General features: G+C 57.8%; 65 protein-coding genes, 1 tRNA gene and 1 pseudogene. 17 read left to right on the forward strand and 50 right to left on the reverse strand.

Going from position 1 to position 54,931, the window contains the following annotated elements; all coding sequences use genetic code 11:
• The first annotated feature begins 231 nt into the window (after positions 1-231).
• Entirely contained in the window at positions 232-642 is a 411-nt protein-coding gene (locus GOX63_RS22740; protein ID WP_170328720.1) for a PaaI family thioesterase, read from the forward strand.
• A gap of 51 nt (positions 643-693) precedes the next feature.
• Here GOX63_RS22740 and GOX63_RS22745 read toward each other — a convergent pair whose 3' ends face one another.
• Positions 694-2,088: a pyridoxal phosphate-dependent decarboxylase family protein gene (locus tag GOX63_RS22745; RefSeq protein WP_170328721.1), complete on the reverse strand. Its 1,395-nt coding sequence runs from the start codon at positions 2,086-2,088 to the stop codon at positions 694-696.
• Positions 2,089-2,490: 402 nt separating this feature from the next.
• On the opposite strand from GOX63_RS22745, the gene GOX63_RS22750 reads away from it, so the two are divergent.
• From GOX63_RS22750 to GOX63_RS22765, 4 genes are all read left to right on the forward strand, one after another.
• Entirely contained in the window at positions 2,491-2,994 is a 504-nt protein-coding gene (locus GOX63_RS22750; RefSeq protein ID WP_170547297.1) for a GNAT family N-acetyltransferase, read from the forward strand.
• A gap of 403 nt (positions 2,995-3,397) precedes the next feature.
• A complete protein-coding gene (locus GOX63_RS22755) occupies positions 3,398-5,656 on the forward strand; it encodes an AAA family ATPase (protein ID WP_170328723.1) in 2,259 nt (752 codons plus the stop codon).
• A gap of 340 nt (positions 5,657-5,996) precedes the next feature.
• A complete protein-coding gene (locus GOX63_RS22760; protein ID WP_170328724.1) occupies positions 5,997-6,326 on the forward strand; it encodes a hypothetical protein in 330 nt (109 codons plus the stop codon).
• Positions 6,327-6,334: 8 nt separating this feature from the next.
• A complete protein-coding gene (locus GOX63_RS22765) occupies positions 6,335-6,877 on the forward strand; it encodes a hypothetical protein (protein WP_170328725.1) in 543 nt (180 codons plus the stop codon).
• 268 nt (positions 6,878-7,145) lie between these two features.
• On the opposite strand, the gene GOX63_RS22770 is transcribed toward GOX63_RS22765, so the two are convergent.
• The 5 genes from GOX63_RS22770 to GOX63_RS22790 form a co-directional block, all read right to left on the reverse strand.
• Positions 7,146-8,018, reverse strand: a complete 873-nt coding sequence (locus tag GOX63_RS22770) for a DUF6602 domain-containing protein (protein WP_170328726.1) — start codon at positions 8,016-8,018, stop codon at positions 7,146-7,148.
• Between the two features lie 435 nt (positions 8,019-8,453).
• Positions 8,454-8,530: transfer RNA gene (locus GOX63_RS22775), tRNA-Arg, on the reverse strand.
• Between the two features lie 64 nt (positions 8,531-8,594).
• On the reverse strand, positions 8,595-9,977 hold the full coding sequence (locus GOX63_RS22780; protein ID WP_254436077.1) for an ATP-binding protein: 1,383 nt from the start codon (positions 9,975-9,977) through the stop codon (positions 8,595-8,597).
• An 18-nt stretch (positions 9,978-9,995) separates the two neighbouring features.
• A complete protein-coding gene (locus GOX63_RS22785; RefSeq protein WP_170328740.1) occupies positions 9,996-11,414 on the reverse strand; it encodes a dihydrolipoyl dehydrogenase family protein in 1,419 nt (472 codons plus the stop codon).
• A gap of 4 nt (positions 11,415-11,418) precedes the next feature.
• On the reverse strand, positions 11,419-12,150 hold the full coding sequence (locus GOX63_RS22790; protein ID WP_170328741.1) for a TVP38/TMEM64 family protein: 732 nt from the start codon (positions 12,148-12,150) through the stop codon (positions 11,419-11,421).
• 297 nt (positions 12,151-12,447) lie between these two features.
• Between GOX63_RS22790 and rpmH the strand changes: the two genes are divergently transcribed.
• The 12 genes from rpmH (at position 12,448) to GOX63_RS22850 (ending at position 22,972) form a co-directional block, all read left to right on the forward strand.
• Entirely contained in the window at positions 12,448-12,582 is a 135-nt protein-coding gene (gene rpmH, locus GOX63_RS22795; protein WP_005980833.1) for a 50S ribosomal protein L34, read from the forward strand.
• A 25-nt stretch (positions 12,583-12,607) separates the two neighbouring features.
• Entirely contained in the window at positions 12,608-13,033 is a 426-nt protein-coding gene (rnpA, locus tag GOX63_RS22800) for a ribonuclease P protein component (RefSeq protein WP_170328742.1), read from the forward strand.
• Positions 13,030-13,272 carry a membrane protein insertion efficiency factor YidD gene (gene yidD / locus GOX63_RS22805; protein WP_170328743.1) on the forward strand — a complete coding sequence of 81 codons (243 nt, stop codon included), beginning with the start codon at positions 13,030-13,032 and terminating at the stop codon, positions 13,270-13,272. The genes rnpA and yidD overlap by 4 nt, the downstream gene beginning before the upstream one ends.
• A gap of 67 nt (positions 13,273-13,339) precedes the next feature.
• Positions 13,340-14,956 carry an acyl-CoA dehydrogenase family protein gene (locus GOX63_RS22810; protein WP_170328744.1) on the forward strand — a complete coding sequence of 539 codons (1,617 nt, stop codon included), beginning with the start codon at positions 13,340-13,342 and terminating at the stop codon, positions 14,954-14,956.
• Between the two features lie 44 nt (positions 14,957-15,000).
• Positions 15,001-15,894 (forward strand): tRNA 2-thiocytidine(32) synthetase TtcA, encoded by an 894-nt coding sequence (gene ttcA / locus GOX63_RS22815; protein WP_170328745.1) that lies wholly within the window; start codon positions 15,001-15,003, stop codon positions 15,892-15,894.
• A 72-nt stretch (positions 15,895-15,966) separates the two neighbouring features.
• Positions 15,967-17,511 (forward strand): putative bifunctional diguanylate cyclase/phosphodiesterase, encoded by a 1,545-nt coding sequence (locus GOX63_RS22820; RefSeq protein ID WP_170328746.1) that lies wholly within the window; start codon positions 15,967-15,969, stop codon positions 17,509-17,511.
• Positions 17,512-17,634: 123 nt separating this feature from the next.
• A complete protein-coding gene (gene yidC, locus GOX63_RS22825; RefSeq protein ID WP_170547300.1) occupies positions 17,635-19,464 on the forward strand; it encodes a membrane protein insertase YidC in 1,830 nt (609 codons plus the stop codon).
• Entirely contained in the window at positions 19,461-20,198 is a 738-nt protein-coding gene (locus tag GOX63_RS22830) for an MOSC domain-containing protein (protein WP_170547303.1), read from the forward strand. Before yidC ends, GOX63_RS22830 begins: the two co-directional genes overlap by 4 nt.
• Positions 20,195-20,848: a ribosome biogenesis GTP-binding protein YihA/YsxC gene (yihA, locus tag GOX63_RS22835; protein WP_170328749.1), complete on the forward strand. Its 654-nt coding sequence runs from the start codon at positions 20,195-20,197 to the stop codon at positions 20,846-20,848. The genes GOX63_RS22830 and yihA overlap by 4 nt, the downstream gene beginning before the upstream one ends.
• A gap of 60 nt (positions 20,849-20,908) precedes the next feature.
• The gene (argB, locus tag GOX63_RS22840) at positions 20,909-21,772 is read left to right on the forward strand and encodes an acetylglutamate kinase (RefSeq protein WP_170328750.1); all 864 of its coding nucleotides are present in this window, start codon (positions 20,909-20,911) and stop codon (positions 21,770-21,772) included.
• 19 nt (positions 21,773-21,791) lie between these two features.
• A complete protein-coding gene (locus tag GOX63_RS22845; RefSeq protein WP_170547306.1) occupies positions 21,792-22,478 on the forward strand; it encodes a ferredoxin in 687 nt (228 codons plus the stop codon).
• Positions 22,475-22,972: a SixA phosphatase family protein gene (locus tag GOX63_RS22850; protein WP_170547309.1), complete on the forward strand. Its 498-nt coding sequence runs from the start codon at positions 22,475-22,477 to the stop codon at positions 22,970-22,972. Before GOX63_RS22845 ends, GOX63_RS22850 begins: the two co-directional genes overlap by 4 nt.
• Positions 22,973-23,017: 45 nt before the next feature.
• Here GOX63_RS22850 and GOX63_RS22855 read toward each other — a convergent pair whose 3' ends face one another.
• From GOX63_RS22855 to rpsJ, 44 genes and pseudogenes are all read right to left on the reverse strand, one after another.
• Positions 23,018-23,809, reverse strand: a complete 792-nt coding sequence (locus tag GOX63_RS22855; RefSeq protein WP_302477163.1) for an amino acid ABC transporter ATP-binding protein — start codon at positions 23,807-23,809, stop codon at positions 23,018-23,020.
• Positions 23,810-23,821: 12 nt separating this feature from the next.
• Entirely contained in the window at positions 23,822-25,177 is a 1,356-nt protein-coding gene (locus GOX63_RS22860; RefSeq protein WP_170547313.1) for an amino acid ABC transporter permease, read from the reverse strand.
• A gap of 1 nt (position 25,178) precedes the next feature.
• Entirely contained in the window at positions 25,179-26,447 is a 1,269-nt protein-coding gene (locus tag GOX63_RS22865) for an amino acid ABC transporter permease (protein ID WP_170328754.1), read from the reverse strand.
• Positions 26,448-26,575: 128 nt separating this feature from the next.
• A complete protein-coding gene (locus GOX63_RS22870; protein ID WP_170328755.1) occupies positions 26,576-27,592 on the reverse strand; it encodes an amino acid ABC transporter substrate-binding protein in 1,017 nt (338 codons plus the stop codon).
• A 207-nt stretch (positions 27,593-27,799) separates the two neighbouring features.
• Positions 27,800-28,507, reverse strand: coding sequence for an ATP12 family chaperone protein (locus GOX63_RS22875; protein WP_170328756.1), 708 nt, complete (start codon positions 28,505-28,507; stop codon positions 27,800-27,802).
• A gap of 4 nt (positions 28,508-28,511) precedes the next feature.
• Complete coding sequence (locus GOX63_RS22880) at positions 28,512-29,183, reverse strand: HAD-IA family hydrolase (protein WP_170328757.1); 672 nt, start codon at positions 29,181-29,183, stop codon at positions 28,512-28,514.
• On the reverse strand, positions 29,180-30,223 hold the full coding sequence (locus GOX63_RS22885) for an RluA family pseudouridine synthase (protein WP_170328758.1): 1,044 nt from the start codon (positions 30,221-30,223) through the stop codon (positions 29,180-29,182). Before GOX63_RS22885 ends, GOX63_RS22880 begins: the two co-directional genes overlap by 4 nt.
• A 107-nt stretch (positions 30,224-30,330) precedes the next feature.
• Positions 30,331-30,534: a hypothetical protein gene (locus tag GOX63_RS23895; protein ID WP_254436080.1), complete on the reverse strand. Its 204-nt coding sequence runs from the start codon at positions 30,532-30,534 to the stop codon at positions 30,331-30,333.
• 6 nt (positions 30,535-30,540) lie between these two features.
• Positions 30,541-31,057, reverse strand: a pseudogene (locus GOX63_RS22890) (enoyl-CoA hydratase-related protein); the annotation flags it as partial.
• Positions 31,058-31,132: 75 nt separating this feature from the next.
• On the reverse strand, positions 31,133-32,443 hold the full coding sequence (locus tag GOX63_RS22895; protein ID WP_170328760.1) for a replication-associated recombination protein A: 1,311 nt from the start codon (positions 32,441-32,443) through the stop codon (positions 31,133-31,135).
• 1 nt (position 32,444) lies between these two features.
• Positions 32,445-33,830, reverse strand: a complete 1,386-nt coding sequence (locus tag GOX63_RS22900; protein WP_170328761.1) for a trypsin-like peptidase domain-containing protein — start codon at positions 33,828-33,830, stop codon at positions 32,445-32,447.
• A 72-nt stretch (positions 33,831-33,902) separates the two neighbouring features.
• Positions 33,903-34,955 (reverse strand): TauD/TfdA family dioxygenase, encoded by a 1,053-nt coding sequence (locus GOX63_RS22905; RefSeq protein ID WP_217356279.1) that lies wholly within the window; start codon positions 34,953-34,955, stop codon positions 33,903-33,905.
• A 156-nt stretch (positions 34,956-35,111) separates the two neighbouring features.
• Positions 35,112-35,534 (reverse strand): 50S ribosomal protein L17, encoded by a 423-nt coding sequence (rplQ, locus tag GOX63_RS22910; protein ID WP_039538314.1) that lies wholly within the window; start codon positions 35,532-35,534, stop codon positions 35,112-35,114.
• Between the two features lie 118 nt (positions 35,535-35,652).
• Positions 35,653-36,669 (reverse strand): DNA-directed RNA polymerase subunit alpha, encoded by a 1,017-nt coding sequence (locus GOX63_RS22915; protein WP_058276312.1) that lies wholly within the window; start codon positions 36,667-36,669, stop codon positions 35,653-35,655.
• A gap of 114 nt (positions 36,670-36,783) precedes the next feature.
• Positions 36,784-37,173 (reverse strand): 30S ribosomal protein S11, encoded by a 390-nt coding sequence (gene rpsK, locus GOX63_RS22920; RefSeq protein WP_008757289.1) that lies wholly within the window; start codon positions 37,171-37,173, stop codon positions 36,784-36,786.
• 15 nt (positions 37,174-37,188) lie between these two features.
• Positions 37,189-37,557 carry a 30S ribosomal protein S13 gene (gene rpsM / locus GOX63_RS22925; RefSeq protein ID WP_170328762.1) on the reverse strand — a complete coding sequence of 123 codons (369 nt, stop codon included), beginning with the start codon at positions 37,555-37,557 and terminating at the stop codon, positions 37,189-37,191.
• Positions 37,558-37,758: 201 nt separating this feature from the next.
• Positions 37,759-38,403: an adenylate kinase gene (locus GOX63_RS22930; RefSeq protein WP_170328763.1), complete on the reverse strand. Its 645-nt coding sequence runs from the start codon at positions 38,401-38,403 to the stop codon at positions 37,759-37,761.
• Positions 38,400-39,764, reverse strand: coding sequence for a preprotein translocase subunit SecY (secY, locus tag GOX63_RS22935; protein WP_170328764.1), 1,365 nt, complete (start codon positions 39,762-39,764; stop codon positions 38,400-38,402). The genes GOX63_RS22930 and secY overlap by 4 nt, the downstream gene beginning before the upstream one ends.
• Before the next feature lie 109 nt (positions 39,765-39,873).
• Positions 39,874-40,347: a 50S ribosomal protein L15 gene (gene rplO / locus GOX63_RS22940; RefSeq protein ID WP_170328765.1), complete on the reverse strand. Its 474-nt coding sequence runs from the start codon at positions 40,345-40,347 to the stop codon at positions 39,874-39,876.
• Between the two features lie 145 nt (positions 40,348-40,492).
• A complete protein-coding gene (locus GOX63_RS22945) occupies positions 40,493-41,353 on the reverse strand; it encodes a hypothetical protein (RefSeq protein ID WP_254436079.1) in 861 nt (286 codons plus the stop codon).
• A 178-nt stretch (positions 41,354-41,531) separates the two neighbouring features.
• Positions 41,532-41,747: a DUF1127 domain-containing protein gene (locus GOX63_RS22950; RefSeq protein WP_170328766.1), complete on the reverse strand. Its 216-nt coding sequence runs from the start codon at positions 41,745-41,747 to the stop codon at positions 41,532-41,534.
• Positions 41,748-42,619: 872 nt separating this feature from the next.
• Entirely contained in the window at positions 42,620-42,808 is a 189-nt protein-coding gene (rpmD, locus tag GOX63_RS22955) for a 50S ribosomal protein L30 (RefSeq protein WP_170328767.1), read from the reverse strand.
• 12 nt (positions 42,809-42,820) lie between these two features.
• Positions 42,821-43,387 carry a 30S ribosomal protein S5 gene (rpsE, locus tag GOX63_RS22960; RefSeq protein WP_170328768.1) on the reverse strand — a complete coding sequence of 189 codons (567 nt, stop codon included), beginning with the start codon at positions 43,385-43,387 and terminating at the stop codon, positions 42,821-42,823.
• Positions 43,388-43,502: 115 nt separating this feature from the next.
• Positions 43,503-43,862, reverse strand: coding sequence for a 50S ribosomal protein L18 (gene rplR, locus GOX63_RS22965; RefSeq protein WP_170328769.1), 360 nt, complete (start codon positions 43,860-43,862; stop codon positions 43,503-43,505).
• Positions 43,863-43,873: 11 nt separating this feature from the next.
• Positions 43,874-44,407 (reverse strand): 50S ribosomal protein L6, encoded by a 534-nt coding sequence (gene rplF / locus GOX63_RS22970; protein ID WP_170328770.1) that lies wholly within the window; start codon positions 44,405-44,407, stop codon positions 43,874-43,876.
• An 11-nt stretch (positions 44,408-44,418) separates the two neighbouring features.
• On the reverse strand, positions 44,419-44,811 hold the full coding sequence (gene rpsH / locus GOX63_RS22975; RefSeq protein WP_068340741.1) for a 30S ribosomal protein S8: 393 nt from the start codon (positions 44,809-44,811) through the stop codon (positions 44,419-44,421).
• Positions 44,812-44,824: 13 nt separating this feature from the next.
• A complete protein-coding gene (gene rpsN / locus GOX63_RS22980) occupies positions 44,825-45,130 on the reverse strand; it encodes a 30S ribosomal protein S14 (RefSeq protein ID WP_068340744.1) in 306 nt (101 codons plus the stop codon).
• Positions 45,131-45,149: 19 nt separating this feature from the next.
• Positions 45,150-45,710: a 50S ribosomal protein L5 gene (gene rplE / locus GOX63_RS22985; RefSeq protein WP_170328771.1), complete on the reverse strand. Its 561-nt coding sequence runs from the start codon at positions 45,708-45,710 to the stop codon at positions 45,150-45,152.
• On the reverse strand, positions 45,703-46,014 hold the full coding sequence (gene rplX, locus GOX63_RS22990) for a 50S ribosomal protein L24 (protein WP_170328772.1): 312 nt from the start codon (positions 46,012-46,014) through the stop codon (positions 45,703-45,705). Before rplX ends, rplE begins: the two co-directional genes overlap by 8 nt.
• A gap of 2 nt (positions 46,015-46,016) precedes the next feature.
• A complete protein-coding gene (gene rplN / locus GOX63_RS22995; protein ID WP_008757934.1) occupies positions 46,017-46,385 on the reverse strand; it encodes a 50S ribosomal protein L14 in 369 nt (122 codons plus the stop codon).
• Positions 46,386-46,461: 76 nt separating this feature from the next.
• Complete coding sequence (gene rpsQ, locus GOX63_RS23000; RefSeq protein WP_170328773.1) at positions 46,462-46,692, reverse strand: 30S ribosomal protein S17; 231 nt, start codon at positions 46,690-46,692, stop codon at positions 46,462-46,464.
• 4 nt (positions 46,693-46,696) lie between these two features.
• Complete coding sequence (gene rpmC / locus GOX63_RS23005) at positions 46,697-46,903, reverse strand: 50S ribosomal protein L29 (protein ID WP_010437082.1); 207 nt, start codon at positions 46,901-46,903, stop codon at positions 46,697-46,699.
• A gap of 717 nt (positions 46,904-47,620) precedes the next feature.
• Complete coding sequence (locus tag GOX63_RS23010) at positions 47,621-48,241, reverse strand: 2OG-Fe(II) oxygenase family protein (RefSeq protein WP_170328774.1); 621 nt, start codon at positions 48,239-48,241, stop codon at positions 47,621-47,623.
• Positions 48,242-48,318: 77 nt separating this feature from the next.
• Positions 48,319-48,720: a YybH family protein gene (locus GOX63_RS23015; RefSeq protein WP_170328775.1), complete on the reverse strand. Its 402-nt coding sequence runs from the start codon at positions 48,718-48,720 to the stop codon at positions 48,319-48,321.
• 125 nt (positions 48,721-48,845) lie between these two features.
• Positions 48,846-49,259, reverse strand: a complete 414-nt coding sequence (gene rplP, locus GOX63_RS23020) for a 50S ribosomal protein L16 (protein WP_058283513.1) — start codon at positions 49,257-49,259, stop codon at positions 48,846-48,848.
• A gap of 12 nt (positions 49,260-49,271) precedes the next feature.
• Positions 49,272-49,982, reverse strand: coding sequence for a 30S ribosomal protein S3 (gene rpsC, locus GOX63_RS23025; RefSeq protein ID WP_008758042.1), 711 nt, complete (start codon positions 49,980-49,982; stop codon positions 49,272-49,274).
• The gene (gene rplV / locus GOX63_RS23030; protein WP_039538267.1) at positions 49,982-50,362 is read right to left on the reverse strand and encodes a 50S ribosomal protein L22; all 381 of its coding nucleotides are present in this window, start codon (positions 50,360-50,362) and stop codon (positions 49,982-49,984) included. Before rplV ends, rpsC begins: the two co-directional genes overlap by 1 nt.
• A 3-nt stretch (positions 50,363-50,365) precedes the next feature.
• Entirely contained in the window at positions 50,366-50,644 is a 279-nt protein-coding gene (rpsS, locus tag GOX63_RS23035) for a 30S ribosomal protein S19 (RefSeq protein WP_005980699.1), read from the reverse strand.
• 3 nt (positions 50,645-50,647) lie between these two features.
• Positions 50,648-51,490 (reverse strand): 50S ribosomal protein L2, encoded by an 843-nt coding sequence (rplB, locus tag GOX63_RS23040; RefSeq protein ID WP_008757664.1) that lies wholly within the window; start codon positions 51,488-51,490, stop codon positions 50,648-50,650.
• A gap of 250 nt (positions 51,491-51,740) precedes the next feature.
• On the reverse strand, positions 51,741-52,670 hold the full coding sequence (locus GOX63_RS23045) for a hypothetical protein (RefSeq protein ID WP_170547316.1): 930 nt from the start codon (positions 52,668-52,670) through the stop codon (positions 51,741-51,743).
• Between the two features lie 140 nt (positions 52,671-52,810).
• Positions 52,811-53,107, reverse strand: coding sequence for a 50S ribosomal protein L23 (locus GOX63_RS23050; protein WP_008757532.1), 297 nt, complete (start codon positions 53,105-53,107; stop codon positions 52,811-52,813).
• Positions 53,104-53,721, reverse strand: coding sequence for a 50S ribosomal protein L4 (gene rplD / locus GOX63_RS23055; protein ID WP_155148664.1), 618 nt, complete (start codon positions 53,719-53,721; stop codon positions 53,104-53,106). Before rplD ends, GOX63_RS23050 begins: the two co-directional genes overlap by 4 nt.
• The gene (gene rplC, locus GOX63_RS23060) at positions 53,718-54,443 is read right to left on the reverse strand and encodes a 50S ribosomal protein L3 (RefSeq protein WP_170328778.1); all 726 of its coding nucleotides are present in this window, start codon (positions 54,441-54,443) and stop codon (positions 53,718-53,720) included. The genes rplD and rplC overlap by 4 nt, the downstream gene beginning before the upstream one ends.
• 18 nt (positions 54,444-54,461) lie before the next feature.
• Entirely contained in the window at positions 54,462-54,776 is a 315-nt protein-coding gene (gene rpsJ, locus GOX63_RS23065) for a 30S ribosomal protein S10 (protein ID WP_008756422.1), read from the reverse strand.
• Positions 54,777-54,931 lie beyond the last annotated feature (155 nt).

Consider the following 54,931-nt stretch of genomic DNA (forward strand, 5'->3'; position numbering starts at 1 on the left):
TTGTCCGCTATGGGTTCACAGCGGTCATCTGACGGTTGCAGTGGGACATGAGCCAACTCAGACGACAGCAACGTCCGGAGTGCGGACCTTCCGGACCTTCACGGCAGTGGCTCGAATGTCCGGTTGCAGCGCTTTTTATCACCACGCCCCGGTAAGGCCAAATGCGCAAGTTCTGGGTCGAATTCAGGTTTTTCAGATGCGAGAATGCTCTTGCCACTGAAAGTTGAGAGTATGGAAACGAACATCAGACAAAAACTGGCTGAGAACAAGTGGAAGGGCGAAATCGACTTTACCATCGAAAGCCGCGAGCCGGAACGCGTGGTTGCCAGAATGCCGGTAACCGAAGCCGCAAAGAATCCGTTTGGGACGATGCACGCTGGCGCCCTGATCTGGTTTGCCGATATCGCAGCAACCTTGTGTGCCATCGGCGACCTGGACAGCATTGGTGAAGACGGGTCGGGTTTCCCGCTCGCCGTTGATCTTCATACGGTCTTGTCGGGTAACGAAAAGGCGGGCGATCTGATTGCAACCTCCACAACGGTCAAACGCGGCGGCAAGCTCATTGTCATTCGCACCGATGTTCGCGGCGACACGGGGCGGCTGTTGATCGACATGACAACTACGCATCTGCGCGCCGGTTGACCAATTGGATAGGCGCCCGCGGTACTTGCGGCGGGCGCGCATTTCCTTGCCTCAAAGTGTCGTCAGGAAAGCCGTCAACTGATCAATGGTCGCTTCATCCGTGCGTCCATTGGTAACGCAGGCCCGCAAAACCGGTTTTCCCTCGAACACCGCCTTGGAAATCCAGAACCGGCCATCTTCATGAACTGCATCGACATAACGTTGTACAGCGTCGTTCCCTTCCGGCGGAACCATGCAACTCACCCCCATGAGAGACCGGTTTGCCTCCGTCCAACCTGCCTTTCTAAGGTTTTCCGTGAACCGGTTGGTCAGGCGAATTGAGCGTTCAACATGGTCTCCGTAGCCGTCCCATCCGGCAGCACCAAGGGCGAGGAACAGGCGCAACCCCACGAAGCGGCGCGACCACTGGTTGGAATTCACATAGAAATCCTTGGCCGCCTCGCTTTCCGGCATGTAGCTGGCCGAAATCCGGAAAACTTGGGCCGGTATGTCGGGGCGTGAGGTCAGGAACATGCCAGCCCCCATCGTGGTGGCGAACCATTTATGGGCGTCAATCGTGATTGAATCCGCCTGTTCAATGCCATTCAACACCGACCGTCCTGCCGTGCTGGCAATCATCGCGCCACCCCAGGCCGCATCGACGTGAAACCACATGTCATGCTCTTGCGCCAGAGTGCTGCAATCCTTGAGTGGGTCGATCATCCCGGCATTCGTAGTGCCAGCCGTGGCCACGATCAGGACCGGGACGCATCCGCTTTTCAGATCCTCATCAATGGCGGCCGCCAGACAACCCGCGTCCATCTGACCTTGACCGTCGGTCGCGATCAATCGAACGGCGTTGCGTCCAATGCCCGCTGAATGCGCCATCTTCAACCATGCAAGGTGGCTTTCCTTCGAGACGTAAATCGTCGGCTGACCACCGAACGCATAGATGCCCTTGTCGCTGTACTCCGGGCATTTGGCCTGCAAGGCACACAAAACAGCCGTCGAATTGGCCTCGGCCCCACCACTGGTGAAATGCCCCCCGGCCCCCTTAGGAAGCCCGGCGCGCCGGGCCAGTTCATTGATGACATGTTGTTCGATTTCGACAGCAGCAGGCGCATGAGAATACACACAGATTTGCGGATTGAAGGCTGATGCAATCCGATCCGCACATTCTGCGGCAAACGTAGGTGCAGGATTGAACAGGCCGAGATACCCCGGATGCGTCATCTGCACGCTGCCAGTGTCGAGCGCATCAATCACCCAGTCCATCAGCGGTTCAAGGTCTTCTGCTTGGTCAAACCGTTTGGACTGCAGCTCTTCCAACCAGTCAGGCGTCAACTCAGCCGAGGTGGCCTTGCGACTGGCATAGTTGCGGCGTGCCTGGCTCAAACGTTCAGTCAACGCGTTTTCCGCATCCGTTAACTGATCAAAATCCGGGAAGAGTGCGTCGCGTCCGTGCATCGGGAAATCCTGTGATTGTTCAGTGTGAAACTACCCACACTGAATTGGCACTTCGACCCGAAACATGCGGTATTCACGGGGCTAACATTCCAAGGTTTCTATCCAGATGTGAAGCAAAGACGGCTTTCGGCACATCGCTTCAAAATGTGCAAAGCACAGCATCGGGCAAAATGGGCTCGTTACGGTCCTTCGCCGCGGTGGGCATCAACATATCGAAAGATCCCGAAGCTGATGTTCGTCGCGCTTCGGGTTTAAGCACGGCGGCGCGTCGCGAAAAGCGTAAACCGGTCATTTAGCGCAATTTAGTAAAAGGCAGGGGGGCAGAGAGTTGTTGTTGCTGATTTCAGCTATTTGTGAAGAAATCGGCAACGTCCATCAGAATTCAACTGAAAGCCAGTAGCTATGTACTCGATACCTACTTTGGAAACTGAGCGCGTCATATTGCGTGCGCCCAAGATAGAGGACTGGCCAGAATACTCTGAGTTGATGATGTCAGAGCGCTCGGTTTTCATGGGTGGTCCTTTCTCTCTTGCTGCTGCCTGGGGATTGTTTTGTCACGACGTTGCGCAATGGGCACTGATGGGATTTGGCGCGCTGATGATCGAAGAACGTCGGTCGGGGCAGCGTTTAGGGCAAGTGGGAGTTAATTCCGGTCCTCTATTTCCAGAGTATGAATTGGGCTGGCTTATCTATTCACACGCAGAGGGTAAAGGATTTGCCTACGAAGCTGCGCTGGCGTTGAAACGCTGGGCGTATCATGAAAGGAAACTTGAAACACTGGTCAGTTATGTCGATCCACTTAATATTCGATCCCGTTCGCTTGCCGAAAGGCTCGGCGCTAAGTTGGACGCAGCAGCACCTCGTCAAGATCCGACGGATCTAGTTTATCGCCACCCCTTTGAGTAGGTCTCTTAGGATGCGTTTTAGCTCGCATCGGTAGTAAGTAAGAGCCCTTTGCCGCCTTTACCGCCGGTACTGGAAACAGCGGACAGACTGGACCGCTCATCGCCCGAAATTGCCTTTCACTTGTATGCCAATGTCTACACTACAATTTGAGGCAAATGCTAAGAGCTTGAGTTCTGCATAGCATTGGCTTCAGAAGAAAATAGTTGATGTAGGTCATTCAAATCATTGCCTTCATCAGGGAGAGTCGGATTTCATAGAATCGCTTCTAGGGGGAATTTCGTGGTTGAAGTACTTGTCTTGACGACGGTTGCCTCACTAACAGCTCATTAAATTCAATATCAGAGGCTGGACTAGTGAAGCTGACCTTTAGAGGGCTTAGAAGAATAATTTTTGAGGACAGTGCATGTTTCTAAAAAAGTTTACGGCAATCAAGAATGTGGGCAGGTTCAAGTCGGCACGGATCGGCGGCGGTGAATACGGTGATTTCACGCTGATTTATGGTGGTAACGGTCGCGGTAAGACCACATTTTGCTCTATTCTTCGCTCACTTCAACAAGATGACCCGACTTTTATTCAAAGACGAAAAACCTTTGGAGCCGATTCAGAGCCCGAGGTCGCTGTTCTTCTCGATAGTGGGCTTGTTCGATTTTCGGGAGGTTCTTGGAACTCCACGAAGCCAGGCATTCACATTTTCGACCAACACTTTGTGAACGAGAATGTTCACGGTGGCGAGCAAGTGGGCGTCGAGCAGCGTCGAAATTTCTATCGCATTGTGGTGGGCGCTACCGGTGTCGCGCTTGCTGAGGAAGTGGATAAGCTTGATGCCGACGTAGCGTCCAAGCAAACGGAGATTGCGACGGAAAAGAAGGTCTTAGAGCAACATTTACCAGTTGGCATGAAGCTTGAAGCGTTCCTGAAATTGAAAGCTAGTGCAGACATCGACAAAGAAATCGAAAAGGCGGCAAAGATACTCAACGCGATCAACAACAGTGCGGCAATTGAGTCTCGAAAGTTACTTGGCGCACCCAAACTCTTAGCGCTGCCAAGCGGTTTTCTCGAACTCGTCAAAAAAGGAGTTGATGGTGTTGGTGCAGATGCCACAGATCGCGTCCAGCAACAGTTAGCGCGCCACCAATTCCGTGAAGGCGGCGAGGCTTGGTTGTCGGAAGGTTTATCGCATGCAGTTGGGGAACACTGCCCTTTTTGTGCAGCCTCGCTTTTGGGCAATAGCTTGGTTGATACCTATCGGGGGTATTTTAGTGAAGCCTATGCTTCCCATAAAACAGCTATCGCTGAAATGGAAACTACTCTCAATCAGTCACTTTCGTCGACCGAGGCACTCAAGTTAGAGCGGGCTTTCGTTGACGCTGCAAGTGACGCCGAGTTTTGGAAGCGATATTGCAACCTTGACTATGAGCCGTCCGGCGCAGCTGATCGAATTAGTGTCGAAGTTGAAGCTCTTTTGGATGCGGCGAAGGCAATGCTGGAGGCTAAAAAATCTTCTCCTTTGGAGCCTGTTGAAGCTTCGACCGAATTTCTTGATGCTCAAGCAAACTGGTTGGCGACGACTAAAGAGTTGGAAGCTGAGGTTGCAGCGTTCGGGGAGGCTAACCGTCTCATCCAAGCTGTCAAGGATGTGAACGCGACTACGGACAAGTTAAACGCGGAAACCGTTCTAGCCACCTTAGAGGCTGTGAAAAAACGCCATAGCGAGCCGGTGCTGAGCCTTGCGACCAACTATGAGAATCTAAAACGTGAAAAGACCGCGCTCGTCGCAAAAAAAAGTACAAAAAAAGAAGCACTGGATACGTACGATAATTCAATCCTTGACGCTTATGAAGCTGACATTAATCGTTTTCTTTCATCGTTCGGTGCAAGCTTTCGCCTCGCGCAATTCAGTAAGAACTACGTCGGTAAAGTTCCACAATCGACCTACTGTCTGCGCTTTGATTCGAGCGATGTTGACGTCACGAAGACGAGTGGCGATGATCCTGGCTTCGACACAACCATGAGCGCAGGCGACAAGAGTACTTTAGCACTCGCCTTCTTCTTGTCACAGATCGCGCGTGATCCAGATATCAAGCAAAAGACTATAGTGTTTGATGATCCGTTCACCAGCCTGGACGACTTTCGCAGAACGATGACGGCCAAAGAAATCGTGCGCGCTGGCGCGACAGATAAGGCGGCGCAGGTCATCGTGCTTAGTCATGACAAGTTTTTCCTTGATACAGTTCGTTCGCTAATCCACGGACAATCTTGTACGCCATTTCAAATTTCGGCCAGCGCAAGTGGCTCATCAATAGAGCCATGGAACCTCGAACTGGAGGTTAAGGAGGGTTATCTGCAAGACCATATGAGGCTTCAAGAATTCGCCGACGGTCGGGGCGGTAACGCTAGAGATATGCGGTTGATTATGCGACCGCTGCTTGAGCGCTACATCCGCTACCGCTTTCCAAATCAAGTCTTAGAGGGGAAATGGCTAGGCGATATGATAGCGGCTGTTAGAGCTGACACTGCGCACCCACTAACACCTCGGTATAACGAACTAGACGACATTAACAGTTTTACGGCCCCGTTTCATCATGATCCGAACACGCCATTTGACGACGACGAAGTCCGCGCATATGCCCAACGAACAGTGGCCATCGTCGGGGGGTGTTGAGGGAACTTGTCTTTAGCACTGTGTTTGATTGTGCATTTGCACTAAGTTGTAGCTGCAGCGAAGGTCCGGTATGTGGCCGCTCACGGCATGCGTCGCGTAGAGCCCCAACCAGACCTTGACCGGAGTTTTAATCTTCGCTCGTGCAGCAAGCCACGAGCAACGTAAACCGGACGTTGGACGTACTGCAAACCAAAGTCGAGTGGGCACAACTAAGCTTCCGATCGATTGACAATGTCAAAGTATGATAGTTGCATGTTGCACCGCACCACCAGTAGAACTACCACCCAATAACATCAAGATTTGAAAAAGCAATTTTTTGGCAATTTCAAAGGGGATATCCATGACTTGCGGAGATTGGGCGGTGGTGGCTGGAACAGCCTTGGGAATTACAGGAACACTTGGAAGCACAATTTTGGCGCACTTCCTCACCAATCAAAAGCAAGCTCGAATAGATAAAGCAAGAAAACGCTTGCTGAGAAAAGCACTGACCCGCGCAGGCAATACCGGATGGATGTCAGTTGAAACTCTGGCACATATCATCGGTTCCGACTTGGATACGACGCGCACACTGTTAATAGAGATAGAGGCGCGAGGGTCTATGAGGACGGACAAGGAGATGTGGTCTCTCATCTCTCGTAACGCGCTCCCAACCGGCCCAAACGCCGAATGAGTGCACACATGGACTTTATCGCACCGATAATCGGTATATTGGGTGTTATCATCGGCGTACTGCTCAACGAGATCATGCGTCGCAGAAACCGGCGAGAACTCTATGCACCCAAGATCTTCGAAAGACGTTTGTCGGCTTATGAAGGGCTCATTGAGCACATCCTACAAGGTAGCAAAATCGCAACCAAGGTCATCGATAGCGATGACTTAAGTCGGGCCGAACGTCACGAGCTAATTAGCACTGTTGTCTTCGGAATGATAGAATTCGTAGAGAAATACCACCTTTACATAGACGAAGAACTCTCTGTCCACTGCATGGCGCTTTTTATGGGTGTGGAAGACATTCACGACGCAAGCGAAAGCGACAAGCAAGGGTTACTTGATCGCTACTACCAAATGCGGAAGGAGGCATTGCGGATGGCAGCCGAGGATTCCGGCGTCGCTGAAATCAATCGGTATTTCAAAGATGTCAACAAACCGAAAATAGATGGCGAACTTATCCGTTATTTCCGCAACGCCAAGCAGAATGCAGAGAAATCTGCTCCGAAATAGAATTAGGGCTATGGGCTCGAAAAAGTCACTCTCCGCGGCCCACAACAACGGGTCGAAATAGCCCTTACCGGCCATTGCTTCATAACCCGACTGCGGCGATTGCATAGGGCTACTGCCAGCCCAATGCGAACAAAGGTAGTTTTTGGCTCAAACCTGTTGCCACCTCGAACTGTGTAAACATTATTCAGATCGTAGCTGGCTTAGACAGGCAGCCCCGAGAACTCCCAATCATCTAAGTAGTGAACACTTATTGCCTCATCGATAGAAACTACTGATTTTTACCATCAATAATTTGATCGCTAAAATACTCGAGAGTTGAAGAATTGGGCATATTTTTCTCCGCAAGAAGTCTCCCTAACAAGAACAAAAAGTCTTTGATGTGCCAGAAATTATCATGCTCTGGTATTTTCCTACGTGCATACTGAATTTTGTGCCCATTGAGAACCGGATACGCCCATGCCCACTCTGTGTGATCGGTAAATATGTCCCCAATGTTTCTTTTTTGATCAGCCGTTAGATGTTCAGAAGGTTTCATTTTGTATAAAAGCTCGCCATCTTCGATACTGATTACAAGATTGTGCCAATCGGTGTCGTCTACTCCTCTGTTAGAATAGGCCTCCTGATACAACTCTGGCCTAAGGTAGTCACAATCGAGCTTCTGGCATACGAGAAAAGTGATAATATTGTCTTTTGCGTTGTTTGCCGGGTCAAAACCGTCAGTGCTCAAGGCACTCTTACCAAGTGCTTTTTGTCTAGCTAACTTCTCAAGCGCGTCTCTGTACCGTGTGGCGTTGAGTTTGGATTTCACTTCCCCGACGGCGTACACAGACTCCAGTAGAAAGAAATTGGCGGCGCCATCTCGAATTACCGGATTACGGCTCTTGTCATATATGATGATGTCGCACTGCGTGCTGATTTCACCATTTGAAGTTAATAGGAAGCCGCTTGAAATGCTTAAATTTTCTGGAACAATAAGTCGGAGTAGGCTTATAACCGCCTTCTCCTTGAGGAGCCCGTACTCTCCAGCGTGAAAAAGTTTGTTCGTTTCGTTGGAAAAGATTGATTTCGCATCATAGTCGAATGCATTGATAAAATCGCCTATTCTTCTGTTTAGAATGTTTATGAACACTTTGTTGGTCATGTAATAATGTCATCCAGTTCTTCATAGTCCGACCCACAACATTTGAATGTCCAAGGTCTTGGTCCCATATGGGCCACTCCGTAAAACTTAGCAACGTCCGCTTCTCGCGCATCGCAGCCATTAGCGAGGGCTGATGCTGCGAGCGCAGCGAAGGGCAGCTGTGTGGCGTGAGTGTATTGGTATGTCGCGTGATTACGCAGACGCTGCAAATTTTTCACTGACGAAACGCGCCCCAGCACTCAGGCACTGTACTAGCTGACAGCCTAAAAAGCGGCGTCTAATTCGAAGACCAGAAACCGATCTGCAGTGCTGCGTCTGTCTTCGTCTTAAATTACACTTTTGACTTGGGGGCCTTCCAATGTTGAGCGCTCACCTTATTTCTGGTCCAACTATGACGGTTGGGTCAGGTCCGTGTGACGTTCAACAGGATACCAATGGCGGACCGAGGAGGATTCGAACCCCCGACCCCTTGATTCGTAGTCAAGTACTCTATCCAGCTGAGCTATCGGTCCGCGTTGGTGAGGCGCTATGTAGACCTACCTCCGGGGACGTGCAAGCCGATTCTTCAAAAATATTTTAAAAAGTCACGCCGCCCCGCGGCAGGCGGATTTCAAAGGTTGTCCCCTGCGGCCCGGTCTCGGCCAGAACAAGGTCTCCGCCATGTCCGCGCACCAGTTCTTGCGAGATCGCAAGCCCAAGCCCCGAGCCGCCTTTGCGCACCCCGCCCTGGAACGGTGTGAACAGGTTCTCGCGGGCCTTGGGCGGCAGACCGGGGCCGTTATCCCTGATTTCAACGCACCAGTCGTCTTCATATTCACAGCCCGCAATCGTGATCCTGCCCGGCTTGCCAGACGCCACCAGCGCCTGTCGCGCGTTGCGCACAAGGTTCATCATGACGCGGAACATCTGTTCAGGGTCAGCGCGGGCGATCAGATCCTCGGGCACGTCGTTGATGATCTCGACGCAGGCATCGGCGACGGCCAGCCTTTCGCTGGCCACCACATCTTCGGCCACGTCGCGCAGAGGCACCATAGTCAGGGTTGGGGCGGGCTCTTCCGCGCGACCAAAGGCCAATGTGCTTTCGCACAGAGACACGGCCCGAGTGATTGAGTTCACCAGCTTTGGCGCCATACGCCGTACCAGAGGGTCATCGCTGGCCTCGATCCGGTCGGTGAACAGCTGCGCCGAGGTCAGGATGTTACGCAGATCGTGACTGACCTTGGCCACCGCACCGCCCAGTTGCGCCAGACGTTCGCGCTGTTTCAGGGCCTGCGTCAGTTCGATCTGCAGCTGTTGCAAGGCCTCTTCCGCCTCGCGCAGTTCGGTCACCTTGGAATTGGGAGAGATGATTCCACGCGCGTCCTCGGGGGCGCCTGCATAGCGCTGCATATAGCCCACGACGCCCTTGATGGGCTTCACCAGAACAACCCGTACGGCAAGAAACAGGAAGAAGGCGGTGATGATCGAGATCACAAAAGACAGTCCCAGAATGCGCAGACCATAGTCGGTCATCGCCATACGCAAGGGTTCGCTGTCCGTAGTAACTTCGATCAGAAGCCCAGCCCCCTTGACCGGTTCACCGATAACGCGAATGACCTCATTTTCCGGCGTGAACAGGCGCGTCACGGCATCCCGGATCAATATCCAAGGCCCCGCATCGCGCAGATCGTAGGTTTTGGTGATCGGCTCGGGAATCGGGGAAGACAGCATCAACTGCCGCACCTCGTCCCGCCGCAGCACCACGTTATAGACCCCGGCATTGGCCAGCAATTCCGCCTCAAGGTCTTCAGCGAGCATGTCATCAGCCAGCAACGCCAGCGAGGCGATCTGGGCGCGCTCAAGCCGGTTCAGCAGGAAATCTTCGCGGAAACGCGCAATCGACGGGACAAAGATCAGAACCTCGGCCAACATCACGAAGACCGTCGTCAGGATCAAAAATCGGCCCGACAGCGAGTTCAATCTGCTCTCCCTTCCCGGTCAGGGCATCCAGCGCTGGACGAACCGGACCACGCGTTTAACCATTTGATTCTCAAACAGCCTTGGCGAGAAATAGGCGCCCGCCACCCTTTTGTTAAGCTCTCCGATCGTCGGATAGGGCGAAACCATCGCAGCGATCTGCCCCATCTTCAGGTTATTGGCCAAGGCCAGCGACCACAAGTTGATCAGTTCGCCCGCCTGATGACCCACGATTGTGGCACCCACAGGTCGGCTTTTTACGACCATGACCTTAATGAAGCCTTTCGTCTTGCGCTCGGAAATCGCGCGGTCGTTGTGATGGTAGTCAAAGCGCGCGATTTCGACCCTGTCGCCGTGCTGATCGCGCGCCTCCGCCTCGGTCAAGCCGACCTGCGCCAATTCAGGGTCGGTATAGGTGGCCCAGGGGATATGCGCCGTTTTCACCTTGGATGGCAGGCCGAGCAGAGCGGAACGGATGATGACCCCTGCGTGATAGCCCGCCACATGGGTAAACTGCATCCCGCCGGCCACGTCACCGATGGCATAGACCTTTCGATTTGTGGTGCGTAGTGAGTCATCCACCTTGATCCCGGTGCGGGTCAGCTCGATCCCCGCGGCCTTTAGGTTCAGGCGTTCGGTATTGGCCTTGCGTCCAGCAGCCAGCAACAGGTGCGAGCCGGTGTAAATGTCACCATTCTCGGTCACGACCTCGACCAGGCCCTTGTTGTTGCGAATCTGGGCAACCATGGCCTGTTCGTGGATCGCCACGCCTTCGGCACGCAGCGTGTCCAGCACGCTTTCTGCCGCTTCGGGGTCATCCTTGCCCAGCACCTGCAGGCCCTCGATCACCGTCACCTCGCAGCCCAGACGGATATGGGCCTGCGCCATCTCCATGCCGATGGGGCCACCGCCGATGATCAGCAGATGTTCGGGCTTGTCGCGCAGGTCAAAGATGGTTTCGTTGGTATAGTACGGCACTTGATCCAGCCCGGGGATCGGCGGCACCAAAGGCGACGACCCGGTCGCAATCACCACCCGCCGCGCGGTGATCAAATGATCACCTGCCTGCACCTGTGTCGGAGAGACAAAACTGCCGTATTCGCGGATCACCTTGACCCCGAAGCTCTCGAACCGGTCTTGACTGTCCATAGGCTCAATCTGAGCGATCACGTCATGCACATGATCCTTCGCGGCGGCATAATCCACTTGCGGCACTACATCGGCCACGCCCAACGCGGCGGAATGGGCCTGTCCATAGGCCGCCTTACCGCTTGCGATCAGTGCCTTGGAGGGCACACAGCCGAAATTCAGGCAATCGCCGCCCATCTTGTGGCCTTCCAGCAGGATGACATCCGCCCCCATCTGGCTGGCCCCGGCGGCCACGGACAGGCCGCCCGACCCGGCCCCGATCACCAGGATATCGGTTTTCAACTCTTGCATGAGATCAGCTGTCCTTTCGGCCACGCAGGGCTTTGATGACTATCGGCAAGGCCGCCAGCACGCACAAGCCGATGATCGGGCCAATGACGAAGGGCTCCCACAGCAGCGAGACATCCGGCGTTTCACCCCGATCGAACACGCCGCCCAGCCCGACGCCGATCCACGTATAGACAATGCCGCCCGGAATGATGCCCAGCGCTGTGGTGATCAGAAAGTTGCGGAATTTTACGCCGACCAGAGCAGGCACCAGATTGGCGACGAAGAACGGCACGACAGGCACAAGGCGCAACAGGAACAGCACCGAGATTTCATTTTCGCGCAACCCGTCCTTGAGCTTTTTGACGGTGCCTTCCGAGGAATCCAATCGCGCGGTCAGGGATTCGCCCAACCCCCAACGCGCCGCCAGAAAGATGGCCGAAGCGCCGATGGTGGCGGCAAAGACGTTTAAGACCGTGCCTGCAAACAAACCGAACAGGAACCCTCCGGTCATCGAGGCCACGGCAGCACCCGGCAACGAAAAGGCGACGATGACGATGTATATCGCAACAAAAGCCGCCGCCATGGACCAGTAATTGGCATCCCGCCACGCCAGAAGGGCCTCGCGGTTGTCGCGCAGCGTCTCGAAGGTCAGGTAATCACCCAGCGTAAAGAACCCCACCGCAGCCACGGCGAGAATCACCAGCAAGGGGATATGGCGCGCAAGCCCGTTGCGCGGCGCCTGAGTTGTATCGCTCATGAGGCTATCCGGTTTCGTACGTTTCATTCTGCTCCCAACATGCGCCGCCAAAGGGCTGCACAACAGGGACTTCACGCGGCCTTGATGTTTTCCGCAGGGAATGTGAGGGTTTGGGGCGTCAAAACCGCGATTTTGAAACCTTTTGCCTGCTGCGGTTACAGAATTGTTGCAAAAGGGGATAAAACCCCCACCTAGGGGTTTGACTTACCCCCCGCTTCCCAGTAGAGGACGGGCTTCGAACACTAGGGCCAGGCGAATCCGCGCCGCACCCCACCGCTATTGATTGGAGACGGAGCGATGAAACGCACCTATCAGCCTTCGAACCTGGTTCGCAAACGCCGCCACGGTTTCCGCGCGCGCATGGCCACCAAGGCCGGCCGCAAGATCCTGAACGCACGCCGCGCACGTGGCCGCAAATCGCTGAGCGCGTAAACCGCTCACCGATCAGGTTATGAACATGACGCCGCCGGAGGCCCCTGAGGATGGTAAGAACCACCCCGGGGATATGCCCCCGGCGGCGTCCGTTTGCGCGCCTGAAACTTTGACCGTGCTAAAGAAACGGTCGGATTTCCTGAAAGCCGCGCGCGCGCGCCGGCAGGGCACGTCATCGATGATGGTCCAGGCCCGCAAACGCGCCCCGGACGAAGCGCCGGGGATTCGCGTTGGTTTCACCTGCTCCAAGAAAGTCGGCAACGCTGTGGCCCGCAACCGCGCCAAGCGACGCTTGCGCGAGGCCGCCCGCACAGTGCTGCCTGTTCAGGGCCAGGACGGGTGGGACTACGTTCTGATCGGCCGTGCCGAAGTAACCGCCGCACGCCCGTTCGAGGCTCTGCTGGATGACCTGCGCTATGCCCTGCGCAAAGTGCACGGTCCGCGGAAGTGACCCTGTTGGCACATATCCTTGCCCTGCCCGTCCGGGCCTATCGGCTCGTGTTCAGCCCCTGGGTCGGCTTCAACTGCCGCTATCAACCCACATGCTCGGCCTATGCGCTGGAGGCGTTGGAAAAACACGGTGCCGTCAAAGGGGCGTGGCTGGCCGCGCGCCGCATTGGGCGCTGTCATCCATGGGGCGGTGACGGCTACGACCCTGTGCCCGAGCACAAGCGCGACGATTCCGCGTGACCCCCGGTCAGACTTGACCCATCAAATTCTGCGCTGAACACTTGGGCCCACAAAGCCCGAGGTCCAGATGACATCCGACGCGCACCAAACGCTGCCCACGCATGAGGTCTTGAACCAACCGTCCGCGCGCGGGGATTGCAACCTTTGGAGCGCGGACCCGGTGCTGCGCAACGCGGTTGGCTTCGCCGCAGGGCGCTCCGCGCCTCTGGAGGAATATGGCGAACACCTGGGACGCGCTGAAACCCGCGAGTTGGGGTGCGACGCAAACCGGCGCCCGCCGGAACTGAAGCTGTTCGACTCGGGCGGTCGACGCTTGGACGAGGTTCGCTTTCACCCCGCCTACCATCAGATAATGCAGATCAGCCAATCCGCAGGATACGCTGCCCTGCCATGGGACGGTCAGTCTGGTGGCCATGTAACCCATGCCGCGATGAACTATATGGCCAGTCAAGTCGAACCCGGCCATTGCTGCCCATTGACCATGACCTACGCGGCCTGTCCGGTACTGGCCGTCAATGCGGATATCGCCGCCATCTGGCAGCCTAAGCTGACGGCACGCATATTCGACCCTTCGACAAGACCGGTCGCCGAGAAAACCAGCGCCACCTTAGGCATGGCGATGACCGAGAAACAGGGCGGCTCGGACCTGCGCGCCAATACCACAACGGCCACCCGAGACGGCGATCACTGGCGGTTGCGCGGGCACAAGTGGTTTTGCTCGGCTCCGATGTCGGATGGGTTTCTGACGCTGGCGCAGGCACCGGGCGGACTGACCTGCTTCCTTGTCCCTCGCTGGCTGGAAGGCGAGCGAAACGCCATCCACCTGATGCGGTTGAAGGACAAGTTGGGCAACAGGTCCAATGCCTCGGCCGAGATCGAGTACCACGACGCGCTGGCCTATCAGTTGGGCGACGAAGGCGCTGGTGTGCACACGATCATTGAAATGGTGCACCACACACGACTCGATACAGCTATGGCCCCGGCGGGCCTGATGCGCGCCGCTTTGTCCGAGGCCAATCACTGGGTCACCCATCGTAGCGCCTTTCAGCGCCGGTTGATCGACCAGCCGCTGATGCGTGCAGTGCTGGCCGACCTGGTATTGGACTGGGAAGGCGCGCTGACGCTGGGGATGCGCGTGGCGCAGGCGTTCGACGGGCAAACCGCCGAGGACAAGGCCTTTGCCCGGATCAGCGTCGCCCTTGCCAAATTCTTGAACAACAAACGCTGCCCCGTGGTTGTGGCCGAGGCGATGGAGGTGTTGGGCGGCATGGGCTATGTCGAGGACACCCCGCTGCCCCTGCTCTACCGCGAAGCCCCGCTGAACGGCATCTGGGAGGGGTCAGGCAACGTCATCTGCCTGGATATCCTGCGCACCCTTGCCCGTGAGACGCTGGCCGCGGACGTGCTGCAGACAGAACTGGGCGCCGCAATGGGCGTAGATCGCGCCTATGACGCGGCCCTGAAGGCACATCGCAACCGCTGGCCCAACCTGCCACCCGAGGCCGAGGCGCGCTGGTTTGCCGAACGCACGGCGCTGCTGCTCACGGCCTCACAACTTCTGCGCCATGCCCCCGGCGCGGTTGCCGATGGGTTCATCGCCACGCGCCTTTCAGGCGACAGCGGGTGCATCCCCGGATCGGTGGCCGGGCTGGACACGGGCGCGCTTCTGGCCCGCCTCGGCTGACCCGTCCTCTTGCCCGGTTGCGTCAACTGCTGTAGGGGCTGCGCATGTTTGACGAAGCTGACGATATCCACCCGCTCTTTGCCGGCGCGCCCTCGACCACCGAGTTCAAGAAGCTGCGCAAACGCATCGTGCGCCAGACCCGCGAAGCCATTGAGCAGTACGGGATGGTGGACCCGTCGGCGCATGACAAGGATGGCAAACCGCCCCGCTGGCTGGTCTGCCTGTCCGGCGGCAAGGACAGCTATACCCTGCTGGCGGTGCTTTACGAGCTGAAATGGCGCGGGCTTCTGCCGGTCGACCTGCTGGCCTGCAACCTGGATCAGGGGCAACCGGGCTTCCCTGCCACCGTCCTGCCCGAATTCCTTGAACGCATGGGCGTGCCCCATCGCATTGAATATCAGGACACCTATTCGGTGGTGATGGACAAGGTTCCGCAGGGCCGCACCTATTGCGCCCTGTGTTCGCGCCTGCGCCGGGGCAACCTGTACCGCATCGCGCGCGAAGAGGGATGTTCCGCCGTGGTGCTGGGCCATCACCGGGACGATATCCTCGAGACGTTCTTCATGAACCTGTTCCACGGCGGTCGCCTGGCGACAATGCCTCCAAAATTGGTGAACGAAGAAGGCGATCTGTTCGTTTTTCGCCCGCTAGCCCATGTGGCCGAGGCCGACTGCGAGAAATTCGCGACCTCTATGAACTATCCCATCATCCCCTGCGACCTGTGCGGCAGTCAGGACGGGCTGCAGCGCCAGCAGGTGAAACAGATTCTTGACCAGTGGGAAAAGAACAGCCCCGGTCGGCGTCAGGTGATGTTTCGGGCCCTGACCAACGCACGGCCTTCGCATCTGCTGGACCCGAAATTGTTCGATTTCCAGGGCCTCGCGCTAAACCCCAGCAAAAAAGACGAAAATTCGGACGAAATTCCACAGCTGCGTTAACGTCTGACTCAGATTGGTTTTCTACGGTTGCCCAATACGTGCTATGCCTAAACGTAGAGGCCCAGAAAACCGATGTGGAAACATATCTCAGTAGAACGCGTTCTCGATGCTCTTACTTCGGTTCTGAGCGGCCCTGCCGCTTTGGCCTTTGTCCCGGCGATCAGCCTTGCCGCATTCTGGATTGGCGGGGAACGGGCGCTGGTGGTCGCCGCTTTTTGCCTGCCGCTGATTTTCCTGGGTGCCGCCGCGATTGACGCGCGGTCCGATCAGCGGCGCCAGCGACGCAACCCGCCGGGTGGCATGATGGCCATCGACGCCTTTGCCACGGAACTGGAGGGGATCTTCAAGGCATTCACGCCCGGCGGGGCGGATTCTGCCGGCATCCTCGTTGCACTGGATGACTACCCGGGTTTTCTGGACCTTCACGGCAACGCCGCTGCCGATCATCTGGCCGAACAATTCGGCCGCCGTATCCTTTCGGTCGTCCGCACGCAGGACATCGTGACCCGGCTGGACCAGAATAAGATCGCGATCGGCCTGCAACCTTCGCACCAGCTGGATCTTGAGGCCTGCATTCAGATGGCTGGACGTATTCAGTCCGTCGTGGAGGAGCCTTTTACGCTCAACGGTACGAGCGTGTATGTGTCCTGCTCGATCGGGTTCAGTCAACTGTCCAGCGCGGTAGATGGCCGGTACGAAGACTGGATCGACGCCGCCTCGGCCGCATTGAACGAAGCGCAAAGAAACGGGCCATCGACCATTCGTGCCTTTTCCAGCGATACACAGCGCCGATCACGCATCCGGGCCAATCTACGCAAAGAGTTCGAGGCAGCGCTGGACAATGGTGAAATCCGTCCTTGGTACCAACCTCAGATTTCGACCGATACCGGGCGTGTCACCGGGTTCGAGGCGCTGGCCCGCTGGGAGCATCCACAGAAGGGAGTGTTGAGCCCGCAGGTCTTCCTGCCCTTCGCCGAACAGGCCGAACTGATGGAGAGGCTTGGCCAGGCGATGCGGCACCACGCCTTTGCCGCCATGCGCGATTGGGATCGCGCCGGAATCGTGGTGCCCCGGATCGGCGTGAACTTCTCCTCCGATGAGCTGCGCGACCCGGCCCTGATCGACCGGCTGAAATGGGAGCTGGACCAGAATGACCTGACGCCCGACCGGCTGGCGGTCGAAATTCTGGAAACCGTTTTTTCGCGCCGGCCCGATGATGTGATCACCCGCAACGTGACCAGCATGTCCAAACTGGGATGCTGCATTGATCTGGATGATTTCGGCACCGGACATGCCTCGATTGCGTCGATCAAGCGCTTCAATGTCTCGCGGATCAAAATCGACCGGTCCTTTGTTGCAAAGGCGGATCGTGACGCTGGTCAGCAACAGCTGGTCAGCGCCATCCTGACCATGGCCGAACGCCTGAACGTCGAAACGCTGGCCGAAGGGGTCGAGACCCCGGGCGAACACGCCCTGATGGCGCAATTGGGATGCGATCATGTTCAGGGCTTCGGGATTGGCAAGCCGATGCCGTTTGAAAAGACGCTGGACTGGGTTGCGGCGCATCAGAACAAGGTCGACGGAATGCCGAAGATCGGGCGCAAGACCGGCCTGTAATCGCAAATTTACGCCACAGAAACGCAATCCGTGTGGAATTGACAGGCGATTCCGCTTGACCTTTGGGCCTGCACTCTGTTGAACCCACCGGGTGTGTTTCACTGCTTAAGGTGGCTGTCCCCGATGGACGATCAGAACAAGAATCTCATCCTTGCAACCGCGCTCAGCTTTGTCGTGATCCTTGTTTGGTTCGTGCTGTTCCCTCCACCGGAACAAGCACCCACACCGGATCAGGCCGAGATTACCTCCGTCGAGGGCAATGAGGTTCAAACGCCCAACGCCGCAGGCACCAGCACCGTTGGTGAAGCGACAACCGCCGCCGAGGAAACCCTGCCAGAAGAGCAGGCCCCGCGGGTCGAGATCGACACGCCCCGTCTGAAGGGTAGCCTGTCGCTGTCGGGTGGCCGCATCGATGAGTTGTTCCTGAAGGACTACAAGGTCTCGATCGAAGAGGGCGCACCGATCGTCGAGCTTCTGTCTCCGGTTGGATCGGATTCGGCCTATTATGCTCTCTATGGCTGGGCACCCGGGGCCGGAGTGGCAGGCGCTGACGTGCCCGGCCCCAACACGCAGTGGGCGGTAGAACAGGGTGAGACGCTGGGTGTCGACACGCCGATCACCCTGAAATGGGACAACGGCAATGGTCTGACCTTCCGCCGCACGATCTCGGTGGATCAGGACTATATGTTCACGGTCAACCAATCCGTCGAAAACAACACCCAAGCCCCGGTTGGAATGGCCCCGTATGGCATTCTGGCCCGCCACGGCATTGGCGAAGATGGCGATCTTCCCGACCTGAAGAACTTCTTCATTCTGCACGAAGGCGTGATCGGCATGGCCGACGGCACGCTGGCCGAGATCGACTATGGCGATGTCCGCGATTTCGATATCGACCCGAACGAACGGGCCCAGGCCGAGGTCTATCAGGTCAAGGAAGACGGCTGGATCGGCTTTACCGACCACTACTGGATGACCACGCTGATCCCTGAGCCGGGAACTGCGTTCAAGGCCGCCGCGAAATATGACGCGCGCCGCAAGATTTACCAGACCGAAACGGTACTGCCGACCCTGACCGTTGCCCCCGGTGCGACGGAAGAGGTTACCACGCAGCTGTTCGCGGGCGCTAAGGAATGGGAGACCATTCGCGAATATCAGGCGGAAGGCGTGCAGAAGTTTATCGACAGCATCGACTGGGGCTGGTTCTTCTTCCTGACCAAGCCAATCTTCTGGCTGCTGCACAACATCAACGCCCTCATCGGCAACATGGGCTGGTCCATCATTGGCCTGACCCTGATCATCAAGGCGATCCTGTTCCCGCTGGCGTTCAAATCCTACGTCTCAATGGCAAAGATGAAGGAGTTGCAGCCGCAGATGGAGGCCCTGAAAGAGGCCGCTGGCGACGACCGTCAGAAGATGCAGCAGGGCATGATGGAGCTGTACAAGAAGGAAAAGGTGAACCCCGCCGCGGGTTGTTTGCCGATCCTGATGCAGATTCCGATCTTCTTCTCGCTGTATAAGGTGATCTTCGTCACCATCGAACTGCGACAGGCCCCGTGGTTTGGCCCGTTCCAGGACCTGAGCGCGCCGGATCCGACCTCGATCATGAACCTGTTTGGGCTGCTGCCCTTTGCCGGTCCGCAGCCGGACACGATAATGGCGCTGGTCTTCATCGGTATCCTGCCTCTGCTGCTGGGTATCTCGATGTGGCTGCAGCAAAAGCTGAACCCGGCGCCAACCGACCCGACGCAGGCGATGATCTTTGCCTGGATGCCGTGGGTATTCATGTTCATGCTGGGCAGCTTTGCCAGCGGGCTGGTGGTTTACTGGATCGCGAACAACACGATCACGTTTACCCAGCAGTATCTGATCATGCGCAGCCAAGGCTATAAGCCGGACGTGTTCGGCAACATCAAATCCGGGTTCAAGCGCACGCCGAAAACGGATGATAAATGACAGCTGAAGTAACCCAGCTTTGCCGGCACCCGATCAAAAGCCATGGTCGGGAAACTGTCGCAACCGTAAATGTGATCCCCGGGCGAACCATGCCCGGGGATCGCGTTTGGGCGGTTGCGCATGAGGCGTCCAAGGCGGATGGCTCGGAATGGGTACCGTGCGCCAATTTCAGCAGGGGCGCGAAAGCGCCGCAACTGATGGCAATCTCGGCGCTGTACACCGGTGAAACCCTGACATTGTCCCACCCGGACCGTCCGGATCTGACCTTTATCCCCGACAGGGAACAGCAAGTGTTTCTGGACTGGGTCAAACCCCTGATGCCCGCAGACCGGGCCGCCTCGGCGCGGATAATCCGGGTGCCGGGGCGCGGCATGACCGACAGCGATTTCCCCTCGATCAGCCTGTGCAACATGGCGTCTCATCGCGCGGTTGGGCAAAAGCTGAGCCAGGAGCTGTCGATCCACCGCTGGCGCGGCAATATCTGGTTCGATGGAATGCCCCTGTGGGAAGAATTCGAGTGGCTGGGCCGCGAGGTTCAAATCGGCGAGGCCGTGTTCCGTGTTCGTGAACGCATCACACGCTGTCTGGCAACAACGGCCAACCCGGACACGGGCATCCGCGATGCAGACACTTTGGGCGCGCTGGAAACCTGGGGCCACAAGGATTTCGGTGTCTATGCCGAGGTTCTTAAAGGCGGCGCAATCTCGGTTGGCGATAAGGTAGAATTGCTATGAGCACCCTCCCCTTCCCTCTGGCTGAAGACCCCGATGAGTTCGCACAGGAGCGTGGCCGCAAGCTGTTCGCTGGCGAGTCCGAGTTCGTCAAAGGCGTGGTCGCCATGAACGGCCTGCCCGCGCCCGACCGGCTGGAGGTCTGCTTTGCCGGTCGCTCGAACGTGGGCAAGTCCAGCCTGATCAACGCACTGACCGGCACCAAGGGGCTGGCGCGCGCGTCAAACACGCCGGGCCGCACGCAAGAGATCAACTTTTTTACCCAAGGTCCAGAGCTCTATCTGGTCGACCTGCCCGGCTATGGCTATGCCAACGCTCCGGTGAAGGTGGTGGAAAAGTGGCAGCGGCTGCTGAAACAGTACCTGAGCGGGCGCCAGACCCTGCGCCGGGCCTTTGTGCTGATCGACTCGCGCCATGGGGTGAAACCGGTGGATGCCGAGATCATGAAACTGCTGGACACCAGCGCCGTGACCTTTCAGTGCGTGATGACCAAGGCCGACAAGGTCAAAGCCAAGGATCGGGAAAAGGTACTGGAACAGGTACGTGGAGCGCTGTCGAAACACCCTGCGGCCTTTCCGGAAATCGTGCTGACCTCGTCCGAAAAGGGTGACGGTATCCCCACTCTGCGTTCGATCATCGCACATCTGGAATAGCTTGCCTCTTGGCAGCACCGCGCAAAGGCCCTAACACGGAACGTCAAAGGGACCTAAGCCATGAAGACAAGAGATATGAACCGGGATTGGATCGCCACCGCCGCCACTTTGAACAGCGCCTTGCCCTATCTGCAGCGCTATGACGGCGCGATTGTCGTTATCAAACTGGGCGGTCACGCTATGGGCAGCGACGAGGCGATGGAGAGCTTTGCCCGCGACGTCGTGCTGATGCGTCAGGTCGGCGTGAACCCGGTGATCGTGCATGGCGGCGGTCCGATGATCAACGCAATGCTGGATCAGCTGAATATCCAGTCCGAATTCGTGAACGGCAAGCGGGTGACCGACAAAGCCACCGTTGAGGTGGTTGAGATGGTCCTGTCCGGCCTTGTGAACAAGCGCATCGTACAGGCGATCAATGGTCAGGGCGGTACGGCCGTGGGCCTGTCGGGTAAGGACGCGAACCTGATGGTCTGTGATCAGGCCGACCCGGCGCTGGGATTTGTCGGCTCTCCGTCCAAAATGGACCCGAAAATTCTGCACGACCTGTTCGCGCACGATGTGATCCCTGTGATTGCCCCTCTGGGCGCGGGCAAGAACGGTGAGACGTTCAACATCAATGGCGATACGGCGGCGGGCGCCATCGCATCCGCGCTCAAGGCAGACCGGCTGCTGCTGTTGACCGATGTCTCGGGCGTCAAGAACGCCGCCGGAGAGGTCGTGACCGAGCTTAAAGCTGGTCAAATCCGCGAAATGACGATGGAAGGCACAATCGCGGGCGGTATGATCCCCAAGACAGAAACGGCACTGGACGCGCTGCACAGCGGTGTGCGGGCGGTTGTCATTCTGGACGGTCGCGCGCCCAATGCGGTTCTGCTGGAACTGTTTACCGAGCACGGCGCCGGGTCACTGATCCGACCCGATTGACGTGAACTGTGGAGGAGAGATGAACGGACGCCCCCCACCCTCCTCTTACGCGGCAGCAATCAGCTATGGTTGGGTAATGCGCGCGGCGCATCAAGCGGGCTTGATCGTCATGGGGGCGACACATCCAAGACGAAGCGGTGCCAAAGGGCTGGATGGGGGAACCCTGGTTCTTTTAGGCGCGGGCTCGGCCTTCTGGCCTGTCTTGAAGGCGTCCCCGGAATGGTCGGGGCCCGACCCGGTGGACCGCTGGTCCAGCCGCGTCATTGGTCAGATGGCACAGGATCTGGGCGCGCAGGCACATTTCCCGTTTGGCGGACCACCCTATGCGCCCTTCATCGACTGGGCGCTGAAATCCGGGCGCACCTTCAGCAGCCCGGTTGGCGCTTTGGTACATGACACAGTAGGTATGATGATCTCCTACCGCGGGGCGCTGCATTTCGCGCGGGAATTCGACATCCCCGAAGGCAGCGGCACGTCGCCCTGCACGGATTGCCCCGCCCCATGTGCAACCTCCTGCCCGGTCGATGCACTGAACACCCGGGACTTTTTTGACGTGCCCGCCTGTCACGCACATCTATCCACCCCCGAGGGCCAGACCTGCATGACCGATGGCTGCCTTGCGCGGCTGTCCTGCCCGCTCAGCGCGGGCGCAGGGCGCGACCCGGAGCAATCCGCCCACCATATGAGAGCGTTTCACCCGTCATGACCCGCACCCTGATCCTGACCCGCCACGCGAAATCCAGTTGGGACAGCCCGGCTCTTACTGATCACGACCGTCCCCTGAACAAGCGCGGGCGCAATTCGGCTCCGGCAATTGCTGGCTGGCTGCGCGAAAACGGGTGGCTGCCGGATGAGGTGCTGAGCTCGACCTCGACCCGCACGCGCGAGACCTGGGATCGGATGAACCTGCAAGCGGACAAGGTCTGCTTCTACCGCACGCTCTATCATGCGGCCCCCGAGGATATGCTGATCGAGCTGTCAGGCGCCACCGAACCCACGGTGCTGATGCTGGGCCACAACCCTGGCATTGCCGCCTTTGCCAGCCGTATCGTCCGGCAAGCCCCTGACCATGCGCGGTTCCACGATTACCCGACCTGCGCCACGACCGTGATCCGGTTCGACATCGATGGCTGGGCCCATGTTCAGTGGCACAGCGGCAGCGTACAGGGATTTGTCATTCCGCGCGAATTGCTGGAATGAAAAAAGGCGGGGCAAAACCCCGCCTTTTCTTCCGTTTCGCTGGGATTAGTGACCCAGAATCTGGCTCAGGAACAGCTTGGTCCGTTCGCTCTGTGGGTTGTTGAAGAACTCTTCCGGTTCGTTCTGTTCCACGATCTGACCGGCATCCATAAAGATCACGCGGTTGGCGACCTGACGGGCAAAACCCATCTCGTGGGTCACGCACAGCATGGTCATACCTTCCTCGGCCAGCTCGATCATGGTGTCGAGCACCTCTTTGATCATTTCGGGGTCCAGCGCCGAGGTCGGTTCGTCGAACAACATGATCCGCGGCATCATGCAGAGCGAGCGGGCAATCGCCACACGCTGCTGCTGACCACCCGAAAGTTGACCGGGATATTTATCGGCCTGCTCGGGGATCTTCACCTTTTCCAGGAAATGCATCGCGCGCTCTTCGGCCTCTTTCTTCGGCGTCTTGCGTACCCAGATTGGGGCCAACGTGCAGTTTTCCAGAATGGTCAGGTGCGGGAAAAGGTTGAAGTGCTGGAACACCATGCCAACCTCGGACCGGATCTTATCGATGTTCTTCAGGTCATTCGACAGCTCTGTCCCGTCCACGATGATCGTACCCTGCTGGTGTTCCTCCAGCGCGTTCAGGCAACGGATCAAAGTGGATTTACCCGATCCCGACGGCCCCGCGATCACGATCCGCTCGCCCTGGTTGACGGTCAGATTGATGTCGCGCAGCACGTGGAAGGACCCGTACCACTTGTTCATGTTGGTGATTTCGATGGCGACCTCGTCGCTCACCTGCATCTTCGAGCGGTCGATTTCGCGTTCAATTGCAAGTTCAGACATGTGTTGAACTCCTTAACGGTGGCCAGTCTGAAGCTTGCGCTCCAGATACATGGAATAACGGGACATGGAGAAGCAGACGACGAAGAACAGAACGCCAATAAAGGCAAACAGTTCCCAGTAGACGCCGTTCCAGGCGGTATCAGCGCGGATGCCATTGGTCAGGCCGATCACGTCGAACAGACCGATGATCGAGACCAGAGTCGTATCCTTGAAGATACCGATGAACGTGCTCACGATGCCCGGGATCGAGATTTTCAGCGCCTGCGGCATGATGATCAGCCGCTGCGCCTGCCAGTAGTTCAGGCCCAGACTGTCAGCCCCTTCGTACTGACCGCGTGGCAGGGCAGCCAGACCACCCCGGATCACCTCGGCCATATAGGCGGCCGAGAACAGGGTCATCATGATCATCACCCGCAGGATGATGTCAAAATTGGTGCCCGGCGGCAGGAACAGGTTCAGCAGCAGTGAGGCCACGAACAGCAGCGTGATCAGCGGCACACCCCGGATGAACTCGATAAAGCCCACGCAGAGGTATTTGACGATCATCAGATCGGACTGACGACCCAGCGCCAGCACGATACCGATCGGCAGCGAGACACCGATGGCCACAACGCCCAACAAGATCGCCAGCATGAAGCCGCCAAAGTCACGGCTTTCCACCGGAGCGATGCCAATCGGGATGACGGAGTTGATCGCGTCGGCAACCGAACCGGAAGCAAACAACCACCACAGAATGGGCAGCGCAATTGCAAGGATTAACGCCGTCAGGTTCCCTGCCATTGGCAGCACAACCTTGTAGGCGAAGTATCCGATGGCAAACCCGGCAGCGACCATCAGTGGCCCCCAGATCGACCCGCCCCACATGAGCCAAGGCAGCAGGAACGGATAAGCCGCCGTCACGAAAAGAAGTTTGCGCGGTACGTTGGTGAAAAGCACCGGCGCAATCGCGACAAGCAACAGGATGAAGGTCAAGTTCGGCCGGAAATAGGCGGGCCATGCGCCAGTTTCTGGCGGATTAGACCACGTTGCGTCCGGATGCGCCGGGTAAGGCGGATAAAAACCGTACAGCAATTGCAGCCACCGGTCCTTGATCACACCCCAGCAGGCATGGCCATGAGTATCGCCCCATGTCGCCATCATGATCTCGCGACATTCCGACAGGGAATTGGCGTTCCAAACGGATTCGAACGTCCATGCCAGGATGTTGGACAGCACATAGTAGATGAAGAACAGCGAGATAATGGTCAGGATGGCGTTCAGCCAGCTTGAGAACAGGTTATGCCTGATCCAGCCCAGCACACCCACTTCGGATGCGGGCGGAGCCTTTTCCGGCAACATTTCTGTGCGGACAAATGAAACATCACTCATATTACCGCTCCACCAGTTTGACACGGTTGTTGTACCAGTTCATCACCGCCGAAATGCTCAGCGAGATGGTCAGATAGACCAGCATCAGCAGCAGAACGCATTCCAGCTCACGCCCGGTCTGGTTCATGGTGATACCGCCCAGGGTCCCCGTGATGTCCATATATCCGACCGCAATCGCCAGTGACGAGTTCTTGGTCAGGTTCAGATAGTTCGAGATCATCGGTGGGATGATCACCCGCAATGCCTGCGGCAGGATCACCAGACGCATCGTGCGGCCCGGGCGCAGGCCCAGTGCGGATGCGGCCTCGGTCTGGCCTTTCGAAATGGCCAGAATACCGGCACGGACGATCTCGGCGATGAAGGCTGCGGTGTACAGCGACAAGGCCAGCCACAGGGCGATCAGCGAGTTCCGCAGGTGGGTACCGCCGGTGAAGTTAAAGCCCTTCAGCTCGGGGTAGCCCAGATGGAATCCCAGCGCGCCCAGCAGGATGGCCGATGGCACGAACAGCAGGCCCAATTGGATGTACCAGATGGTCGGACGGTCACCGGTCTTTTCCTGCGTAGCACTGGCCCAGGCCGACACTTTGCGCATGGCAAAGATGCTGCCGCCTAAAACGATCAGGAAGGCGATCAGGTCCAGCGAGACATCAAAACGCAGGCTCGACGTGCCGAACAGGTGGATGTCACCCAAGCCGCGCGAGAACAGAAACTCGGGGATATAGACCCCGCGGTTGGTCACAGCAACCGTGCCGAACAGATCCATCGTGGCTTCTGGATTTTCACCCCGGAAGGCGCGCGGCGCAGGCAGGCTTTCAATCAGGATCGCCATAGCGAACACGATCCAAAGCAGAACCGGAACGTTGCGGAACATTTCGACATAAACCGTCATGATCCGCGCGATCAGCCAGTTGTTCGACAGGCGCAGAACACCAACCATGACGCCGATGATCGTTGCCGTGATACAGCCCAGAACTGCGACAACCAGCGTGTTCAGCAGACCTATAAAGGCCGCACGCAGATGGGTATCGCGCGAGTCGTATTCCAGCAGGCGTTGGTTGATGTCATAACTCGAAGGTTCGCTGAAAAAGCCGAACCCAACTGTTCGGCCCAGCGTTTCGAGGTTCTGAATGGTGTTGCTAATAATCCAGGCTGCCAGAAGCATGAAACCAATCAATGCAATGACCTGGATGGTCGCAGATCGATACCGCGTATCGTAAAGGAGCATGGACAGCCGGAAGTGCTCCTTCGGCGGGTCAGTGAGTGTCGTCATGACCTATGTTTTTCCCCGTGCATCCCGGTTTTTCGGTGGCAGAGTTGACCTCTGCTCAGAACGACCCGGGCGTGTTTCTTATGGATGGAAAAAGGGCGCGGGATGTCCCGCGCCCTTTTCCGTGGATTTTAGCGGAACGGCGGTGCGTACATCAGACCGCCATCGGTCCACTGTGCGTTCAAGCCGCGCGCCAGACCGATCGGAGTTTCCTCACCGATGTTCTTGGCGAAGACTTCGCCATAGTTACCACCAACTTTGATCGCGCGCTGTGCCCAGGTCGCGTCCAGGCCCAGCATCTCACCCAGAGTGCCTTCGCTGCCCAGCAGACGGTTCACTTCGGGATTGTCGGTGCCAGCAGCCATCTCGTCGATGTTGGCCGAGGTAACGCCCAGTTCTTCGGCTGCGATCAGCGCGTTCAAGGTCCAGCGGACCACATCGCCCCACTCGTGATCGCCGTGACGGACCAGCGGGCCCAGCGGCTCTTTCGAGATGATTTCGGGCAGGATCACGTGGTCACCGGCGTTTTCAAAGGTGGCGCGAGTAGCCGCCAGGCCCGATGCGTCGGTGGTGTAGACGTCGCAGGCACCAGCCAGATACTGCTGCTGCGCTTCGGCGTTGGTTTCGATCGGAACCGGCTCGTAGCTCATGTTGTTGATGCGGAAGAAATCCGCCAGGTTGAGCTCGGTCGTGGTGCCGGTCTGGATGCAGACGGTTGCGCCGTCCAGTTCCTTGGCCGAGCTGACGCCCAGAGCCTTGGGAACCATGAAACCCTGACCATCATAGTAGTTGATGCCGACGAATTCGAACTTCAGGTCGACGTCGCGGCTGAAGGTCCATGTGGTGTTTCGGGCCAGCATGTCGATCTCGCCCGAAGCCAGAGCGGTGAAACGCGTTTTACCGGTGGTCGGGATGAATTCAACTGCGGACGGATCGTCCAGAACGGCGGCTGCGACTGCACGACATACAGCCACGTCAAAGCCCTGCCACTCACCGTTGGCATCCGGGCTGGCAAAACCGGGAACACCGGTCGCCACGCCGCAGTTCAGCTTGCCACGTGCTTTTACATCGTCAGCAGTCCCTGCTGCCGCTACACCAGCAGCCAGGCCGGCGATGGTTGCCACGCCCAAGAGTACGGATTTTTTCATTTTTACCTCTTCCTGATTTTCCGTCCTGTTCAAAGGACGGTTCTGTCCGGCACCTCTGGCACCAGAAAGGTTTCCCAAAGGTGTCTCCCCTTTAGTGGGCATGAGTTTGGGCGCATTCATAAACAAACGTCAAGGGTCGGATCAGGGAAAACGATCAGTCAATCCAGAGATGACTCGCCCAACGTTCTAAAAAATGGCCATAAGGGATCAAATCGAGAGGTCAAAGAACCGTTTGGCGTGCAAAAAAGCCGCCTTCTTGATCTCGGCCACGGCGTGGGCCTCGTCATCATGGCCCCATTGGTCGATCTGCCACTGCTCATCCAGCCTTGAAATCTGCCAGATTTCTTCCGCATCGGCCCGGTTTTGCGCCGCCGCAAATCCAAGGATGAGAGAGCCCGACAAGCTGACAAGATCGTGAAACGCTGCCAGTTGAAAGTCATTCAGCCCGTGGACACGCTGCCTGAGGGTTTCCAGGGCCTCAGCCGACTGAGGTTGGTGTAGCACACCGGCCACAGGCAATAGCCGCGCCGACAGCGTTTCAGCCGCCCAATCCAGCACCGGGTCCCAGTGTTCAGCCTGGCGTTGCTGCAACTCCTGCGGGTGAACTGCGCGGTAGCACAGCAAGTCCGAATCGCCATAATCGGCCAGCATATCTGCAACCTCGGCGTGTTGATGGTAGACCTTATCAATGGCGGCGTTTGCCGACCGGGTGAACGGCATCACCGTCGGATCGATCACTTTTTCCTGCGCGTCCCATTCCGCAGCGACCTCATCTGCCATGCCACGGGTCGGCAGGACCAAAGCTGCCTTGGCCGGGGTTTTGACACGGCGACCGTCCAGTTCAACGGTAAAGCCGCCCTCGGTTTCCACAACCGCGCTCTCGGTCCAAAATCGTTTCGGCTTCCAGTCGCTCATATTGTCAGGTCCAGATATCGTCCAGCGCGCGGGGCAGCTGGTCAAAGGTTTCAATGATGCAGGTCGCGCGGTCCAGAACGGATCGGTCGTGATAACCCCAGGTCACGCCAATACCGGCCACCCCAGCGGCATGGGCCATATCCATGTCAAACTTTGTATCGCCGATCATGACCGTATTGGCCGCGTCTACCCCGGTTTCGCTGCGCGCCGTGTCGATCATCGACGGATGCGGCTTGGACGGGTGGTGATCCGCCACCTGCCGGGTGACGAAAAAGCGTTCCAGCCCGTGCGCCTCGATCAAAGCATCCAAGCCGCGCTGAGATTTACCTGTGGCAACGCCCAGCAGAACCTCGGGCACGGCGTGCAGGGCTTCGATGGCATCGCGTGCCCCGGGATACAGCGGAGAGCCTGCCGCCCCTTGCTCCAGCCGTTGCGCGTGATAGGCTTCCTTGTACCCTTCGACCAAGCGATGCTGCACGCTGTCGGAATGCTCGGAGGCCAACTGCGCCATCGCATTGGGCAGGGACAGCCCAACGATGGACAGGATCGCCTCACGCTCCGGCACCGGCAAGGATTGGGCGTCGAAACAGGCGGTCATGGCCGAAACGATACTGCCCTGACTGTCGACCAGCGTGCCGTCCACGTCGAACAGCACCAGACGCAGCGGTGCGCTCATTGCAGTTCCTCGAACGGGTCGTCCGCAGCCAGGTCCTCGGTCCAGCCGAAGGTGTCCCAACTGTGTTTCATGTGATCCGGCAGCGGCGCGGTGACGGTAATGGTCTTGCGCGTCACCGGATGCTGAAACGTCGCCTGACGGGCATGCAGATGCAGCTTTTTACTGATGATCCCGCCCAATTGCGCGCCCCAGCCATCGCCGAGGTTTTCCTGCCCCGAGCCGCCGTATTTGCCATCCCCGATGATCGGATGCCCAATCGCCGCCATATGCGCCCGTAATTGGTGGGTGCGGCCGGTGATCGGCTCCATCGCCACCCACGCGGCGCGCCCGGCCACACGGTAGAGCGTCGCATAGAGCGTATGCGCTCGTTTCGCGCCGGGCGTGTCGCTGATTTCGTTCAGGTGGACGGGGATCATCTTTTCGCCCTCACCATGCTTGCCATGACCCGGGGCCTTAACCAGCCCGGTCTTGATCTCGCCCAGATAGGGGGTCGGCACCCCGGCGACCAATGCCCAGTAAATCTTGCGGGTATCGCGATGACGGAAGGCAGCCGTCAGCCCTTTGGCGGCCTCACGTGTGCGGGCCAGCAACAGAACGCCCGAGGTATCCTTGTCCAACCGGTGAACAAGGCGGGGGTTTTCGTCATAGCCAAAGCGCAGTGCCTCGGACAGGCTGTCCACATGACGGGTCTGGCCACTGCCGCCCTGCACGGGCAATCCATGCGGCTTGTTCAGCGCCAGCACGTGATCGTCACGATAGATCACGCAGGACTGGATCATCTTGGCATCGGCATCCGAGATACGCTGTTTGACCTCAGCCGGTTTATGGTCGACATCGGGCAGAGGCGGCACCCGTACCACCTGTCCAACCTCAAGCCGGGTCGAAGCCTTCACCCGGCCCCCCTCAACCCGCAGCTCGCCCTTGCGGCACATTTTTTCGATACGCCCTTGGCTGACATGCGGGAACAGACGGCGCAGCCACCGGTCCAGTCGCTGGTCGCCGTCACCTTCTGCCACGGTAATATTCTGTACGCCGCTCATGCCGATATCCCCTGCGTCGCGCGGATTGCCCGAGCGGTAAACCTGTCTGTAAGTGCCCTAGAAAACATGCGCGTCTGTGGCGTGCAAAGGGCCAAAAGTCAACCCGGTCAGATGTTCGAGAAATCCCCGTGCCGCCCGGCCCCGTCGCGGAAACGACCTGCCCCGGCAGTGCCTTCATGCCGGATCGCCTCTAGCCCATTGGCCCACTCGACCTTGAGCGCGTCGCGCACTGGCAGACCGCGCGTCTCGATGATCGAGCGGCGGTCGGCCCGCACGGCCACTTGCGGGAAACGGGCTATTTCATGCGCCATCGCTTCGGCAGCTGCTCGGGTTTCGCCATGTGGCACGACCTTCTCGGCCAGACCGATACGATAGCATTCCTCGGCTTCGACCTTGCGCCCTGTCAGCGCGATTTCCAACGCCTTCCCCTGCCCGACCAGACGCGGCAACCGGACCGAACCACAAGGCAAGCTCCATCCCACCTGCCACTGCGGCCCCTTCCACGGCTCCGATCACTGGCTTGGAGAGTTCCAGACGAGACGGCCCCATTGGGCCAAGCGTCGAGGGCGCCGATCCGATGGGGAAGCTATGTTTCTCGAAATAGGCTTCTCTCAATTCCGGGTCCGCGAGCGTGGCTGCGAGTTTCAGATCCCATCCCGCGCAGAAATTCCCGCCTTTGCCCCAGAACACAGCCGCTTTGGCCGGGCTGTCCTCAAACTCCAGAAACGCGGCCACCAGCGCCTCGGCATGGTCTGTGTCCACGGCATTGCGCGCATCCGGGCGGTCATGAACGATGGTCCAGACGTCCTCGGTTTTCTCGATTGAGACGGTCATGAGTATCCTCCCTCTACTCTCATGACCCAAGGGAAACCTGATTTGTGTCTCCTGTCGCCTCTGACGCGGCGGAACTTAGCCGTTACGCTGCGCTCTCAGCTTGGCGAAGTAGTCCAGCCGCTTTTTCAACTCACGCTCAAAGCCGCGTTCAACCGGTTGATACAGCTCTGGCCGCTCCATCCCGTCTGGAAAGTAGTTTTGACCGGAAAACCCGTCCTCGGCGTCATGGTCATAGGCATAACCCGCGCCGTAGCCCTGATCCTTCATCAACGAAGTGGGCGCGTTCAGGATATGCTTGGGCGGCGGCTCGCTGCCTGATTGCTTGGCCAGTCGCATCGCTGCCTTATAACCCACATAAGCCCCATTCGATTTCGGCGCCAAGGCCAGATAGACGAGCGCTTGCGCCAGCGCCAATTCACCCTCGGGTGAACCCAACCGTTCATAGGTCTGCCAGGATTGCAGGCAAATCGCCTGCGCCTGCGGATCGGCCAGACCGATATCTTCGACCGCCATTCGCGTAATGCGACGCGCCAGGTACCGAGGGTCCTCGCCTCCGGTCAGCATCCGCGCGAACCAGTAAAGCGTCGCGTCCGGGTCGGAGCCGCGCACCGATTTGTGCAGGGCCGAGATCAGGTTGTAATGCTCATCGCCCGACTTGTCGTATTTCGCGGCCCGGCGCATCAGCCGCGTCGCCAGCGCATCCGGGTTCAGCGGCGCGTCGACCTTCCACGCCGCGATCTGTTCGATCAGGTTCAGCAGCGCCCGGCCGTCGCCATCGGCCATCTCTTGCAGCGCCTCGCGTGCTGGACCGGTCAGGGGCAACGCGCGTCCCAGCTCTTTCTCGGCCCGTTGGGTCAGGCGTTCCAGATCGGCAAGGCTGAGGCGTTCCAGCACCAGCACCTGCGCCCGGCTGAGCACAGCGGCGTTCAACTCGAAGGACGGATTCTCGGTCGTGGCCCCGACCAACAGGATGGTTCCGTCCTCCATATGGGGCAGGAACCCGTCCTGCTGGGCTTTGTTAAACCGGTGAATCTCGTCCACAAACAGCAGCGTGCCCTGCCCGTTCTGGCGGCGGATCTTGGCGGCCTCGAAGACCTTTTTCAGGTCCGGCACGCCGGTGAAAATCGCACTGATCTGAACGAAATGCAGATCAGTCTCTTGCGCCAGAAGCCGCGCGATAGTGGTCTTGCCAACGCCCGGAGGCCCCCAGAACACCAAGCTGGACAGACTGCCAGAGGCCAGCATGACCCCCAGTGGCGCATCGGGACCAAGCACCTGTTCCTGCCCGATCACCTCGGCCAATGTCTGCGGCCGCAGCCGATCGGCCAGCGGACGGTGCGCAGGCGGTACGGGCGCAGCGGCCCCGGTATCGAACAGGTCGCTCACGTTACAACCGGAACCGGAGAGAGACCGAACGCCCCCCCCTGAGAACATCCAGATTAATCCGGCGACCCGGATCGGTCAGCGCCTCCACCACGTCGCCGGGGGCTTCAATCCGTGTGCCATTGATGCTGTTGACCACATCACCCGCACGCAACCCGGACCGACCACCATAAGGGCCGGCATCCACCACGACCACTCCGGTCTGAGAAAGGACGAGCCCCATCTTGGCAATCACCGCCGGGTTGACGCGCGAGACGGTCAGGCCCGGCATCACGGTCTGGTCGTCCAGCGTGGTTTCCTCGGCCGCTGGGGTTTCGGGGGCCTTGATCAGCGCGATTTCCACCTCGGCGCGCTCTTCCCCCCGAAGTCGCGTCACCATGGACGTGCCGCCCACACCGGCCACCGCCATACGAAATTTCATCTCGGCGGGCGAGTTCACCTCATCTCCGTCCACATGGGTCACCACATCGCCCACGCGCAGACCGGCCTCGGCCAAGGGGCTGAGGGGATGCAGGTCTGAAATCACCACGCCCAGCGGGATGACCAGACCAAGAGACTCGGCGATATCGGCACTCATATGCTGGCCCGCCATTCCGGCCCAGGGGCTTACGAAACTATCATTGCCACCCTGCGCCTGCCGCAGGAATTCCGCCACCAGATTGGCCGGAATTGCAAAGCCGATGCCGTTCGACCCACCCGAGCGGGTCAGGATAGCGGTATTGATCCCGATCAGATCGCCATTCACGTCGATCAGCGCCCCGCCGGAATTGCCCGGATTAATCGCCGCATCGGTCTGAATGAAATAGCCCCGCGCGTTGCCCGTGGCCGCGCCGGTGCGAGCCAGCCCCGAGATGATGCCCGACGACACCGTCTGTCCCACCCCGAACGGGTTGCCGATGGCCAGCGCCAACTCACCGACCTCGACATGGTCCGAGTCGCGCATCTGCAGGTAAGGCAGGTTCTCGGCCTCTTCCAGCCGCAGGATGGCGATGTCGCTTTCCTTGTCACCCAGAACCACCTGTGCCGAAAACTCGCGCCGGTCCGTGGTCACCACCCGGATTTCGGTGGCCGTTCCGACCACATGGTAGTTCGACACCACATACCCATCGTCCGACAGGATCACACCCGACCCCAGCGAGTTCTGCACCCGCGGGCGGGTCTCTCCGAACCCGCGGCCAAAGAAGTCCTGAAAGAAAGGGTCCGAGAAAAACGGGTTCGCCCGCCCCTGCCGCACGATCTTGGCATAGATGTTGACCACCGCCGGAGACGCCTGTTTGACCACAGGCGCAAAGCCCAGCGAAATCTCGGTCTGGGTTTGCGGGACGCGGGTTTCAGCCGTGGCAACAGAAGCGCAGGCAACAGAAAGAGCGATAAATGTCGCGCGGAACATGAAGACCTCAAATTACAGAGTTGAGATGGATATGCGTCCACCCGAAACGTAATGCAAGCATGTGGTGGCGGTTCAATCCAGCGGAGCGTGCAACTGCGTGCCCCTTGTGATGATCCCACCGCGATTGCCGACCTCAACACTGCCGTAGCGCTGCCTAAACACATCCGGCAACTCTCGGTCCCCCTGCGGCGACAACCACAGGCGGAACAAGTGACGCCGTTCCGCCGGATCGGGCCAGTCGGTAAACCCAGTCCGGTCATGCAGCTGAGAATGGTTGTAGACAAACTGCATATCCCCGGGCCGCAAACGCATACTCAGGTGCAGTTCTGGATCATTGGCCAGCGCGTCGAACCGGTCCAGCGCCGCGATATGATCCGGCGTGAGGCGCATGGCCTCGGGGAACCTTTGTGCGCTGTCGATGTACTGCCGCTGATAAAACACCGTCAGCTTGCCATCATGCCAACTGAACGGCGGAATGGTCATGAAAGGCTCCATGCCTTCCGGTACTTCGCCCCGACGGTCGGTCGCAATGGGGTCGAAAAGCCGCTCCAGCAAATCCGGGCAATCCGCGTGCATCCGGTTGTAGATCGCTTCGGCACTCACCAACAGTGACTCCCCGCCCTCCTTGGCGTCGCGCAGACACAGCAACCCAACGATATCGGCGCTGTCCGTGTGGAACGTCTGGCGCTCGTGGGTCTGGTAGATCCGCGTGTTCGGGTCATTTGCATCAGCCCCAATATCCCGGACATGGCCCAGAATATGCCCCTGCGCATTTTGTGAGCGTGCCGATCCCAGATGCGCCCCCACTCCGCAGAAGATCGCTGCCGCCAATTCCTGAGTATAGTTCTGTACCGGAAGGCCCCGGATCACCTCAAACCCGATTCCTCGGATTAGTTTGTCGCGCAGCCCGGCCAGATGCACATCCATCCGTTGCAACGGGAAATTGGCCATTGTGATTTCACCGATGTCGCGACCCAAATTTAGGTAATGGCGCGCGGCCTGCTCCAGATCAGCAATATCCTCTGGCGTCAGCTCGACAATCCATTCGTCCTGCCGCTTACGCATGTCCTGCCCCGTCCAGGCAGACGGGCCTTTGAGTTCAGGCGGTCTCTCAGACTGCGTCATTGTCTTCCCTCCCCGGCTTGCCGTCCAGAATGGCTCGGCAAGCCAGCGCGTTCATGACTAGAATGCAACGCAAATGATCCAAATACGACACCGCCAGGCAACAAAAAACCCCCCGCGTCTGGGACGCGGGGGGCGAAATCAGAAAGCCCGGCTTTCTTATTCTTCGTCTGCTGCCTCTTCGGCGGCAACGCGAGCCTTGTCGGCCGCGCCTTTGGCGTCGACGTCACGATCAACGAATTCGATGATCGCCATCGGTGCCATGTCGCCATAGCGGAAGCCAGCTTTCAGAATGCGGACATAACCGCCCTGACGCTCGGCGTAGCGGGGGCCCAGAACTTCGAACAGCTTTGCGACGTCTTTGTCTTCTTTCAGCTGTGCTGCGGCCTGACGACGGGCATGCAGGTCGCCGCGCTTGCCCAGAGTGACCAGCTTTTCGATGATCGGGCGCAGTTCTTTTGCCTTGGGCAGAGTCGTTTTGATTTGCTCATGCTCGATGAGCGAGCCAGCCATGTTCGCAAACAGCGCCTTGCGGTGCTCATGAGTACGGTTCAGGCGGCGGTAACCACGTGCGTGACGCATTTTCTAGTTCCTTCTTTCGCGTTTTGCTTTGTCTGGCCGGCGATGCGTGTCACCGGCTCTCCTTGGGGCGGAAGTGCCCATACAGTCCCCGGAAGCCCGGGCATTGGTGAAGACGCGCTTAGAACGCGTCTTCGAATTTCTTCGCCAGATCTTCGATGTTGTCGGGCGGCCAATCCTCGACATCCATGCCGAGGTGCAGACCCATGCCGGACAGCACTTCTTTGATCTCGTTCAGCGACTTGCGGCCGAAGTTCGGAGTGCGCAGCATCTCGGCTTCGGTCTTCTGGATGAGGTCGCCGATGTAAACGATATTGTCGTTCTTCAGGCAGTTTGCCGAACGGACCGACAGTTCCAGCTCGTCCACTTTCTTCAGCAGCAGCGGGTTGAACTCCAGACCATCGTCTTCGTCCTGGCGGCCAGCCGATTCCGGCTCGTCGAAGTTGACGAAGATCGACAGCTGGTCCTGCAGGATACGTGCGGCAAAGGCCAGCGCGTCTTCCGGAGTGATCGAACCGTCTGTTTCGATCTTTAGGGTCAGCTTGTCATAGTCCAGAACCTGACCTTCGCGGGTCGGCTGAACGTCATAGGCAACCTTTTTGACCGGCGAATAGATCGCGTCGATCGGGATCAGACCGATGGGTGCGTCTTCCGGCTTGTTCTTCTCAGCCGAGACGTAACCCTTACCGGTGTTGACGGTCAGTTCCATGAACAAGTCAGCGCCATCGTCCAGGTGGCAGATGACGTGATCGCGGTTCAGAACCTCGATGCCAGCGCTTTCGCTGATGTCACCAGCAGTGACAACTGCGGGGCCTTTGGCATTGATCGACAGGCGCTTGGGGCCTTCGACTTCCATGCGCAGGGCAACCTGCTTGAGGTTCAGGATGATGTCGGTGACGTCTTCACGCACGCCCGCGACCGAGGAGAACTCGTGCAGGACGTTGTCGATCTGGACGCTGGTGATGGCCGCGCCTTGCAGCGAGCTCATCAGAACGCGGCGCAGGGCGTTGCCCAGAGTCAGACCAAAGCCACGCTCCAGCGGTTCGGCAACCAGGGTCGCCTGACGCGCAGGATCGTTGCCCGGCTTTCCTTCCAGCTGGGTCGGCTTGATCAATTCTGCCCAATTCTTATGGATCATGTAATCCCTCCATTCCTGTCCGCGCCCCATGACCAACAAGGTGCAGACGCCCGAGGTTCAAAATGACGTGCTGGGGCCGTGCGAAAACACAGCCCCAGCTCAATTCAAAATCGCTTAGACGCGGCGACGCTTCGGCGGGCGGCAGCCGTTGTGAGCGATCGGAGTCACGTCGCGGATCGACGTGATGTTGAAGCCCACTGCAGCCAGCGCGCGCAGAGCCGATTCACGACCCGAACCGGGGCCCTGAACTTCGACTTCCAGCGTCTTGACGCCATGTTCCTGCGCCTTCTTGCCTGCGTCTTCTGCAGCCATCTGAGCGGCGTAGGGTGTCGATTTCCGCGACCCTTTGAAGCCCATGGTACCGGCAGACGACCACGAGATGGCGTTGCCCTGTACGTCCGAGATCAGGATCTTGGTGTTGTTGAAGGTCGAGTTCACATGGGCGACGCCCGATGCGATGTTCTTACGCTCTTTGCGCTTAACGCGAGTCTTATCACGTGCCATCAGTCAGACCCTCCCTTATTTCTTCTTACCAGCGATGGCCTTTGCGGGGCCTTTGCGGGTACGAGCGTTGGTATGGGTGCGCTGACCGCGAACCGGCAGGTTGCGGCGATGACGCAGACCGCGATAGCAGCCCAGGTCCATCAGGCGCTTGACGTTCATCTGAACTTCACGACGCAGGTCACCTTCAACGGTGTAGTTGGCGTCGATATGTTCACGGATGGCCAGAACTTCGGCGTCGGACAGTTCGTTGACGCGACGGGTCGCTTCAATGCCCACGGCTTCGCAGATCGCTTTGGCCGAGGTGTTGCCGATACCGGTGATATATGTGAGGGCGATAGGTACCCGCTTTGCAGTCGGGATGTTTACGCCGGCAATACGTGCCACGTGTCACTTTCCTTTTCGTTGCGGTTCCGTAACTCCAGAACCTTTTTTCACAACGCCTAACCGTGGCAGTGTCGCCAGAGGGTTCAGCATTATTCGAGGTGGTCGGGGCAGTTGGAACGAATCCCGCCTGCGGTCTTGATTCCCCAAGGGGATGGGGGTCGATATGGGGTTTTGGTGGGGCCGTCAAGCCCCAACCTAAAGTCAGCCCAGAATCGCCTCGATCGAGGCGGTGACTTCCTTGATCTCGGCCAGGCCATTGACCGGGCGCAGATCGCCTTTGGCATAGTAATACCCAATCAGCGGCGAGGTCTTTTTGTAGTATTCCATCAGGCGTGTGCGCAGGCTGTCTTCGTTGTCATCCGCGCGACGCTGGAAGTCATTTTCCTTGCCGCAGTTGGTGCATTTGCCATCGGCCGGGATCGGCTTGGTAATGTCGTTATAGACCTCACCGCAGCCGCCGCAGGTCGAACGTGCCGTGATCCGCTGAACCAGCGCTTCGTCATCCACACGCATTTCGATCACGGTGTGCAGCGACTGGCCCAGCTTGGCCAACAACGCGGCCAGCGCATCAGCTTGTGCCAGCGTCCGCGGGAAGCCGTCAAAGATGAAGCCAGCACCGGTTTCCGTGGTCAGCTTCTCTTCGATCAGGCCGATCACGATCTCATCGGTGACCAGCTTGCCCGCGTCCATGATCGCAGCAACCTTCTGGCCCATCTCGGTGCCCGAGGTCTTGGCCTCGCGAAGCATGTCGCCAGTGCTCAACTGAACCATGCCCCGAGTTTCGACCAGGTGACGCGCCTGCGTCCCTTTACCGGCCCCCGGGGGCCCAAGAAGAATGATGTTCATCGACGAGCGGGTCCCTTCCTGCTGCGTTTCTTACCTTTGCCGCGCAGTTGGGACTTTTCGATCAGCCCTTCGTATTGATGCGCCAGCAGGTGGCTCTGAACCTGTTGGATCGTGTCCATGGTCACAGAGACGATAATCAGAACCGAGGTGCCGCCGAAATAGAACGGGATGGCGAACTGGTTCCGCAGAATTTCAGGCAACAGACAAACCGCCGCCAGATAGGCCGAACCCAGAACCAGCACGCGGTTGACCACGTATTCCAGATATTCAGCGGTTTTCTTGCCCGGACGGATACCCGGCACAAAACCGTTTTGCTTTTTCAGGTTGTCCGCAACATCGTCCGGCTTGAACGACACGTTGAACGTGTAGAAATAGGCAAAGAACACGATCATGGCCGCGAAGAACAGCAGATACAGCGGCTGTCCGGGACCAAAGTTGGCCAGCAGCCACGACATGATCGGTCCGCTGGTCGCGCCCGACGAGAAAGTCGAGATCGTCACCGGCAGCAGCAACAGCGAGCTGGCAAAGATCGCCGGGATAACGCCCGCCGGGTTCACTTTGACCGGCAGGTGGCTGGAGCCGCCCTCATAGATCTTCATACCGGCCTGACGGCGGGGATACTGGATGTGGATCTTGCGCAGCGCCCGTTCCATGAACACCACAAAGGTAATCACGGCAATAACCATCACGATCACACCAACGATCACGGCGGGGCTGATCGCACCCGAACGGCCCGAGGCAAAAAACTGCGCCAGAGCGGCCGGAACCTCGGCGATGATGCCGACGAAGATGATCAGAGAGATACCGTTACCGATGCCGCGTGCGGTGATCTGTTCACCCAGCCACATCAGGAACATGGTGCCGCCAACCAGAGTGATCATGGTCGAGAAGCGGAAGAACATGCCCGGATCGGTCGCCAGATCGCCCGACTCCAGCGAAACGGCCAGACCATAGGCCTGAACAGTGGCCAGCGCCACGGTGCCGAAACGGGTGTATTGGTTGATCTTCTTGCGGCCCTGCTCGCCCTCTTTCTTGAGCTGTTCGAGCGCGGGAACCATCGATGTCAGCAGCTGTACGATGATCGAGGCCGAGATATAGGGCATGATGCCGAGGGCAAAGATACCCATCCGCCCAAGCGCCCCGCCGGTGAACATCGAAACCATGCCGCCGATGCCCTGCCCCGCCTGCTCCATGAACTCGCGCAGAGCCTGACCGTCGATCCCCGGCACCGGAATAAAGGTGCCCAGACGATAAACGATCAACAAACCCAGCGTGAACAGGATGCGGTTGCGCAGATCGGTGGCTTTGCCAAGGGCAGCCCAGCTTGTGTTGGCCGCCATTTGTTCTGCTGCTGATACCATAAATCGGTCTCTCTTATGAAAACGCCGCCCGGAACCGTTTTCCGGCTCGGACGGCGTCTTGGAAAACTCTGAGGTCTATGTAAGCGGGTCTGCGCCCGCTCACAAGCGCTTACTCTGCCGCAGCGGCTTTTGTGACCGTCAGTGAACCGCCCGCTTTTTCAACTGCCTCAACAGCAGCTTTCGAAGCACCGGTTACTTCCAGGTTCACTTTGGCGCTGATTTCGCCTTTGGCCAGAACGCGGATACCGTCCAGCTTGCGACGGACCAGACCGGATGCAACCAGTGCGTCCTCGGTGATCGCAGCTTTGGCGTCCAGCTTGCCGGCGTCGACGAATTTCTGGATCAGGCCCAGGTTGATGACGGCGAATTCCTTGCGGTTCGGCTTGTTGAAGCCACGCTTGGGCAGGCGCTGGTACAGCGGCATCTGGCCACCTTCGTAGCCATTGATGGCCACACCCGAACGGGATTTCTGGCCTTTGATACCACGGCCACCCATTTTACCTTTGCCGGAACCGGGACCACGGCCAACGCGGGTGCGTTTCGGGCTGGCGCCGGGATTGTCGCGCAATTCGTTCAGTTTCATTTCGCTTCTCCTAAGCCGGATGTGACCCCCGAAGCGTGATGGGCCAAACACGGCATTTCTTGGTTTTGATTCTCATGGGCAGAAACCCACCGGAGGCGTATAGGCCCGTTGCCCACGCTTGGCAAGCCCGTGGATCGGTGCAAGATCAGCCGTCGACCTGCGGAGCCTCGGCCTCATCCTCATCATGTTTGATAATGGGCGCTGCAAGCGGATCGATGCCGTGTTTCTCAACGAGCCTGCCGACCAAACTGTCAGGATCGGGCTTGCCGTCATACTTGTTCCGCATGATCGCCCGCATCCGCCGACCATACAGGTGTATGGAAACCGTATCGTCCTTGAAGAAATGGTCGATTTTGGCCCCCGGCCGGGCCAGCGCCCGCCGACGGGTGTAGTTGAGCGGGTAGAACACATGCTCGGGCAGTGCGTATTTTATCTCACCCGTTTGCCTCAAAGCCCAGGTGAATGCACTCGGCCCCCAGACACCCCAAAGGGTTTCAGGCACGTTCACCGGCTCTCCGTTCTGCTGCGCCTCTTCCAGCGGTCTGCGATGACGAGGGGGCAGCCAGGGCGGGATGAGGTACGGATCGTTGGTGAATTCGATCAATTTCGCCAGCGTTTCGCTGTCCTGCGGCAGGGCGAGAACGCCGATGGCCACATCGCCCTCAAGATATCCGTAATAGTGACCGTTTTCGGTTGTGAACGGCTTGAGGCAATAGGCATCCGTATCTGCCCAGATCAAGTCAGGCTCCTGCGCCAGCATCCGATACCGGAACTTGTCCGAATGCGGCGCGGGGCTTCCGGTTCTGCCATGTGTGATGAATTCGGAATCCGGCAGAACCTCGCGTGCATCGCGTTGTTCCACGCCCTCGGGGATACCGGTCACGGTCCCATAAGTGTAAAGACGTACATGTTGCCCGGCATCCAGATAGGACTTGATACACAGCTGCTCAAGAAAGCTCAGCGGTCCGTCGACCCACAGCATTCCGATCTGATATTCGCGCGCCATAAATATGTCTTTCCACACAATTCAACCGGCCTCAAACAGCCGCCTAATCCGCATTTGACGCATTAACGGCGCTGTCGCAATGCTTGGCTCCAAAAATCTCTTGGCTGTGGCGCGTTGGCCCCTGAAACCAAAAGAGGCGCCAAATGGCGCCTCTGTGTGAGTGGTGGTATTTCTGCAATTACGAGCAGTAGACGTGTTCCTGAGCAATATCCTTGATATCGCAGCGGCGCACGCCGATGTCGTTCAGTTCGCGATCGGTCAGCCCCTGCAGTTCCGAATAAGTGCGATTGTACTCGGCGCGCAGGGTGTATGCCTCTTTCACCTTTGCGGCGAATTCTGCGATGCGTGCGAACAGGTTGGTGCCGCCATGAGTGGTTGTTGCTGTGTAAGCCATATCTGAATTCCTTTCCTGATCGGGGCGAATTCCCCGATGTTGCTTTGTTTGTTCCTGTTTGGGACAAGGCTCAGATAGGCGTGGAAGATACCGCTAACAACCGAAGTTTCGGTCTAGCCGTTATGCGTTTGGGGAATGTCGGATCAGAAGCTGTTGAACTGCACCGAATGTCACGAAGGTCCACATTGCAGGCAAAACCGACATTCGCCGCGCCGCGGCTCTCGACCGTGGTCCAAACGTCAGCTCTGCGGACCTAACCAACTTTCGCTCGCACGGTTCCAAGCCAACTTCGCCCGCCCTAATGCGAGTTCCTCTGAAAGGCCCACTTAGCAAATAAATGGCCTCCTGGCGACGCCACTCACTTTCGTCCCCAGGAGGCAACCAGACAGGTCTGGCAAATGCGAGAGCAACAGAGGTAATACAAACTTGCCACGCATTCGCATACTTGAATTTTTCTTGCAGCAATTCAAGCTTTTTTACGCGCGTCAATTTTATTTGTCTCGCGTGCGTTATATTTGATTGCGCCTTCAAGCTTACAGGCCCGTCTCTGAAGACAAGGCCGTGTTGCTCAAATAGCTGGTTGCCAATTTGGACAATAGTTTCGCGAACTAGTGCTCATGCCAATCTTGCGGGCTACCCGTGCCTAACCACGCATTCCAGATAATCTGGGCAATCCTATGAACAGTCTGTAACCCGCGTTAACTATCAACCCGCACACTGACAGCGCTGGCATTAGGATCAATACTTTGGTTAGCCGCGTTTTAATGAACAAATGCTTCATTATCAAAATTGACGACCAAAAAGCTTCGCTAACACAAAGAAACGCCCCCGACGTAGTCGAGGGCGTTCCAATTTCTTCATTGAAATCGCGCTTAGCCGCGCTCTTCGACGATCTCTACCAGATGCGGGATCTTGTTGATCATGCCGCGAACCGAAGGGGTGTCTTCCAGCTCACGGGTACGGTGCATCTTGTTCAGGCCCAGGCCGATCAGGGTTGCGCGCTGTTCGGCGGGGCGGCGGATCGGGGAACCGATCTGCTTGACGACGATGGTTTTTGCCATGGGTCGCTCTCCTTACGCTTCGGCTTCAGCAGCCGGTGCTTCGTCCCGCTTGGGCAGGATGTCGGCAACTTTTTTACCACGACGTGCGGCAACCGAACGCGGGCTCTGCTCTTTCTGCAGGCCGTTGATGGTGGCGCGGATCATGTTGTACGGGTTCTGCGAGCCCAGCGACTTGGACACAACGTCCTTCACGCCCAGCATTTCGAACACGGCACGCATCGGGCCACCGGCGATGATACCAGTACCTTCAGGTGCGGTGCGCATAACCACTTTACCGGCGCCATGACGGCCTTCGATGTCGTGGTGCAGGGTACGACCTTCGCGCAGTTGCACGCGGATCATCTGACGCTTGGCTTGTTCGGTTGCCTTACGGATGGCTTCAGGTACTTCTTTCGCTTTACCTTTGCCAAAGCCGACGCGGCCTTTCTGATCGCCGACAACCACCAGAGCGGCGAAGCCAAAGCGCTTACCACCTTTTACGGTTTTCGACACGCGGTTGATTGCGACCAGACGATCTGCAAATTCCGGTGCTTCTTCACGGTCGCGGCCACGGCCCCGACGGTTTTCACGTTCTGCCATTTGGCATCCCTTTTCTCATGTGGCGCTTGTCGCGCCGTTTCTTCAATCCAAGTGAGCCCCGACTGTAGCCGAGGCCCCCGGATCATCGGGGCAGCCCGAAAGCTGCCCGCAGGTCTTAGATCTTCAGACCACCTTCACGCGCAGCGTCGGCAACTGCCTTCACTTTGCCGTGGAACAGGAAGCCACCACGATCGAAATAGGCCTCTTCGACGCCTGCCTTCTTGGCACGCTCGGCGATGGCCGCGCCCACTTTGGTGGCCGCTTCGATGTTGTTCTTGCCAACTACGCCCAGGTCTTTTTCCAGGGTCGAGGCTGCGGCCAGGGTCACGCCACGAACGTCGTCGATCAGCTGAACGCTGATGTTCTTGTTCGAACGGTGAACCGACAGGCGTACACGGCCCGCGTTGACTTTGCGAAGTTTGTTCCGAACGCGCAGGCGGCGCTTCAGAAACAGGGTTCTTTTGCTGTTTGCCATTGTTTGCGTCCTTACTTCTTCTTGCCTTCCTTGCGGAAGATGAACTCGCCCTTATAGCGGATACCCTTGCCTTTGTAAGGCTCGGGACGGCGCCATTCGCGGATTTTGGCCGCGACTTCGCCCACCTGCTGCTGGTCGATACCTTCCACAACGATCTCGGTCTGCTTCGGCGCGGTGATGGTGACACCTTCCGGAGCAGTGAAATCAACGTCATGGCTGTAGCCCAGGTTCAGCTTCAGGGTATTGCCCTGCATCTGAGCGCGGTAACCCACACCCTGGATTTCCAGCTCTTTCTTGAAGCCTTCGGTCACACCGGTCACCAGATTGGCAACCATGGTGCGGCTCATGCCCCACTGCTGACGCGCACGCTTGGACGTACCACGCGGATCAATTTTGACCACGTTGTCTTCGACCGACAGGGTAACATCGTCAGTTGCGGTGAAGCTGCGGGTGCCTTTCGGACCTTTGACTTCGATGGTCTGACCCGACACAGAGGCGGAAACGCCGCTGGGCAGCTCGACCGGTTTTTTACCAATACGAGACATTGCAGACCTCCTTAGAAGACGGTGCAGAGCACTTCGCCGCCAACATTGTTGGAGCGAGCGTTTGCGTCCGACATCACACCTTTCGGAGTGCTGACAATCGACACGCCCAGACCCTGACGGACCTGCGGGATGTCATTGACGCCCATGTAGACGCGACGACCGGGCTTGGAAACCCGCTTCAGTTCGCGAATGACAGGGGTGCCTTCGTAGTATTTCAGGCTGATTTCGATGGCCGGATGACCGTTTTCACCGGTCGTCTTTTCATAGCCACGGATGTAGCCTTCGTCCGCCAGCACGTCCAGAACCCAACCGCGCAGCTTGGAAGCCGGGGTGGAAACGGTGGACTTGCCGCGCATTTGCGCGTTGCGGATACGGGTGAGCATATCGCCGATAGGATCGTTCATATCAATGTCTCCCTTACCAGCTCGATTTCACCATGCCGGGGATCTGACCAGCAGAACCCAGCTCGCGCAGCGCGATACGGCTGACCTTCAGCTTACGGTAGTAAGCGTGGGGACGACCGGTCAGCTGACAACGGTTGTGCAGACGGGTAGCCGAGCTGTTGCGCGGCAGTTTCGCCAGTTTCAGACGCGCTTTGAAACGCTCTTCCATCGGGCGGCTCTCGTCATTCGCGATTTCTTTCAGCTCGGCACGCTTTGCGGCATATTTGGCCACCAGGCGTTCGCGCTTCTTCTCGCGTTCGATCATTGCTTTTTTAGCCATGTCTCAATCCTTCCGGCGCTTACGCGTTGAACGGCATGTTGAACGCTTTCAACAGTGCCTTTGCTTCAGCGTCGGTTTTCGCTGTGGTGGCAATTACGATGTCCATGCCCCAGACTTCATCGACTTTGTCGAAGTCGATTTCCGGGAACACGATGTGCTCTTTCATGCCCATGGCAAAGTTGCCCTGACCATCGAAAGACGGCTTAACACCGCGGAAGTCACGAACGCGCGGCATCGCGATGGTGATCAGACGATCCAGGAATTCGTACATCCGGTCACCGCGCAGGGTCACTTTCGCGCCCAGCGGCATGTCTTCACGGACGCGGAAACCCGCGATCGACTTCTTCGCCTTGGTTGCAACGGCCTGTTGACCAGCAATTGCAGTCAGATCTTCGACAGCAGCTTTCGCTTTCTTCGAGTCTTTGACCGCCTCAGCACCACAACCGATGTTCAGAACGATTTTTTCCAGCTTGGGCAGCTGCATGTCGTTCTTGTAGCCGAACTCTTCTTTCAGAGCGGCACGGATGGTTTCAACGTACTGAGCTTTCAGACGCGGGGTGTAGGTTGCGGAATCAAGCATCGATCACGTCCCCTGTGGTCTTGGCGAAACGAACCTTCTTGTCACCTTCCATGCGGAAGCCAACGCGGGTTGCTTTGCCGTTTTTGTCCAGCAGTGCCAGGTTCGACAGCTCAATGGGGTTTGCCTGAGGCAGGCGACCACCTTGCGAGTTTTGCGACTGACGGGTGTGGCGGATGGCGATGTTGATGCCATCGACAACAGCTTTACCGGCTTTCGGGTCAACCGAGGTGATAGTTCCCTCTTTGCCCTTGTCCTTGCCGGCCAGCACGACGACCTTGTCGCCTTTGCGGAGTTTAGCAGCCATGATTACAGCACCTCCGGAGCCAGCGAGATGATTTTCATGAAGTTCTTGCCGCGCAGTTCACGAACAACGGGGCCAAAGATCCGGGTACCTACGGGCTCGTTGTTGTTGTTCAGGATGACGGCGGCGTTGCGATCGAAGCGGATCGCGGTGCCGTCTTCGCGACGGACTTCCTTGGCGGTGCGTACGACGACGGCCTTGCGGACGTCACCTTTCTTTACGCGGCCGCGCGGGATGGCTTCCTTCACCGAGACGACAATGATGTCGCCGACGGAGGCGTATTTACGCTTGGAACCACCCAGGACCTTGATGCACTGAACTCGGCGTGCGCCGGAGTTGTCAGCGACATCCAGATTGGTCTGCATCTGGATCATGTGGTTTCTCCCGACCTGTGGGGGCTGGTCTGGTTAGATCCCCCAGGGTTTCGACAAATGGGAAAATCCCGGAAACTTACGCTTCCAGAACTTCCCAACGTTTCGTCTTCGATTTCGGCGCGCATTCGATGATGCGTACAGAGTCGCCGACCTTGAAGGCGTTCTTTTCGTCGTGAGCCCGGTATTTCTTGGACTTACGAACGGTTTTGTGCAGCAGCGGGTGCTTGAAACGGCGCTCGACCAGAACGGTTACGGTCTGTTCGTTTGCGTCGCTTGTTACGGTGCCGGACAGGATACGCTTGGGCATCTGATTACTCCTCGGATGCCGCAGCAGCGGCCTTTTCGTTCAGAATGGTTTTAACGCGGGCAGCGTTGCGGCGGGCCGCTTTGATGCCGGCAGTGTTTTCCAGCTGACCGGTTGCCTGTTGAAAGCGCAGGTTAAAGCTTTCTTTCTTCAGGTTGGCCAGTTCCTCGCGGAGCTGGTCCGGGGTCTTGTCACGCAGTTCTTGGGCGTTCATCGCCTTTTTCCTTTGCTCAAAACACCAGAAGGCCCCCTGACAGGGTCACCTTGGACCTGGTGGATGAATGATAGACATGCGAATCCCCCGACTCGGCCGGGGGACTTGCAGGATGCCGCCGTATAAGGGTTTAGGGGGTGGGTGGCAAGAGGAAGTTTGGAACACTGGTATGTGCTATTCGCCAAATAGGCGTAAAGGCGAAAATGCACACCCGATTTCCCCTAAGCTTGCGAACAATCCAACGCCACTGTACCCACACTCTTGATGCTTCTAATCAAAGGTAAGTTATGAAGAGTTTGTATTGGACCACTGCCCTGGCACTATTCGCCACGTCCACTCAAGCGCAGACGTATGCAGGGAAGGACGTGTGCTCGAGAGCCGTTGCAGAGGATCGCATGAACGGGATGTCCATCGACCAGTGCATTTGCGTGGCCGAGATTGCGAAGCAGAACATGTCTCCTGAACTATATGCCTTGTGGACCCAGGCGATGTACCTAGGTGAATCGCGAGAGCAAGAGATGAATTCTCTGAAGCAATCTCAACGAAAAACCCTTAACCAAATGAAAAAGACGGCTCGGCTATCCAAGAAGCAATGCGGAGCAAAGTGATAAGCCACCTAAAGTAAAAGGAAGTCCACGAGGTGTGAAACACTCGCGGGCTCTCTTACCTTTCTATCATTGGCGCGAAGCTTTCAGTTAGCTCGCCCGAGGCAATGCTTCACTCCCACTTGTAGTTGAAGCTTACCGAAATCCGTTCTTCCTCGGCCATGTTCATCGGCACCTCGTGGCGCAGCCAGCTTTCCCACAGCAGGACGTCGCCCACCTGCGGCTTCATATAGATGAACGGCTGCAAATCCCGCCGCCCGCCTTTCAGCCGCGTTGGTGCGGCCATCATGCGGCCTGAACGCGGATCTTCCAGCTTCAACGCACTCGCCCCTTCAGGCATCGCCACATAGGTCGTGCCCGAGATCACGCTGTGCGGATGCAGGTGGCTGGAGTGCATGCCGCCTTCGGGCAGGATGTTGATCCACAGGTCCTCGAGCTTCAGCTCGCCCTCACCCAGATCGAACTCAAGATCCTTGGCAAAGGCCGCAACATGCTGATCCAGCGCCTTGACCAGATCGGCAAAGATCGGGAACCGCCACGGCAGATCGGTCAGCGAGGCATAACTGGTGTAGCCGGGATAGCCGTTCTCTTCACACCATTCCTGCCCGGCCTCATCATCCTCGGCGATGACAAGGCAGGAACTTTCCAGCTCTTCCGCGTCGATCTTCGGATCGAACTCGGACAAAGCTGCGCGATAAAGACGGGTAACGAAGAGTGATTCAATCTGTGCCATAGGCGTCCCTTACCCCAATTGGCAGCAAGGTGCGATAGCCGAAACGGTTCGCGCCTTTGTCGACGCGATACCAGTATTCACAGATCTATATAGGGAAGCGGATCTGAGTGATGCGCAATCAGTTTCCAGACGCCATCCTCGTTACGATAAATGTTAGTGCCACGCATCCGAATACTTGAACCATCACCCTGCCCCGTTACCTCGGAGAAATGGTGCACGGTGGCGAGGCTATCCGCCACGAAGACATGCCTTTTGAGAACCTTGATCGAACCGCCCAGATGCGCCTGCCCCTGCGCAACCCAATCCTGATCCGTGACTTTCCATCCAACGTGAAACAAACTCGAGGACGGCCCCATGTATATGACGTCATCCGCGTGAGACCAAAGCGCCTCCATCGGCCCTATATCACCTTCGAACATCGCATTCAGTGCGGAGAAGAAGCCTTCGTCAATCGATTCAATCTCTGATTTGGAAACCATTTGGAAACTCCCTGTTTTGAAATCGCTCGCTGAAATGTGCGACAGGGTGAAGAGTAACGCATCTCGTCGGAAAACAAAAAACCCCGCCGGATGGGCGGGGTTTCCTAACTTTGTCAAAGACGGGCTTACCAGTCTTCGCGGACCACGACGCGGGTCTTGATCGGCAGCTTCATCGCAGCCAGGCGCAGGGCCTCGCGGGCGATGTCGTCATTGACGCCGTCGATCTCGAACATCACGCGACCAGGCTTGACTTTGCATGCCCAGCGGTCGACCGAACCTTTACCTTTACCCATACGAACTTCGATCGGCTTTGCAGTGACCGGAGTGTCGGGGAAGATGCGGATCCAGACACGACCCTGACGCTTCATGTGACGCGTCATGGCACGACGTGCAGCTTCGATCTGGCGTGCAGTTACACGCTCAGGCTCAAGAGCTTTCAGGCCGTAGGTGCCAAAGTTCAGATCAGAGCCGCCTTTGGCGAGCCCCTTGATCCGGCCTTTGTGCATCTTGCGGAATTTAGTACGCTTTGGTTGAAGCATATCTTTCCCTCCTTAGCGACGACCGCCACCAGCACCACGAGGTGCAGGGCCGTCCTGGAGTTCCTGTGCTTTACGGTCACGTGCCTGCGGATCGTGCTCCATGATCTCACCTTTGAAGATCCAGACCTTGATCCCGATGATCCCGTAGGGGGTCATCGCTTCGGCATGTGCGTAATCGATGTCGGCACGCAGGGTGTGCAGAGGCACGCGGCCTTCGCGGTACCACTCGGTCCGTGCGATTTCGGCGCCGCCCAGACGACCAGCGACGTTCACCCGGATACCCAGGGCGCCCATGCGCATGGCGTTCTGAACCGACCGCTTCATCGCGCGGCGGAACGAGACGCGGCGCTCCAGCTGCTGAGCGATGGACTCGGCAACCAGCTGCGCGTCAAGCTCGGGCTTGCGCACTTCGACGATGTTCAGGTGCAGTTCGCTGTCGGTCATACGAGCAAGCTTTTTGCGCAGAACTTCGATGTCTGCACCTTTCTTGCCGATGATGACACCGGGACGTGCAGTGTGGATCGTGACGCGGCACTTCTTGTGCGGACGTTCGATGATCACACGGGCAACACCGGCCTGCTTGCACTCTTTGTTGATGAACTCACGGATCTTGAGGTCTTCCAGCAGAAGATCACCGTAGTCCTTGGTGTCGGCGTACCAGCGGCTATCCCAGGTGCGGTTGACCTGCAGGCGCATGCCGATCGGATTTACTTTATGACCCATTAGGCTTGCTCCTCAACTTGACGCACCTTGATGGTGATCTCCGAGAACGGCTTCATGATCTTGCCGAAACGGCCACGGGCACGCGGACGACCGCGCTTCATGACCAGGTTCTTGCCAACCCATGCTTCGGCGACGATCAGCTCGTCAACGTCCAGGTTGTGGTTGTTTTCGGCATTCGCGATTGCGGACTGCAGGCACTTCTTGACGTCCTGCGCGACACGCTTGTTCGAGAAAGTCAGGTCGGTCAGAGCCTTCTCAACTTTCTTGCCGCGGATCATTTGCGCAACCAGGTTCAGTTTCTGCGGGCTGGTGCGAAGCATGCGGGTTTTCGCCATTGCTTCGTTTTCAGCCACGCGGCGGGGGTTCTTTTCCTTGCCCATGACTTACTTCCGCTTCGCTTTTTTGTCTGCGGCGTGGCCATAATAGGTACGGGTCGGCGAGTATTCACCGAACTTCTGACCGATCATGTCTTCCGAGACGTTTACGGGAATGTGCTTCTGGCCGTTGTACACACCAAAGGTCAGACCCACGAACTGGGGCAGAATGGTGGAACGACGCGACCAGATTTTGATGACTTCGTTGCGGCCCGACTCGCGCGCTGCTTCGGCTTTTTTCAGCACGTAAGCATCGACGAAAGGACCCTTCCAAACAGAGCGAGACATGGATTAACGTCCCTTCTTCTTGGCGTGCCGCGAGCGGATGATCAGCTTCTGGGACGCTTTGTTCTTGTTGCGGGTACGCTTACCCTTGGTGTCCTTACCCCACGGTGTAACCGGCGTACGGCCACCCGAGGTACGACCTTCACCACCACCGTGCGGGTGATCGATCGGGTTCATTGCAACACCACGAACCGACGGACGCACGCCTTTGTGGCGCATACGACCGGCTTTACCGAGGTTCTGGTTCGAGTTGTCGGGGTTGGACACGGCACCAACGGTGGCCATGCATTCCTGACGGACCATGCGCAGCTCGCCCGAGCTCAGACGGATCTGAGCGTAGCCGCCATCGCGACCAACGAACTGAGCGTAAGTACCGGCCGCACGTGCGATCTGACCACCTTTGCCAGGCTTCATCTCGATGTTGTGGACGATGGTACCAATGGGCATGCCCGAGAACGGCATTGCGTTGCCCGGCTTGATGTCGGCCTTGGCGGATGCCACGACTTTGTCACCAACAGCCAGACGCTGCGGAGCCAGGATATATGCCTGCTCGCCGTCTTCGTATTTTACCAGTGCGATGAATGCGGTCCGGTTCGGGTCGTATTCGATCCGCTCGACGGTTGCCGCGACATCAAATTTGTTCCGTTTGAAGTCAACGATCCGGTAGAGACGCTTTGCGCCACCGCCGCGGCGGCGTGAAGTGATCCGTCCGGTGTTGTTCCGGCCGCCCGATTTGGTCAAACCCTCAGTGAGAGACTTGACCGGACGTCCTTTCCAAAGCTCCGAACGGTCGATCAGCACCAGCCCGCGCTGGCCCGGCGTCGTCGGCTTGTACGACTTAAGTGCCATGCTTTCTGTCTTCCGTTTAGCAAGTGCAGGGGGTTTCCCTGCTATGTGATAGGCCCCCGTAGGTGCCAAGGGTATAGGGCCCCGAAGGTCCCCGGTTACAAATATCAGAGGCCCCGGAACGAATCCGAGGCCGCAAGATTGGGAGCATGTAACAGGGTTGGGGGTGGGTGTCTATAGCTTATGGCTCAAGATTTTCGACCGGTGCAAACTACAGTTGAAGTTAAACACGATCAACATTCCCTTGGCGGAGCTAAAACAACGGGTTGATTTCATGGAAGTCAAAGAATGACCCGTAGGCGGGCGACACGCTCGCATCAAGGCCAAGCTCTTTGAGTAGAGCCATTTGTATGTCACGCTTCCACGGCGGGCAACGACCGTCAATCCAGACCTCCTCAATGATCTTAGGATCAACTGGCACAAAGATGTTTTCACCGACATCTTCCCTCCGTAAAGGGCGGATGTGCGTGTCAAACAACTCAAAGAACTTATCCTCTTTGCACTCTTCGTAAGACCTGTCATTTCGTGTCACCCCACACAACACAAATCGATGTTCTTCTTCGTGTTGATAAGCCCGGTCCTTTAAGAACGGGAGCCTGAGAAGATCCAAGGCGCGCTCTTTGGAAAACTCTTGATAGACCTCTGTCGCAGCATCTTGATCGCCAAGGTTCGCATCGAAATCCCTACTGAACTTCTGGTAACGAAGCCGAATACGTCCTAGCTCGTCGGAAAACTGCACATAGTCACAGCTTGACGACTTCAGAGGGTAAAACAGCGCTCGACCGTCGCTAGCTTCTGCGCCATGTGCCAACGCAAAGGAACGCTCGTGACAATAGTCCCCTAAAATTGCTTCAAGGGCGCTCTTTCTCACTCCAATTTGGATTGCGTCAGAATTGCGTGAGTAGAGCTCCCAAATCGCTATATTATCCCGGCTCTTCGTCCATGAAGAAATAAAGTACTGCTCCTTCAAGCGACTGTGGTAAGATCGGAGGTCTTCAAACGCCTTGCGATTTAAGTGATGGAATGACGGCTCTTCTAGCACGCCTAGGAACACTCCTATTAGCTCGTTCGTGTCCGAAAATCTCGAAGCGTTAGAAATCCGCAGGTTTTTCTTCGCTCCAAGGTCAACGACCTCAAAGAAGTCCATGACTCTATACAAAATTGGGTCTTCAACTTTGCTCATTTTCAGCACCTAATAATTTGGTTGGGCGGAAGTCATTAACCTTCCGAAGTAATAAATAGAGATTTCACTGCAGCAGGCACCACGTAAAAAAAACCCCCGCTTTCGCGGGGGCCTTTATCTCTCTCCAAAGACGGGTTCGATCAGAGACCGGTGGACACGTCGATGGTGTTACCCTCTTCCAGGGTCACATATGCTTTTTTGACGTCTTTCCGACGGCCCAGCTGGCCGCGGAACCGCTTGACCTTGCCTTTGGTCACGGTGGTGTTCACCGCTTTGACCTTCACACCAAACAGCGCCTCAACGGCCTCTTTGATCTGCGGCTTGTTGCTGTCGATCGCCACTTCAAAGACAACCGCGCCGTTTTCGGACGCCATGGTCGACTTTTCAGTGATGATCGGCTTGCGGATCACGTCGTAGTGTTCTGCCTTCGCGCTCATTTCAGACGAGCCTCCAGTGCTTCGACAGCCGCTTTGGTGAGCACCAGGGTGTCACGCTTGAGGATGTCATAAACGTTTGCACCCATCGACGGCAGGATATCCAGACCTTCGATGTTGCGCGACGCCTTCAGGAAACCTTCGTTCACGGTCGCGCCGTCGATGACCAGAGCGCGTTTCCAGCCCAGGTTTGCAACCTGTTTGGCCAGAGCGGCGGTCTTGCCTTCGGCTTCGGCGTTCTCGATCACAACCAGTTCACCTGCCTTGGCTTTGGCCGACAGAGCGTGGCGCAGGCCAAGCTTGCGGAACTTCTTCGGCAGGTCGTGGCCGTGCGAACGAGGGGTCGGGCCCTTGTAGATACCACCCTTGCGGAAGATCGGCGCGTTACGGTCACCATGGCGTGCGCCACCGGTGCCCTTCTGGCGATAGATCTTCTTGGTCGAGTAGCTGGTTTCCGAGCGGGTCTTCACCTTGTGGGTGCCGGCCTGCGCGTTGTTGCGCTGCCAACGGACCACACGGTGCAGGATGTCCGCACGCGGCTCGAGACCGAACAGATCGGCGTTCAGCTCGATGTCGCCGGCTTTGCCGCCGTCCAGTTTGATTACATCAAGTTTCATGCTTCACCACCTTCCGCGGGAGCTTCTTCCGCAGGTGCTTCGGTTGCAGCCGATTTCACAGCAGCCGGGAAAGGCAGGCCTTCCGGTGCTTTCTTCTTCACGGCGTCCTTGACGGTGACCCAGCCCGATTTCGGTCCGGGAACGGCGCCTTTGATGAAGACCAGATTCCGGTCGGCGTCGGTTTTGACGACTTCCAGGTTCTGGGTGGTGACACGGGCAGCACCCATGTGACCGGCCATCTTCTTGCCTTTGAAAACCTTGCCCGGATCCTGACACTGACCGGTCGAACCGTGCGAACGGTGGCTGATCGAAACACCGTGCGAAGCGCGCAGACCACCAAAGTTGTGGCGCTTCATTGCACCGGCAAAGCCTTTACCGATCGAGGTACCCGAAACGTCAACTTTCTGACCTTCCAGGAAGTGTTCTGCCGAAATCTCGGCGCCCACATCAATCAGGCCATCTTCGGAGACGCGGAACTCGGCCAGCTTACGCTTGGGCTCGACCTTGGCAGCGGCGTAGTGACCGCGCATGGCTTTCGAGGTGCGTTTTGCCTTGGCAGCACCGGCGCCCAGCTGAACGGCGGTGTAGCCGTCTTTATCAGCGGTACGCTGTGCAACAACCTGCAGGTTGTCCAGGTGAAGAACGGTCACAGGGATCTGCTTGCCGTCTTCCATGAACAGGCGGGTCATGCCGACTTTTTTTGCGATAATACCAGAGCGCATAATCTATACCCTCCGATCTTACGACTGCAGCTTGATCTCGACGTCCACACCAGCAGCGAGGTCGAGCTTCATCAGCGCGTCAACGGTCTGGGGGGTCGGATCAACGATGTCGAGCAGACGCTTGTGCGTACGGATCTCGAACTGGTCGCGGGATTTCTTGTCAACGTGAGGGCCACGGAGAACCGTGAACTTCTCAATCTTGTTCGGCAGCGGGATCGGGCCGCGCACGTTCGCGCCGGTCCGCTTGGCAGTGTTGACGATCTCTTGCGTGCTGGCATCCAGAACGCGATAGTCAAATGCCTTCAGCCGAATACGGATGTTTTGGCTTTGCATATTAACAGCCTTTTATCAGGCGTTGAGGTTGAGAGGAGGACAGACGCGCATCGCCAACCCTCTTCGAACCCAAAAGGCGGGAATCACCCCGCCTTGACGTTCTTATTGAGAACTCGCGCGTATTAGTGGTGTTGGTGGGGTTTGGCAAGGGGGAA

The organism is Ruegeria arenilitoris (assembly GCF_013031355.1).
GTDB lineage: Bacteria > Pseudomonadota > Alphaproteobacteria > Rhodobacterales > Rhodobacteraceae > Ruegeria > Ruegeria arenilitoris_C.

Coding starts and splice junctions, on each gene's coding strand:
- GOX63_RS22740 (WP_170328720.1), top strand. CDS start 232: ATGGAAACGAACATCAGACAAAAACTGGCTGAGAACAAGTGGAAGGGC.
- GOX63_RS22745 (WP_170328721.1), bottom strand. CDS start 2,088: ATGCACGGACGCGACGCACTCTTCCCGGATTTTGATCAGTTAACGGAT.
- GOX63_RS22750 (WP_170547297.1), top strand. CDS start 2,491: ATGTACTCGATACCTACTTTGGAAACTGAGCGCGTCATATTGCGTGCG.
- GOX63_RS22755 (WP_170328723.1), top strand. CDS start 3,398: ATGTTTCTAAAAAAGTTTACGGCAATCAAGAATGTGGGCAGGTTCAAG.
- GOX63_RS22760 (WP_170328724.1), top strand. CDS start 5,997: ATGACTTGCGGAGATTGGGCGGTGGTGGCTGGAACAGCCTTGGGAATT.
- GOX63_RS22765 (WP_170328725.1), top strand. CDS start 6,335: ATGGACTTTATCGCACCGATAATCGGTATATTGGGTGTTATCATCGGC.
- GOX63_RS22770 (WP_170328726.1), bottom strand. CDS start 8,018: ATGACCAACAAAGTGTTCATAAACATTCTAAACAGAAGAATAGGCGAT.
- GOX63_RS22785 (WP_170328740.1), bottom strand. CDS start 11,414: ATGCAAGAGTTGAAAACCGATATCCTGGTGATCGGGGCCGGGTCGGGC.
- GOX63_RS22790 (WP_170328741.1), bottom strand. CDS start 12,150: ATGAGCGATACAACTCAGGCGCCGCGCAACGGGCTTGCGCGCCATATC.
- rpmH (WP_005980833.1), top strand. CDS start 12,448: ATGAAACGCACCTATCAGCCTTCGAACCTGGTTCGCAAACGCCGCCAC.
- rnpA (WP_170328742.1), top strand. CDS start 12,608: ATGACGCCGCCGGAGGCCCCTGAGGATGGTAAGAACCACCCCGGGGAT.
- GOX63_RS22810 (WP_170328744.1), top strand. CDS start 13,340: ATGACATCCGACGCGCACCAAACGCTGCCCACGCATGAGGTCTTGAAC.
- ttcA (WP_170328745.1), top strand. CDS start 15,001: ATGTTTGACGAAGCTGACGATATCCACCCGCTCTTTGCCGGCGCGCCC.
- GOX63_RS22820 (WP_170328746.1), top strand. CDS start 15,967: ATGTGGAAACATATCTCAGTAGAACGCGTTCTCGATGCTCTTACTTCG.
- yidC (WP_170547300.1), top strand. CDS start 17,635: ATGGACGATCAGAACAAGAATCTCATCCTTGCAACCGCGCTCAGCTTT.
- GOX63_RS22830 (WP_170547303.1), top strand. CDS start 19,461: ATGACAGCTGAAGTAACCCAGCTTTGCCGGCACCCGATCAAAAGCCAT.
- yihA (WP_170328749.1), top strand. CDS start 20,195: ATGAGCACCCTCCCCTTCCCTCTGGCTGAAGACCCCGATGAGTTCGCA.
- argB (WP_170328750.1), top strand. CDS start 20,909: ATGAAGACAAGAGATATGAACCGGGATTGGATCGCCACCGCCGCCACT.
- GOX63_RS22845 (WP_170547306.1), top strand. CDS start 21,792: ATGAACGGACGCCCCCCACCCTCCTCTTACGCGGCAGCAATCAGCTAT.
- GOX63_RS22850 (WP_170547309.1), top strand. CDS start 22,475: ATGACCCGCACCCTGATCCTGACCCGCCACGCGAAATCCAGTTGGGAC.
- GOX63_RS22855 (WP_302477163.1), bottom strand. CDS start 23,809: ATGTCTGAACTTGCAATTGAACGCGAAATCGACCGCTCGAAGATGCAG.
- GOX63_RS22860 (WP_170547313.1), bottom strand. CDS start 25,177: ATGAGTGATGTTTCATTTGTCCGCACAGAAATGTTGCCGGAAAAGGCT.
- GOX63_RS22865 (WP_170328754.1), bottom strand. CDS start 26,447: ATGACGACACTCACTGACCCGCCGAAGGAGCACTTCCGGCTGTCCATG.
- GOX63_RS22870 (WP_170328755.1), bottom strand. CDS start 27,592: ATGAAAAAATCCGTACTCTTGGGCGTGGCAACCATCGCCGGCCTGGCT.
- GOX63_RS22875 (WP_170328756.1), bottom strand. CDS start 28,507: ATGAGCGACTGGAAGCCGAAACGATTTTGGACCGAGAGCGCGGTTGTG.
- GOX63_RS22880 (WP_170328757.1), bottom strand. CDS start 29,183: ATGAGCGCACCGCTGCGTCTGGTGCTGTTCGACGTGGACGGCACGCTG.
- GOX63_RS22885 (WP_170328758.1), bottom strand. CDS start 30,223: ATGAGCGGCGTACAGAATATTACCGTGGCAGAAGGTGACGGCGACCAG.
- GOX63_RS23895 (WP_254436080.1), bottom strand. CDS start 30,534: ATGGCGCATGAAATAGCCCGTTTCCCGCAAGTGGCCGTGCGGGCCGAC.
- GOX63_RS22900 (WP_170328761.1), bottom strand. CDS start 33,830: ATGTTCCGCGCGACATTTATCGCTCTTTCTGTTGCCTGCGCTTCTGTT.
- GOX63_RS22905 (WP_217356279.1), bottom strand. CDS start 34,955: ATGACGCAGTCTGAGAGACCGCCTGAACTCAAAGGCCCGTCTGCCTGG.
- rplQ (WP_039538314.1), bottom strand. CDS start 35,534: ATGCGTCACGCACGTGGTTACCGCCGCCTGAACCGTACTCATGAGCAC.
- GOX63_RS22915 (WP_058276312.1), bottom strand. CDS start 36,669: ATGATCCATAAGAATTGGGCAGAATTGATCAAGCCGACCCAGCTGGAA.
- rpsK (WP_008757289.1), bottom strand. CDS start 37,173: ATGGCACGTGATAAGACTCGCGTTAAGCGCAAAGAGCGTAAGAACATC.
- GOX63_RS22930 (WP_170328763.1), bottom strand. CDS start 38,403: ATGAACATCATTCTTCTTGGGCCCCCGGGGGCCGGTAAAGGGACGCAG.
- secY (WP_170328764.1), bottom strand. CDS start 39,764: ATGGTATCAGCAGCAGAACAAATGGCGGCCAACACAAGCTGGGCTGCC.
- rplO (WP_170328765.1), bottom strand. CDS start 40,347: ATGAAACTGAACGAATTGCGCGACAATCCCGGCGCCAGCCCGAAACGC.
- GOX63_RS22945 (WP_254436079.1), bottom strand. CDS start 41,353: ATGGCGCGCGAATATCAGATCGGAATGCTGTGGGTCGACGGACCGCTG.
- GOX63_RS22950 (WP_170328766.1), bottom strand. CDS start 41,747: ATGGCTTACACAGCAACAACCACTCATGGCGGCACCAACCTGTTCGCA.
- rpmD (WP_170328767.1), bottom strand. CDS start 42,808: ATGGCAAAAACCATCGTCGTCAAGCAGATCGGTTCCCCGATCCGCCGC.
- rpsE (WP_170328768.1), bottom strand. CDS start 43,387: ATGGCAGAACGTGAAAACCGTCGGGGCCGTGGCCGCGACCGTGAAGAA.
- rplR (WP_170328769.1), bottom strand. CDS start 43,862: ATGGCAAACAGCAAAAGAACCCTGTTTCTGAAGCGCCGCCTGCGCGTT.
- rplF (WP_170328770.1), bottom strand. CDS start 44,407: ATGTCTCGTATTGGTAAAAAACCGGTCGAGCTGCCCAGCGGCGTTTCC.
- rpsH (WP_068340741.1), bottom strand. CDS start 44,811: ATGAACGATCCTATCGGCGATATGCTCACCCGTATCCGCAACGCGCAA.
- rpsN (WP_068340744.1), bottom strand. CDS start 45,130: ATGGCTAAAAAAGCAATGATCGAACGCGAGAAGAAGCGCGAACGCCTG.
- rplE (WP_170328771.1), bottom strand. CDS start 45,710: ATGCTTGATTCCGCAACCTACACCCCGCGTCTGAAAGCTCAGTACGTT.
- rplX (WP_170328772.1), bottom strand. CDS start 46,014: ATGGCTGCTAAACTCCGCAAAGGCGACAAGGTCGTCGTGCTGGCCGGC.
- rplN (WP_008757934.1), bottom strand. CDS start 46,385: ATGATCCAGATGCAGACCAATCTGGATGTCGCTGACAACTCCGGCGCA.
- rpsQ (WP_170328773.1), bottom strand. CDS start 46,692: ATGCCCAAGCGTATCCTGTCCGGCACCGTAACAAGCGACGCAAACGAA.
- rpmC (WP_010437082.1), bottom strand. CDS start 46,903: ATGAACGCCCAAGAACTGCGTGACAAGACCCCGGACCAGCTCCGCGAG.
- GOX63_RS23010 (WP_170328774.1), bottom strand. CDS start 48,241: ATGGCACAGATTGAATCACTCTTCGTTACCCGTCTTTATCGCGCAGCT.
- GOX63_RS23015 (WP_170328775.1), bottom strand. CDS start 48,720: ATGGTTTCCAAATCAGAGATTGAATCGATTGACGAAGGCTTCTTCTCC.
- rplP (WP_058283513.1), bottom strand. CDS start 49,259: ATGCTTCAACCAAAGCGTACTAAATTCCGCAAGATGCACAAAGGCCGG.
- rpsC (WP_008758042.1), bottom strand. CDS start 49,982: ATGGGTCATAAAGTAAATCCGATCGGCATGCGCCTGCAGGTCAACCGC.
- rplV (WP_039538267.1), bottom strand. CDS start 50,362: ATGGGCAAGGAAAAGAACCCCCGCCGCGTGGCTGAAAACGAAGCAATG.
- rpsS (WP_005980699.1), bottom strand. CDS start 50,644: ATGTCTCGCTCTGTTTGGAAGGGTCCTTTCGTCGATGCTTACGTGCTG.
- rplB (WP_008757664.1), bottom strand. CDS start 51,490: ATGGCACTTAAGTCGTACAAGCCGACGACGCCGGGCCAGCGCGGGCTG.
- GOX63_RS23045 (WP_170547316.1), bottom strand. CDS start 52,670: ATGAGCAAAGTTGAAGACCCAATTTTGTATAGAGTCATGGACTTCTTT.
- GOX63_RS23050 (WP_008757532.1), bottom strand. CDS start 53,107: ATGAGCGCGAAGGCAGAACACTACGACGTGATCCGCAAGCCGATCATC.
- rplD (WP_155148664.1), bottom strand. CDS start 53,721: ATGAAACTTGATGTAATCAAACTGGACGGCGGCAAAGCCGGCGACATC.
- rplC (WP_170328778.1), bottom strand. CDS start 54,443: ATGCGCTCTGGTATTATCGCAAAAAAAGTCGGCATGACCCGCCTGTTC.
- rpsJ (WP_008756422.1), bottom strand. CDS start 54,776: ATGCAAAGCCAAAACATCCGTATTCGGCTGAAGGCATTTGACTATCGC.